Source organism: Aeromonas enterica, from assembly GCF_054052465.1.
In genome coordinates, this window is record NZ_JBSTYL010000007.1 from 1 (window position 1) to 57,671 (window position 57,671).

A 57,671-nucleotide genomic window follows, 5' to 3' on the forward strand; every position below is an offset into this window, starting at 1 on the left:
AGAAGTGAAACGCGGTAGCGCCGATGGTAGTGTGGCATTCGCCATGCGAGAGTAGGACACTGCCAGGCACCCAACATTGAAAGCCCGCTCAGATGAGCGGGCTTTTTTTATTGCTTGAAATTCAAGCGTCTGCTGGCAATGACCAAACGATGTTTTCCTTCTGCTCCCCATTTGTTCATTGTTTCCCCGCGCTGTTCCGGATAGTTGCGCCATCTTGCGCTATACATCCCCGCCCATTTCGTTTGCTGAAGCTAGCTAAAATCAGGATTTTGGTTTTGCTCAGTTCCACTTCTGCAACAGGTTTCGTTCGGTGCTAATTTTCACTTGGCTTTTCTGCTATTCCCTTCATTGATAATCACTATTGCTGCGATGGGGGATGACAAGAGGTGCGGGATCCATAGACTGTCTCTTTCACGGGCAAGGAGCTGTGTATGTTGGGGATCCACGATCTGGCGTTGTTTATCGTATCTGGTTTGCTGTTGAACATGATGCCAGGGCCGGATTCCCTGCTCATCATGCTGCGCAGCGGCTCTCAGGGTTGGCGGGCGGGTTCAGTCGCGGCGCTGGGGATTGGGACTGGTACTATGGTGCATGTGCTGGCGGCTGCACTGGGGTTGTCGGCTGTGTTAAGCGCCTCGGCCGAGCTGTTCGCCGTCATCAAGTTGATGGGGGCGCTCTATCTGGTCTACCTGGGGCTTTCCATGTTCTGGCAAGGCATCAGGGCACCTTCAACCCCCAACGCGGCTGTGGCGCTGCCTGTGCTCTCTTATGGCCGGATCTATCGGCAGGGGCTGCTGACCAATGTGCTCAATCCCAAGGTTGCACTCTTCTTCCTCGCCTTTGTGCCCCAGTTCATCGCCCCCGATGCGCCGCAGAAGGCGCTGGCTTTCATCCTGCTGGGCTGCATCTTCAATTTTAACGGCATGATCTGGTGTCATCTGCTGGCCTTCTCAACCGCTTATGCAAGCCGCAAGGTGCGTTTGCCGGTTCGTCTGGGAGCTTGGCTCAACCGCCTGATGGGGGGACTGTTCATGGGACTGGGTATCAAGCTGGCTACGGAGTGAGACTGCGCCATTAGAGACAACCGGGCATAGAAAAAGGCGTATCCCATCGCTGGAATACGCCTTCGTCTGCACTGCAGCAGGTCTGATCGAGATCAGTTCATGCCGTAGCGCTTGAGTTTCTTGCGCAGGGTGCCACGGTTGATGCCCATCATCACAGCGGCGCGGGTTTGGTTACCGCGGGTGTATTGCATGATCACGTCCAGCATGGGAGCTTCGACTTCGGAGAGGACCATATCGTACAGATCAATCACTTCCTGACCGTTCAACTGGGCCAGGTAGTTACGCAGGGCCTGTTGCACAGAGTCACGCAGGGGGCGCTGGGTCGGCTCGGCAGCGTGATTGTGAGTAGTTGTTACCAATGCATCAGAAGTCAGGGTTTGTTCGAACATATTCGGTCGGCTCTTTAGTTATGCGTTAACCTAATCCATCGAAATACGCTTCGAGTGCCTCTAGTTGTGCGTCTGCACAATCCAGGGCATTGAAGTGCTTACGGAATTCTCGGCCCGTCTCTTCTTCATCCAGATACCAGCCCACGTGTTTACGGGCAATGCGCGCTCCCAGATATGCACCATAAAACTGGTGCAGGTTGGTTACATGCTCGTTCATCAGGGTGCGAACCTCTTCCCTTTCGGGAGGCGGCAGCTTGGTACCCGTTTCAAGAAAATGACGGATTTCCCGGAAAATCCAGGGTCGTCCTTGCGCTGCACGGCCGATCATCACGGCATCAACGCCGGTATAGTCGAGGACATACCGGGCCTTCTCCGGGCTGTCTATGTCGCCATTGGCGACAACAGGAATCGATACGGCCTGCTTAATCGCCTTAATCGTGTCGTACTCAGCGTGACCCCGGTAGAGGCAGGCACGGGTACGACCATGCACGGCGAGGGCCGCGATACCGCAATCTTCGGCGATTCGGGCGATCTCCTCGCCATTGCGGTTATCCGGATCCCATCCTGTGCGGATCTTCAAGGTAACAGGCACCTTTACTGCATCCACCACGGCCCGGCAGATGGTTCTGACCAGATCGGGATGACGCAGCAGGGCGGAACCTGCCAACTTCTTGTTCACTTTTTTTGCTGGACAACCCATGTTGATGTCGACGATCTGAGCGCCCTGCTCCACGTTGTAGCGGGCGGCAAACGCCATCATCTCGGGGTCGGCTCCGGCAATCTGGACCGATCGCAAGCCACCTTCTGCAGAGTGATCCATTCTCATCCTGGTTTTCTGGGTATCCCAGACATCCGGGTTGGCCAGCAGCATCTCGGAAACGGCCATGCCAGCGCCCAATCGCAAACAAAGTTCACGAAATGGTCGGTCTGTTACACCGGCCATGGGAGCCACAATCAAGGGAGTTTCAAGCGTGTGGGGACCTATCTGCATTCCACGGTTACCATCGGCTTAGGGCGGCGTATATTACGCATTTTTTAGTCAGGAGAAAAGGTTAGTATTTGAGCGTCAGGCATTTTTTTCTGAAAAAAACGTCACCCCAAGGCTTGCAAATTCAGGAGTGCTTGAAAATCAGGCATATTGTCGGGGTGGGTTTACGGGGTCAAATGAGCGAGGGACGCGACAATTTGCCTGTCCCCATCCAGTTGTAGTTTGCGCTATGATAGCGGGCTTGAATCGAGCAAAGGCTCCAAACAATTTTATTACAAGCAAAAATTGGGGATGTATGACGTCAAGGTTCATCAAATCTCTCTACCCGTGTCTGCTGGGTGCCGTACTGGGCTCAGCCCAGGCACAGACTGTCAGTTTCAGCGAGGCCTGGAGCCGGGTCATCCAGCAGGATGACGGGCTGGCGGCGGAACAGGCCGGTGTGGACCGGGCGCAACAGTTGCGTGAGGCGGCCAAGGCCATGTATCTGCCCAAGGTGGACGTAGGGGCCAGTTATACCCACCTCGATCAGCCGATGGAACTCGATATGATGGATCTCAACCCCATCGCCAACCATCCGGAATTTGGCAAGGTGCTTGCGCCCGTCATGCAGGCGCTCAATCTATCCGCCAGTGATTTCGTGACTCCCCTGACCAAGCAGAATGTGGTGACCAGCTCGGTCAAGATGCTGTGGCCGCTGTTTACCGGTGGTCGCATCGATGCCGCGCAGGACATTCGTCAGGCGCAGGTGAGCGAGGCGCAGCAGCTGCTGGTGCTCAAGCAGCAATCCACCTTTGAGAGTCTCTCCCAGACTTATTTCGGTGTAGTGCTGGCGGCACAGGTAGTGCAGACCAAGCAGGAGATCGAGCAGGGACTGGCTCATCATCTGGATCATGCCAGGAAGCTGGAGGCTCAGGGCCAGATCGCCAAGGTTGAGCGGCTGTCAGCCCAGTCGGCTTATGACAGGGCGCGTATCGATACTCAGAAGTCCCGTCGCAGCCTGGAGATTGCCCAGCTGGCACTCGGTCACATGCTCAAGCTCAAGCAGGCTGAACCCAATACCCAGCTATTTATCAACGACAGCATGCCGCAACTTGATGCCTTCGTGCAGGAGACCCTGGCGGTGCATCCGGGTCTCAAGCTGTTGGCTGCCAAGAAGGAGCAGGCTCAGGGCATGATCAAGCTGGAGAAAGGCAAATATGCCCCCGAGCTGTTCCTGTTTGGCAACTACAACCTCTATGAGGATGATTCACTGGCTTCCAAGACCACGCCTGACTGGCTGGTCGGGGTGGGCGTCAGCATGCCGCTGGTGAGCCGCGACGGCCGCTCCGAGACGGTGCAAGCCGCCAAGAGCGCCGAGCTGCAGGTCAATCTGCTGCAGGCCAAGACCCGCCAGGATCTGGAGCTGCTGGTCGAGAAGACCTGGCGCGAGGCTGCGCAGGGGCTGGAGGAGTTCCAGTCTCTCTCCTCCACCCAGGCACTGGCCGAGGAGAATGTGCGGCTGCGGGACAAGGCATTCGGGCAGGGGCTCTCCACCTCGCTCGATGTGGTGGATGCCCGCAACCAGCTGGCCGGGGTCAAAACCCAGCGTGCCGCTGCCGCCTATCAATATGTGATCTCGCTGGCCCGCCTGCTGGCGCTCTCCGGCCAGATGAACAGTTTCAATCAATATCAGCGCGGGCAGGCGATCGAGGTAAATTCATGATCGCGGCCCGCCTTGTTTCCATTTTCATGTCTCTTTCGACCGCCAAAGGTCGCCCGTTTGCCGAGGTGAATTCATGAGTCATCCCCCCATCAAGAAAAAGATGAGCCAGGGCAAGCCGTTGTTGCTGCCACTGGTGCTGGTTCTGCTTGCTCTCTGGCTGGGCTGGCGTTTCTGGCTGGCTTATCAGCCCGAGCCGGTGCGGCTGCAGGGACAGATCGAGGCGCAGCAATATTCGGTCTCCTCCAAGGTACCGGGTCGCATCGACGAGGTGCTGGTGAAGAAGGGTGACCAACTGGCCAAGGATCAGCTGGTGTTTACCCTGGCCAGCCCGGAAATCGAGGCCAAGCTGAGTCAGGCCAAAGCCGGTGAAGCAGCCGCTGGAGCCATGGCGCAAGAGGCCGAGAAAGGGGCTCGGGCCCAGCAGATAGCCGCCGCCAAGGATCAATGGCAAAAAGCCAAGGCTGCCGCCCTGCTGCGCGGCAAGACCTATGAGCGCATCGCCAGCCTGCATCGCGATGGTGTCATGCCGCTGCAAAAGCGCGATGAGGCCTGGACTGCCTGGCAGGCGGCTAAATACAGCGAAGGCATGGCCTGGCAGCAATATCAGATGACGCTGGAAGGCGCGCGGGAAGAGACCAAGATAGCGGCTCGGGAACAGGCCAAGATGGCGGCCGGCGGCGTGGCGGAAGTGGAGGCCTATCTGGCCGATACCCGCATCGCCAGCCCGCACGCGGGCGAAGTCTCTCAGGTGCTGCTGCGCAGCGGTGAACTGGCGCCGCAGGGCTTTCCCGTGGTGACCCTGCTCGACATGCAGGATGCCTGGGCCCAGTTCCATGTGCGCGAAGATCTGCTGCCCCGCTTTGCGCTGGGAACCGAGTTTGACGCTCGCATTCCCGGTCTTGGCGAGCAGATGGTGCGCCTCAAGGTGACCCATGTGGCCGTGATGGGAGATTTCGCCACCTGGCGTGCAACCGACACCCGTCAGGGTTTTGACATGAAGAGCTTCCAGGTGGAGGCTCGCCCGCTGCAACCGGTTGAAGGACTGCGGGTTGGCATGAGCGTGCTGGTTGAACTCTGATGGGACGTGAGTGGCGGTTGCTGTGGCAGGATCCGTTCGGTCGTGCGCTGGCGAGCTGGGTCCCCCTACTGCTGATGGGGATCCTCTGCTGGGTCTTCTCGGCCGGAATGGCGCGGGATCTAAGGGTAGGTTTGGTGGATCTGGACCAGAGCGTCCTCTCCCGTCAGCTGGCGTTCTCGTTGGACGGTTCCGCCGGCCTGCGCCTTGCCGGCCAGTTCGACTCCATCGACGAGGGCGCGCGTGCCCTTCGGGGGGGAGACATCTATGCCCTGGTGGTGATCCCTCATTATCTGGAGCGGGATGCCCGGCAGGGTACCCAGCCGCAGGTGACCGTGTTCAACAATGGTCAGTTCATCCTGATTGCCAAACTGGTCAACTCGGCGCTGGCCCAAGTGGTCGGGACTCTCAACGGTCAGGTGGGCGTGCTCTCGGCCATGGCGGGGGGCAAGGCGCTACCCGGTGCAGTGGGGCAGTCGGTGCCCATCGCCAGCCAGGTGACGGCGCTTTACAACATCAACTCCAGCTACGCCCAGTTTCTGCTGAGTGCCCTGTTGCCCGCAGTGTGGCAGATCCTGGTGGTGCTCTACGGCATCAATGCGCTGGCTCGTACCGATCGACTGGGGCTGGACTGGACCACCAGAGGGGTCTGGTTCGGCCTCTGGCGCACTTTGCTGCCTCATGTGCTGATTGGGTGGGTCTGGGGTCTGGGGTGGAGCCTGCTGCTGTTCAAGGCGTTTGGCTATCCGATGCAAGGCAGTTGGCTGGTGTTGACACTGGGATTGGGACTGGCGTCTGCCGCTTGCGTCAGCATGGGGGCCTTCTTCTACGGTGTCATCCGGGATCCGGCCCGCGCCCTGTCGCTGGCGGGTGCCTATACCGCACCGGGCTTTGCCTTCATGGGCGTGACCTTCCCGGTCAGTGCCATGGGGGACTTTGCCCAGTTCTGGCGCAGTCTCCTGCCCATCTCCCACTATGTTGAGTTGCAGATAGGCCAGACCAACTACGGCCAGCCGCTGACGGCGGCCCTGCCACAGCTTGGCGCCCTGTTGTTGTTCCTGCTGCCCCTGCTGTTGGTGGTACGCCGCTATCAGACGCAGGTGATGGCGGTACAAGTTCATGAGGAGTCCAAGCCATGATGGGATTCTGGGATTTGCTGCGCCTCGAGCTGCGCACCTTGCTGGCGGATCGCGCCATCATGCTGACCCTGTTTGGTGGCGTTTTCTTCTACTCCTTTCTCTATCCGCAACCCTATTTGCACCAGTTGCCGCGGGAAGAGGCGGTGGTAGTAGTCAACGAGGATGGCAGCCAGCTTTCCCGCCAGCTGGAGTTCATGGCCGATGCTACGCCTCAGGTGAAACTGGTAGCGAGGGCTGGCAGCCTGGATGAGGCGCGCCAGCTGTTGGTGGCAGGGCAAGGCAGCGGTATTTTGCATATTCCCCGACACTTTTATCGGGATCTGATGCAGGGCAAGAGCGTCACTCTGGGCTATGCCGGTGATGCCTCCTACTTCCTGGTTTACGGCACCATAGCCGAGGGGCTGGCCCAGGCGGGTGGCACCCTGGCGGCCCAGATCAAGGTCACGCGTCTGCTCGGTCAGGGCGAGGCATTGCCGCAGGCGGCCATGGGCTGGAATGCGGTCGGGCTCAATGTGCTGCCGGTGTTCAACCCCACCATGGGCTATGTGAACTACGTGGTGCCCGCCGTGTTCGTGCTGATCCTGCATCAGGTGCTGCTGATGGGCACCGGGATCCTGGGGGCAACCCAGAATCAGCGCAGTGGTCGCGGGGAGCATGGTTATTGGCAGAGCGCCCCCGTGCTTGCCCTGCTGCTGGCCAGAACCCTGGTGGTGGGCGGGCTGTTCGTGCTGCCAGTGACCTACTTCTTCGGCTTCTGCTTCGATCACTACAACATAGTGCGTACCGCCGAGCCGGCCGAGCTGTGGCTGTTCACCCTGCCGTTCCTGCTGGCGACTACCTGGCTTGGCATTTTGCTGGGAGCCCTGTTTACCCGCCGGGATCTGCCGACCCAGGTGGTATTGCTCTCCTCCATGCCACTGGTCTTCCTGGCTGGCTTCATCTGGCCGCTCGAGCTGATCCCGCTCCCCCTCAACTGGCTGGCCCAGTGGGTACCGAGCACCCCGGCCATCGAGGGCTTCTTGCGCCTCAACCAGATGGGAGCCGAGTTTACCCAGGTTTCCCGCTACTGGTGGCAGTTGTGGGGGCTGGCACTGCTTTACGGCGGTCTGGCTTGCCTGCTGCTGCACTGGCGTCAGCGATCGCCTGTGGACGAGGCGGTTGCGTCGGGCGGGGTGGCTGCGGAGACGGCAACTGAGCCTGGCCCCTCTGCCAGCTAGACGACATCAGACAGTAAAACGGTCAGCCCAGGGGCTGACCGTTTTGTTATCCGGATTGTTCACCCCCGGCTGAGGGTGGGATCGCCGATGGCGTAGATCTGCCCCACTGCCTGCTCATCGTTCAGCAGTTGCAACCCATGGTCCGCCACATCGGCGCGGCGCACCAGACCGCGCACCTCGCTCCCCTGGCTCAACACGGCCTGCCCTGTGGCCTCGCCATCCTGCAAGCCGGCCGGGCGAACTATGGTCCAGGTCAGCGCGCTGGTCTGCAGCCAGCTCTCCGCCAGGCTCTTCAAACGTACCTCGTGACCGAAGGCGGCCCTGGCCCGCTCGGGCAGGTATTGCCAGCTGTCGCCGCAACCCAGCGAGGTGACCAGCAGCAGGCGTTTGAGCCCGGCCAGCTCCATCTGATCGATCACCAGGCGGTTGCCTTGATAATCGACGGGGGCCGGCTGGCGGAAGCTGCCGAGGGTCGAGATCACCCCGGCCTCGTCACCTGCGAGTGAGCAAGCCTGCGCGACGGCCTGATGGTCGAGGGCGTCTCCCTCAACCACCTCGACTCCCAATGCGTGCAGCTCGGCGGCCATCTCCGGGTTGCGGATCAGGGCCACGACCCTGTGACCCTGGCGCAGGGCGAGCTCGGTGAAGGCGCGGCCCAGCCCGCGGCTGGCTCCGAAGATGAGTGTGGTTGGCATTGTGCTGCTCCCTGTAGTGAAAGGGTTAGCCTAGAGGGTTGGCACAGCGCTGTAAATGAGAGTTGTTTTTATTTGAGGGGATGAACAGGGGAAATGCGGCGAGCAGCGGGCAGGAAACCCGGGCTCGCACAGGATCAGCCGTTGTAGTGGCCTATGTTGGGGCGACGGCTGGGGCCGCTCAGGTGGATATCCACCGGATTGAACGCCTTGATCGCCTCGAAGCTGAAGTCACCGATGGCCTGATGCAGGCTCTGGGGGCTGTGGTTGGTGATGATGATGACGCTCTTCGACAAGTTGCGCCGGCGGCGCAGCAGGTGGCCGAGGAAGCTGGACTGGCTCTCCGCCATCTTGGCGCGGTTGGCCGACACCTCGTCGATGATCAGCAGATCAACCTCTTCCAGTGCACGGCGGTACTGGTTGCGCTCCTCCTGATCCTGGATCACGTTGAAGAAGAGGCGATCGACGATGGAGGCCCACTGCTGGAAGATCACCGATTTCTGGTGGCGCTCGATCAGCTCATGGGCCACGGCGCCCGCCAGGGTCGACTTGCCGGTGCCGTAGTCGCCATAGATCAGCATGCAGCCGCCGCCGCTCTTCTCCCAGTGCTCGAAGCCGCTGATGAAGTAGCGAGCCGTCTCCATGGGGTATTGCAGCGCCAGATCGGTGGCATCCATCTTCTCGAATACCCAGTCCGGGTTGAGGTCGGCCTGGGCGATCAGCTTCTGGATCCGCTCTTGGCGAGCCGCCTTCTGCAGCTCGCGCACCTCGGCGTTGGCCTTGGCGTCGTACTCCTTGCGCAGGGTCTCGTAGTCGTACTGGCTGCCACCTGTCTGGGCCTGCAGGCGACGAATGCGTTCAAGCAGGCCGCCCACGTGCTGGCTCAGTTCGGTGTCGTGCACTCGGTGGTCCTGTTTGGCCTTGGCGATTCTTTTGCGCTTTGCTTCGATCTCTTCCAGCTCCTGGCGCAGGGGATCTTGCGGGTCAGTCATGGAATGCTCCTTCTGCTGGATCAGGGATGGGGGGACAAGGCACTGATTTTGCCTGCAGGCGGGGGCCGCTATCAATCATTATCCGGCTCCTGCAGCGGCGCCTGTTCCTGGGTTTGCACTTGGGCCAGCCGTTTGGCCTCTTCTATCATCTGCTGCGCCCGCTTGCTCGGGCCTGAATCTGCAGGGGCTGACGTGACCTGCTGGTAACCTTTCGCCTCCATCGGCTGGCGACGGACGTAGCGGCGGGTCTTGAGCGCACGAATGAACTTGAGCATCCACTGGTGCTGGGAGTCGAATACTTCGGGGCGGCCCAGCCAGTAGGCGATGAACTCCCCCAGATCCTCTTCGTTGTAGCTGGCATCGATCACCCCGCACAGGCGGGCGAGGGCGGGCAGCTCCTCATCCGGGCGCCACAGCAGGTGCATCTGGAACGGGCGTTCCGGCAGCGGGCTGCGCACCTTCTGGGTCAGCAGTGGCAGCCGGAACGGGCACTGATGGTAGTGCTCACTGTCGGCCTGTGCCTCGACCTGCATCAGCCCGGCCTCCATCAGCTCGTCGAACAGCTCGGTCAGCTGGCGGGCGTTGACCTGAAAGGAGAAGCCGCTGGGGTCGCCGGGATCGACCACCGCCAAGGCCCGCCCAAGCTCGGGATAGTTGAGCCGGGCCAGCTTATTTTCCAGCACCAGTCTGCGCAGTTGCAAGGTATAGAGGCTGCGAGCCGGATGGGACAATCTGGGGTGGGTGAGGGCGCTGTATTCGGCTGGTGTCATGGTGCTCTTCACGATCTGGAGTGAAGGGCATTATCCCCCATGGCGGGGTCTCATACAATTCGTGCCGCTCGGGTATGGCGACGAGGGATCGATCATCTTGCAATGATAGAAGGCCGAGTGGAAATCTATCGTCAACTCGATCTCGAGTGAGTCTTTATTCTTAGGCATCAGAAATGAACATTGATAAAAATTGTCTATGTTTTGCTGCCCGCTTACCCACTATTACCTGCTTTTTTTCAAACAGTTGGCCGCCAGAATAGCCATCTGGCATACATTTCATGACGGTTATTCAATCATCTGATTGGTCAGAGCTGCCTGTTATGGTCTAGGCTTAAAGCTAAAATAACTTATTGACTAATAAGAGCTTTATCAAGATGTCAAAAGCCGGGTTACGGATCTTGGTGGTGGAAGATGAAGTCGTTTTTCGCCACTCGCTGGTAAATTATCTCGAGCATGACGGGGCGTGCGTGTTTCAGGCTGAAGATGGGATTGAAGGCCTTTCTGCCGCCGCGCTCTACCACCCCGATATAGTGTTGTGTGATCTGAACATGCCCAATATGGATGGACATGAGGTCATCGCCTGTCTGTCTGCCCGCTATCCCCATATCCCCGTTATCGTCATCTCCGGGCAGAGCAAGATGGAGGCGGTCGAGCGAGCGTTGCGTGCCGGTGCTCGCGATTTTCTGATCAAGCCGGTCTCCGACTACGGCCAGGTGCGCCGCAGCATAGATCAGTGTCTGGCGGCCAGCTATGGTCACGGACAGCAACTGGAGTTGATGGATCACATCGACTTCTTTCGTGATCACGACAAGGCAGCCACCCGCCTGCTGGCCTGGTTGAGACCACCCGGATTGCAGGAGTGGGGCCCTTGGCAGGTGACCTTCAAGGGGATGGGCAATTTGTTCATTCCGGACACCTTCAAGGTGGATGACAAACTGCTGGTGCTGGTGATGGAGTTGCCAGTTCTCGGCGTGGATGCCGCCTTCTGTGGCGCCTTGATACGTTCCCTGATGAATGCCCCCTATCGCCAGTTTCAGCACAGGGAGAGCCTGCTGCTGACCCAGCCCCATCGGCTGCTCGACTACCTCAACCTGCAGCTCATTGAATCCGGTCTGCGGCACTCCTTTGCCATGGCCGCCCTGCTGTTCGATCAGGAAGATGGTCTGATGTTTGCGAATGCCGGGCTCACCACACCGCACTGGTTGATGCGCTCCGGCGGCCTGCCGCTCGGCCTGCTGCGCAGCAGCCATTACGCACTGCACAAGCGCAGCTGGCACGAGCCGTTTGACCTGCAGTTTCGCAGCGACAGCGGCAGTGCTCTCCATATGCAGGTACGCCACCACTGAGGCAGATCCGCCGCAGTCAGAAACAAACAGGGCGCCCGATGGGCGCCCTGTTTGTTCATCACAATCCTAACCGATTAGACGGTGGCAGACTGCAGTTTCTTGTCGTGCTCTTCCGGTTCTTTGGCCGGACCTTCGGCACCGTGCATCCAGTAGACCAGGCGGTTGGCCATGGTCAGCAGGATCAGAGCGCTGATCACGGCGGCGATGGCAATGCCGCCGAAAATGGCGATGGCACCGGATTCACCGACGAAGGACCCAACGAAACCGGCAATGTAGTTGGCCATGGCAACGAAGCCGAACCAGGCACCCATCATCAGGGAAGCCAGGCGCAGCGGAGCCAACTTGGTCACCATGGAGAGACCGATCGGGGAGAGGCAGAGCTCACCCAGAGTGTGGAACAGGTAGGCACCGACCAGCCAGAACATGGAGGTCTTGACGGCCTGATCACCACCCTGCTCCAGTACGGCACCGATCATGAACAGGAAGCCCACGGCCAGGAACAGCAGACCCATGGCGAACTTCACCGGGGAGTTCGGCTCTTTGCTGCCGAGCTTGATCCAGATGGCCGCGACTATGGGGGCGAGCGTGATGATGAAGAAGGGGTTCAGGGACTGGAACCAGGCGGTCGGCACTTCGAAGCTGCCGATCATGCGGTCGGTATATTCCTGCGCATACAGGTTCATCAGACCACCGGCCTGCTCGAAGCCTGCCCAGAAGATGATGGTAAACAGACCGAGTACCAGGATGACCTTGATGCGATCCACTTCCTGCTTGGTCAGTGGCGCCTTCTGCTCCTTGGAGCGTTGCTCGGCGGCGCGCTGGGCGGCCGGCACACGACCTATGTCACCCAGAAAGCGCTGCGCCATGGTGGCCTGCACCACCAGAGAGAGCAGCATACCGATACCGGCGCTGACGAAAGCAGCTTGCCAGCCGTAGGCAGTCGCGGCAGCGCCACAGATCACACCGGCCAGCAGGGAACCCAGGTTGATACCCATGTAGAAGATGGTAAAGGCACCGTCACGACGGTGGTCACCTTCTTTGTACAGGTCACCCACCATGGTGGATATGTTCGGTTTGAACAGACCGTTACCCAGGATCAGCAAGGCCAGACCCGCGTAGAAGACAGTGTTGACCATGTCCGGGAACATGGCGTGCGGCAGTGCCAGAGTAAATTGGCCGGCAGCCATCAGCACGGCACCAAACAGGATGGCGCGACGTTGGCCGAGGAAAGTATCTGCCAGCCAGCCACCTATGATGGGGGTAATGTAGACCAAACCGGTATAGATACCGTACAGCTTGAGTGCATCGGCCTGAGTCCAGCCCATGCCGCCGTTGGCAGTCATGTCGGTCAGATAGAGGACGAGCACGGCACGCATGCCGTAATAGGAGAATCTCTCCCACAGTTCGGTACTAAAGAGCAAAAAAAGCCCTTTAGGGTGACCTAAAAAGGTCCCTTTGGACGGATTATTCATTGGAACTTCCACCTGTGTCTTATATTTTTTTAGGAATTTTATGCAAGGGCTAGGAACAAGCCTTAATCCTTATAGAACAAGCGTGATTAAATTACAATATTATGATTTAGCGATATTTTATCTATCAATGGTTGAATATTTGTTTATAAAATGAAAAAGGGCATCGAATGATGCCCAGTATATAATTCTATTAACAGGTTAAATATTCAGCGATTACAACTGTTTGACGAACTGTTTCAACCACGCAATGAATTCACCGTTCAGTTCCGGGTGGCGCGCGGCATATTCCACATTGGCTTTCATATAACCCATCTTGCTGCCGCAGTCGTGACTGCGACCCTTCATGAAGTAGGCGTTGACCTGCTCCTGCTCCATCAGCATGGCAATGGCGTCGGTCAGCTGGATCTCGTCGCCGGCACCGGCCGGGGTGCGTTCCAGCAGCGGCCAGATGTTGGAGGAGAGCACGTAGCGGCCGACCACGGCCAGATTGGAGGGCGCCTCGTCGCGGGGCGGCTTCTCGACGATGGCCTGCATCGGCAGGGACATGCCTTCGCTCAGGGCCTCGCCCTTGATGTCGGCGATACCGTATTTGTCCACTTCGCTTTCGGGGACGGCTTCCACCATGATCTGGCTGATCTGATCCCCCTCGAACATGCGCACCATCTCGGCCAGGTTGTCCTGCTTGAGGTTGCTGGCCACTTCATCGATCAGCACGTCAGGCAACAGAACTGCAAACGGGTTGTCGCCGATCAACGGCCGGGCACACAGCACGGCATGGCCCAGTCCTTTGGCTTCACCCTGACGGACGTGCATGATGGTGACATCTTTGGGGCAGATGTGTTGTACCTCTTCCAGCAACTGCCGCTTGACCCGTTTTTCCAGGGTTGCTTCCAGCTCGAAGCTCTTGTCGAAGTGGTTCTCGATGGAGTTCTTGCTCGAGTGCGTCACCAGGATGATCTCCTTGATGCCGGCGGCGATGGCTTCGCGCACCACATACTGGATCAGCGGCTTGTCGACGACGGGCAGCATCTCTTTCGGGATGGCCTTGGTGGCGGGCAGCATGCGGGTGCCCAAACCGGCGACAGGAAGAACGGCCTTGCGTACAACGAGCGGTGTTTTTTTCATGGAGAGAGTCCAGAGATACAAAGTGGGCTCATGATACCCGAAGAAAAATAGGGCAGCCACAGGCTGCCCTCATGATGGGGAGTATCCAAACTGGTTACTTGACGATGATCATGTCCCGATTTGCTTCCAGTGTGGCCGGGCCGATGCCGCTCACATCGGCAAGCTGTTCCACGGTCGTGAACTTGCCCTGCTTCTCGCGGTAGTCGACGATGGCCTGCGCTTTCTTCTCGCCGATGCCCTTGAGTGCAGTCAACTCATTGATACTGGCTGTATTCAGGTTCACCTTGCCGCTCTCCTTGGCAGCAGTGACAGCAGTGGTCGGTTTGGCGGCCGGCTTGTCGGCGGCCAGCAGAGGCTGGCTTAACAGCGGCAGGCAGCTCAGCAGCAGAGTGGCGGTCAGGGTCTTGTAGTTCATGGTGTCACGTCCTTGTGTTGTGTGGAATGCCTATTGAGAATTAGCCGAGTCGCGCCATTTTTTGTCTGTCAGATATGACACTGTATAAGTCAGAGCAAACGGCTATAACCCTCCTTTATCCAAAATGGGTACACTGCTCCAACCATTTGACCAGGATGTCTTTTTCCATGTTTTTTCCCGCAATCTCCGAGCTGGAGCCCATCGCCCGTGCCGCTGGTGAGGTCATCATGGCTATCTACAGTCAGCCCTTTACGGTGGAGTACAAGGGGGACGAGAGTCCGCTGACCGCAGCCGACAAGGGGGCGCACGAGCTGATCGTCCAGGCGCTGACCCGACTCACCCCCGATATCCCCGTACTGTCGGAAGAGTCCTCCCCCGAGGTGATGGGGTTGCGCCATGGCTGGTCACGCTACTGGCTGGTGGACCCGCTCGATGGCACCAAGGAGTTTGTCTCCCGCAACGGCGAGTTCACCGTCAATATCGCGCTGATTGAAGAGGGAGCGCCGCGCTGGGGAGTGGTCTATGCGCCGGTTCTGGACAAGCTCTGGTATGGTGGCAAGGGGCACGGAGCCTGGCGTGTTGCCGATGGCAAGCGTGAAGCCATCCAGACCCGGCCACATCAGGAAGGGGCGCCCTGGCGGGTGGTGGGCAGTCGCAATCATCTGTCCCAGGCCACCCTGAATTACCTGGCGCGCTTTGGTGACATAGAGCGGGGCGAGATGGAGCTGGTCTCCATGGGCAGTTCGCTCAAGTTCTGCATCATTGCCGAAGGGGGCGCCGAGCTCTATCCGCGCCTCGCCCCCACTTGCGAGTGGGATACAGGCGCGGCGCAGGCGGTGCTGGAAGGGGCCGGAGGCAGCGTAATCCAGCTCGATGGGTCGCCCCTGGTCTACAACAAACCGGATATTCTCAACCCCTGGTTTGTCGCCAGGGCGTGAGCCCGCTGTGATACCACTGAATAGAAAGAGGCCGGACTTGGTTGAACACCAGCGTCCGGCCTCTTTGCATCTTGGGAATGGCGTTTTGTCAGAACACTTTCTTGAACGGCTTGATGGTCACCCTGGCGTAGACACCGGCTGCCACATAGGGGTCGGCATCGGCCCAGGCTTTGGCATCGGCCTGACTGGCAAACTCGGCGATGACGGTACTGCCGGTAAAGCCCGCATCGGCCGGATCGTCGGCATCGATGGCCGGGTTGGGGCCGGCGGTCAGCAGTCGCCCTTCATCCTGCAAGGTCTGCAATCTGGCCAGATGGGCTGGGCGCACCTGCTTGCGCAGCGGCAGGCTGTTGGGAACATCTTCGGAATAGATGAGATACCACATGAGAGGATCCTTTTCTGATTGCGGTTATTTTTTCAGCTCGCCTTTCTGCTCGGCGGGCAGGTGGCGGTAGAGATAGACACCGCTCAGCAGGGTAAACACCAGCGTCATGCCAAGCAAGCCGAACACCTTGAAGTTGACCCACATCTCCTGTGGCAGGTTGAAGGCCACATAGAGGTTGAGCAGGCCACAGGCGGTAAAGAAGCCGACCCAGGCCAGATTGACTCTATCCCAGATGGCGTCGGGGGCTTGCAGCTCCTTGCTCAGCATCTGCTTGATCAGATTCTTGCCAAAACCGTAACGGCTGATGAGCAGGCCCAGTGCGAACAGCACGTTGATCACGGTCACTTTCCACTTGATGAAGGTGTCATCGTGGAAGAAGACGGTGAGACCGCCGAAGAAACCGACCAAAAGGAAGGTAAACAACTGCATCTTCTCGACCTTGCGATAACGCACCCAACTGTAGATGAGTTGCAGACCGGTCACGACGACCAGGGCGCCGGTGGCCGTGTAGATGTCGTAAAACTTGTAGACCGCGAAGAAAACGATAAGTGGAATAAATTCAATAAATTGCTTCATGTCTGGCTCATAGCCCTCAAAAATAGACCTCAAAATTTTATCCAGTCTACCTGCAAGGTAGACAACGGCAAATGAATAAGACCGCCCATTTGGCGTCCAGTTCCCTGTCGCTTGCCTAGCCGAATAGCTGGCGGGAAATCTGGTTACTCAACCGCTTCTGGTCCGCCAGCAGCTCGCGAATATGCGGCTCTTCGATGAGCGGGTTGAGCAGCACGGCGCGCAACAGGGTGAGCGGCTGGGTACCGTAGCGTCCCACCGCCCGCTGGGTGCGGGAGACAAAGCTGTGTCCCTCGGCCCGCTGGGCTTTCTGCAATGCAACGTTGAATGCGTTGATCTGCTCGTTGTCCGCATCGTCCGGCGCCTTGCCCTGCAGATGAGGGGGAATGCAGCGGTAGGAGAGCAGGTTCATCACCGGGGCCGACATCAATTCGAAGGCGGGGTCGGCATTGATGAGCGTGGCCATCAGGCGGGCTCTGTCGTAGTTGGCCTCGATAAGTCGGGCGTAACCCTGCTGACCAAACAGCTGGAAAGCCGCGTCCAGATAGAGTGCATTGGCGGGGCGGGTACCCTCCAGGGTGAAGCGGCCCTGATCAAAGGAGCTGGCGCGGATAGCGTAGGGTGCCTCCCGCTTGACCGTCATCATGAGATCCGGCTGGCGGCAGAGCAGCATGCCGGTACCGAGCGGCACCAGCAGTTGCTTGTGACCATCCAGAGTCACGGTATCGGCCAGTTCAATCCCTGCAAGCAGCGCCTGATAGCGGGGCGAAAACAGGGTCGGGCCGCCCCAGGCGGCGTCCACGTGGAAGTGGATCTGCTCGCGGACCGCGATGGCCGCCAGCTCGGGCAGGGGATCGATTGATCCAAAATCGGTACTGCCGGCCACCCCGACCAGCGCCAGTACCTTGAGTTTCTGTTCCTTGCACTGGATGAGTGCCTGCTCCAGCGCCGCCATGTCGAGCCGATTCTGGCTGTCGGTCGCGAGGCGCCAGACGCTGTGTGCGCCCAACCCCAGCAGATCCATCCCCTTGTCGAAGGAGTAGTGCATCAGCCGCGAGCCCAGGATCACGGCGCCACGATAGCCCTGCTCATAGAGGGCGAACAGGTTGTCGCCACAGGCACGGTTGCGCGCCAGCCAGAGAGCGGTGACGTTGGCTATGGTGCCGCCGCTGGTCATGACGCCGAGGGCGGCATCCTTGGCATGCATCTGCTCGTCATAGAAGGCGTCGTCGGCGCGGTAGATGAGGCGGTGCAGCTTGGCCAGCACCTCTCGCTCCAGAAAGCTGAGCAGGCGGGAGGACTCCATCTTCATCGGATTCTGGTTGAGCATCACCAGCAGGCGCGACAGCTCGGCGGTGAAGGCCGGTAATGGCGCCGTCATGTGGCCCATGTAGCGTGGTGAGGTGAGATGGGAGGCGCCGGGCACCAGGCTGGCCAGCCGGGCCAGGTAGTCATCCATGGAGATGCCGATGGCCGGCATGCAGGATTGATCGAGCTGGTGGGTGAAGTGGTCGCGCTGGTAGGGGGCCTGACTGTCATCCGAGTGGTGGAAGGTCTCCAGCAGGGCCGTTACGGCCTGACCGAAGGCCGGATCTGGTAGTGCAAACAGTTCAGTCAACTTCATCAGGTTCTCCAGACCGGGTTGCCAGGGAGTCACTGTGTGGTGAGCAGCCGTGGCGGCAACAGCTAGGTGGGCATCGGCCGCAGAGCATACACCAAAGGCAAACGGGTGACAGCCATGAGCGCTGGCCAAATCAGATGCCATCCCCTTTAAGCTAACACTTGTACTCTGAAATGGTGGCGGCTAGAGTGAGCCCAGTTTGGGCAGGAGTATGCAATGAGCAGTGTGACGGATTATTCTCCCCGCGAGGAGTTGGCCAATCGCCTCAGCCATGGCTTGGGGCTGGTGTTCGGGATCCTGGGATTGATCCTGTTGTTGAACAAGGGTTGGGAGCAGGGCACCCAGGCACTCATCAGCTACAGCCTCTATGGCGGCAGCCTGGTGCTGCTCTATCTCGCCTCGACCCTCTATCACAGCATGGCGGAAGGGCCAGCCAGGCGCTGGTGCAAGGTGTTTGATCACTGCGCCATCTATCTGCTGATCGCCGGTACCTATACCCCTTTCCTGCTGGTGGCGCTCGATACCCCGCTGGCCCAGGGACTGATGGTAGTGATCTGGGGGCTGGCGTTGGCAGGGGTGGTGTTCAAGCTGCTCTTCATCAATCGTTTCAAGAAGTTGTCGTTGTTTACCTATCTGATGCTGGGCTGGTTGTCGCTGGTAGTCATCTATCAGCTTTACATCCATCTGGAGGGGGAAGGCTTGCTGCTGCTCGGGCTCGGTGGCCTCATCTACAGCTTGGGGGTCATCTTCTATGTGGCCAAGCGCATCCCCTATAACCACGCCATCTGGCATCTGTTTGTATTGGGTGGCAGTGTTTGCCACTTTATGGCCATTTATGGTTATGTCGCCTGACTAGCCCTTAATTGGTATTAGTCGTTGCTCAAAAGGATAAATTCGTGCGGTATCACACAGTTGGCGTCAGCGTTTGCTGACAAGCTAGGGACAGTTCAATTCGCAAAGGATGCACGAAATGAGTGATATCGCGCTTTCCATCAGCATGTTGTCGCTGGTGGCAGTGCTGGGGCTCTGGCTGGGAAACTGGCGGGTCTATGGCGTTGGCTTGGGGATCGGAGGTGTGCTGTTCGGTGGCATCATAGTGGGTCACTTCGCCGGCCTCTCGGGTCTCGCATTGGATGAACAAACCCTGCACTTCATTCAGGAGTTCGGTCTGATCCTGTTTGTCTACACCATAGGCATCCAGGTCGGTCCCGGCTTCTTCTCCTCCCTGCGCAGTTCCGGCCTCAAGCTGAACGGCTTCGCCGCCCTGCTGGTGCTGCTTGGCTGCGCGGTCGCGGCGGCGTTGCATCAACTATTTGACGTGCCGCTGCCGGTGATCCTGGGGGTCTTCTCCGGCGCCGTGACCAACACCCCTTCCCTCGGTGCGGGTCAGCAGATCCTGGGTGAGCTGGGGGCGGCTCCCGGCTCGACCGGCTTGATGGGCATGGGGTATGCCGTCGCCTATCCGTTCGGCATCTGCGGCATCCTGCTTACCATGTGGCTCATTCGCATGTTTTTTCGCATCAAAATCGACGAAGAAGCAGCCCAGTTCGAGCAACAGGCTGGCAAGACCAAAGAGAGCCTGCAGACCATCAACATAGCGGTGCGCAACCCCAACATGCATGGACTGATGCTGGGGGAAATCCCGAGCCTGGACGAAGCCGATGTCATCTGCTCCCGCCTCAAGCGTGGCGAGGAGCTGATGGTGCCGCGGCCGGACTCGCGCATCGAACTCGGTGACCTGCTGCACCTGGTGGGTGAGCGGCATGCGCTGCACAAGGTGTTGCTGGTGCTGGGGGAGGAGGTGGAAACCTCGCTCTCGACCCGGGGCACTGATCTGCGGGTAGAACGGGTGGTGGTCACCAACGAGCAGGTGCTCGGCAAGAAGATCCGCGATCTCGACATCAAGCAGAAGTACGATGTGGTGATCTCGCGCCTCAATCGGGCCGGTATCGAGCTGGTGCCGACCAGCCAGACCAGCCTGCAGTTTGGTGACATCCTCAACCTGGTGGGTCGACTCGACGCCATAGAGGCGGTGACCAATGTGGTGGGCAACGTGCAGCAGAAGTTGCAGCAGGTGCAGATGCTGCCGGTGTTCATTGGCATCGGTCTGGGTGTGCTGCTTGGCTCCATCCCCTTCTATCTGCCCGGGTTCCCGGCGGCACTCAAGCTGGGTCTGGCGGGCGGTCCGCTGGTGGTGGCGCTGATCCTGTCGCGCATCGGCAGCATCGGCAAGCTCTACTGGTTCATGCCACCGAGCGCCAACCTGGCGTTGCGGGAGATCGGCATAGTGCTATTTCTGGCTGTGGTGGGCTTCAAGTCAGGTGCCGGTTTCATTGACACTCTGATCAACGGCGATGGTCCGGCCTGGATGATGTACGGCATGGCGATCACCCTGATCCCGCTGCTGGTGGTCGGGGTGCTGGCCCGTCTGTATGGCAAGATGAACTATCTCACCCTGTGCGGATTGCTGGCCGGTTCCATGACGGATCCTCCCGCCCTGGCATTTGCCAACGGCATGCATCCCACCAGTGGTGCCAGCGCTCTTTCGTATGCGACAGTCTATCCGCTGGTGATGTTCCTGCGGATCATCTCACCCCAGTTGCTCGCCATCCTGTTGTGGGCGGGTGCCTGATCATGACCCGGATGGGGGCACAGCCATGTGCTCCCATCATCAAAATGCAACACATTGATCATCTTGATTTTATTAATTTCTACCTCCGTCATTGACCCTTCTGTTTAACCGGCCGTTCCAGCTTCAAATCAGTCTATCCATTCGAATTTTCTAACTGGTTTCGGACATCGTTCACGGGCACATTAGACGGTGGAATATTGCATGCCAATAGAGATTCAGGAGAGAACATGAACAGCCACAATATCGCATTGGATCAGGACGTCGTCGTTACCCAGTTGAAAGGCAAGGTTTACCTGGTCGCCGCCGATGGCAGCCAGAAGCAGCTCGCCGAAGGCGATATCCTGCCCAAGGATGCGGTGCTGATCACTCCTGAAGGCGCCAGCTTCAAGGGCGGCAACCAGACTTTCACCCTGAGCCCGACCAACGAGCAGCAGGCTGAGGATGAGACGTCTCAAGAGCCGCGGCTTGCCCAGAATGTGCCTGGCAACGCGAATGACATTGCAGCCCTGCAGCAGGCCATTCTGGGTGGCGCCGATCCGACCAAGGCATTTGAAGCATCCGCTGCGGGTGGTGCTCCTGCCGCAGGCGGTGGTGATATCGGTGGCGTGGCGGGCGCCAGCGGCAATGGTGGCTTCGTCACCATAGATCGTACCGGCGATACCACCATAGCGGCGGCAGGTTTTGATACCGCCACCCAGGCCGACACGGGTGTGATTGGCGATGCGTTTGCGGGTGAGGAAGATCAGCTGATCGACTTGGTGCCGCCGGTGATCACAGTATCTGCCCCTGACAATACCAATGACACGACGCCGACCATCACGGGAACCACGGATGCAACCGCAGGCAGTACCGTGACCCTGCTGGTGACCGATGCCAATGGCAACCAGCAAACTCTGATCACCACCGTCAATCCGGATGGCACCTTCAGCGTGGACGTGACCACTCCGCTGGTTGATGGCTCCTATACGGTCACCGCCAGCGTCACCGACCCGGCCGGCAACACAGGCACCGCGACCGATGATGGCAGCGTGGACGGCACGGCCCCGGATCTCGCCATTGAGCTTGATGCCAACATCACCGCCGACGACGTCATCAACGCCGCCGAAGCGGGTCAGCAGATCCCGGTCAGCGGCACCGTGAGCGGCGAGTTCAAGGCCGGCGACACCGTCACCCTGACCGTCAACAACACCGACTACACCGGCAAGGTGGCGGCCGATGGCCGCTTCACCATCCTGGTGGCGGGCAGCGACCTGGCGGCCGATGGCGACCAGACCATCGAGGCCCGCGTGACCAGCACCGACGCGGCGGGCAACAGCGCCACCGCGACCGACAGCGAAGGCTACGGGGTCGACACCCAGGCGCCGGTGGATCTGGCCATCGAGCTTGATGCCAACATCACCGCCGACGACGTCATCAACGCCGCCGAAGCGGGTCAGCAGATCCCGGTCAGCGGCACCGTGAGCGGCGAGTTCAAGGCCGGCGACACCGTCACCCTGACCGTCAACAACACCGACTACACCGGCAAGGTGGCGGCCGATGGCCGCTTCACCATCCTGGTGGCGGGCAGCGACCTGGCGGCCGATGGCGACCAGACCATCGAGGCCCGCGTGACCAGCACCGACGCGGCGGGCAACAGCGCCACCGCGACCGACAGCGAAGGCTACGGGGTCGACACCCAGGCGCCTGGTGCACCGACCGTAGTCATAGTGGATGATTCCAACAACGACCAGCTGCTGACCAAAGGAGAGATCGGCAATGATCAGATCCAGGTGCGGGCCGAGGTCAGCAATAGTGACCTGGTTGCAGGTGGCAAGGTCACCTTGACCATCAACAACGGCGGCAGTGAAAACACGGTTGAGCTGAAGCTGGTGAATGGTGTGCTGATGTTGGCAAGCGGGCAGCCGGCAAACGGCTTTGTTTACAACAATGGCGCTATCAGCTGGACGGAGACCACACCGCCCAACGGGAAGTCGTTGACTGTGACGGCGACCCAGACTGACAAGGCGGGTAATGCCTCCTTGCCGGGCAGCGACATGGCAACCATTTTGAATGAAGCTCCAGAGACGGCGGACAAGCAAGCCAGTGGTCTGGAGGATGCAGCCAGCATCGCCATACCTGCGCTCTCTGGCAGTGACATCGATGGTACTGTCGTGAGCTTTACCATCAAGAGCTTGCCGGCCAATGGTGTCTTGCTGCTTGATGGCGTGCCAGTGACGGAGAATCAGAGTGTTCAGGCTGTGGATGCTGGCAAACTGACCTTTGTACCGAGTGCCGACTGGAATGGTGACACCAGCTTCAGTTATGTGGCAGTGGACAATGAAGGGTCGGCCGACGCAACTCCTGCCACCGTGACCATCAAGGTGGAGGCGGTGAACGATCTCCCGACAGTGGGCATCTCCAATGGCGTAACTGTTTCCGAAGAGGGCTTGCCCAACGGCATCGCCGATAACAGTGGCAACCCGGATACCACGGATGCCAAGGGCATGTCCGGCACTATCTCCATCGGTGATGTGGACAGCAGCAGCCTGGCTGTTTCACTGGGTGGACCGGCGGGGCTGACCTCCGGTGGTGCCGAGGTGAAGTGGAGCTGGGATGCCGGCAGCAAGACACTGGTTGGTTATACCGGCACCCTGGGTAGCGACGGCTACAAGGCGGTGGTCGAGGTCAAGCTGACCGCCCCGAACGCCAGCGGCAAGGGCGATTGGGCTTATGATCTGACCCTCAAGGCGCCGCTTGACCACCCGGTCAAGGGCCAGGAGGATTCCCTGTCGTTCCAGCTGGACGTCAAGGTCTCCGATGGCAATGGCACTACCACAGGCAAGCTGAATGTCACTGTCGAGGATGATGCACCGATCGCTGGCGATGCCGCGGCCGTGTCCGTCATCAAGACCAATATTCCTGACACCCTGACCGGCCTGTTTGATCTGACCAAGTACAGTGGCAGCAATCAGACGACCCTGAACGTGTCAGGCTTCAGCATCACGGCGCTGGGCTTTGCCTCGTCAACCAACTCGGCGCTGGTCATGGCCAATGTCAATGGCTCCAGCTCCGGGCTGGGGGTCTCCAGCGTGGGTTCGCCCAATCACAACCTCGCCAACGAAGTTGATTTCCGCCACTTCGCAAATGGCACCTCGGCTTCCGAGCAGCTGACCATCAAGCTGGATGCGGGCAAGGTGGCCTATGGCGCCAACATCAAGTTCAGCCAGATGTTCGGTGGCGAGCTGGAGAGCGGCGTGGTCGAGTTTTATCGCGGTGGCGTGTTGATCGGTACCCAGACCTTCAGCTCCAATGCTGCGGGTGGCGACTATGCGGGCAATTTCCAGGTGCAGCAGGGTGGCTTCGATACCATGGTCATCAAGGCCACCAACAATGGTAACGGTCTGTACGCCGACAACAGCGACTTTACCGTGAAGAGCATAGAGTTCCTCGGTGCCGACACGGCGCAGGCCATCGCCTATGGCTCCGGCACCGTGACGCCGCAGTGGGGTGCGGATGGCAAGGGCTCCATGGGACTGGTGCTGGATCCGAACGTCTTCGAGAGTGGCCTGCGGACTGCCGCGGGTTCCCTGGTCACCATCAGCTCAAGCGGGGCCAATACCCTGCTCGGCAAGGATGCGGGCGACAACCTTGTCTTCCGGCTGGAGTTCACCCCGGCCACCGGCAAGTGGGAGTTCTTCCAGTATCAGAACATGTCCAAGCCCCAGGGAGATGGCGACATCGACTTCCGGATCCAGGTGACGGATGGCGATGGAGATGTGAGTATCGGGTCGTTTGCCACCAAACCGCTCTTTACGCCCATCGTTCAGGGGATCTCTGTCGACAGCGTGAGCGAAGGCGGTAGCCTGGAACATACGGTGACCCTGTCCGACGCGACCCAAGAAGCGACGCAATATGACTTTGCCATCAGGGGCAACGGCAGCAACCCCGCATCCAACCTGGATTGGGGGACTGCCCAGTTCAGCAACGGGGTGACCTACAACAGCACCACCGGCAAGATCACTGTGCCGGCCGGGGTTTCCGGTTTCACCGTGACCATACCGACGGTGAACGATCGTCTGGTCGAGGCAAACGAGACCCTCTCGGTGACCATAGGTGGCCAGAGCGGTACAGGTACTATCGTTGACAACGATCGGGCGCCGACGGCGGCTGGGGGCCATAGTACCGGGCAGGAAGACAAGCCCCAGGTGCTGACCTGGGCCCAGTTCGGTGCCAGCGACGATCAGGCAGCGACCGATCTCGGGGTGCAGATCAACACCCTGCCCCTGAACGGCACCCTCGAATACCTCAATGCGGCGGGGCAGTGGGTTGCGGTGCAAACTGGATCCCTCATCTCCTACGCCGAGGTGAATGCGGGCCATCTGCGCTTCGTGCCCGGTCTGAATGAATCGAGTACCAATGCCGCCAACGGAAATGGCGCTATGGCCGGCAATATGAAGGGCGACTATGCCAGCATCGACTATCAGATAAGCGACGGTGCCAACCTCAGCAACGGCAGCAAGCTGGTGATCGACGTGGCGGCGGTGGCCGACAAGCCGACCGTCAACGTCACCCTGACGGGGAATGGCATTCCGTTGTACAGCCCGAGCTTCCCGAGCGCGGGCGTCACCACGGAGCAGTTCCAATCCGGCAACTTCAACAAGAAGGCCCTTGGCATCACCAACTTGCTGACGGACAGCAGCAGCGGCCAGGAGCAGGTGCTTGGCAGCAGCGGCAACGACTATATCGTCAGCGTCCATGGTGGTGGCGAGCATTTCGTCGGTGGTTTGGGCAATGATGTCCTGGTCGGTGGCGATGTTGCCACGGGCGATACACTCGATGGTGGCACGGGCGACGATGTGCTGGTATCCGGTCTTGGCGGCGATGGCCTCTATGGCGGTGCCGGTACCGATATCGCCGTGCTGACCGGCAACCGAGCCGATTACGCCATCAAGAAGGGCAGTGGATACTCGGTCAATGATCGCTGGTTCGACTTCTCCGTCACTGAGAAGGGCGCCGGCATCACCAAGGCGCTGCATGACGTGGAGTATGTCCAGTTCGCCGACGGCATCTACCAGCTCAACCAGAGCACAGGTGAGCTGACTCTGGTGCAGCCGACGGTGGTCGACTACCCGCTGGAGCTGAGCGCCTCCCTGAGCGATCGGGATGGTAGCGAAGTACTCGACAGCCTGGTACTGAGCGGCATGCCGAAGGGGGCCGAGCTCTACAGCGGCAACCAGCTGCTGGGTACCGTCGGGGTTGATGGACAACTCACCCTCACCGCCGGCAGCGGCCTGTGGAGTGCGAGTGCGATGGATGTGAAGCTGACCGGCCTGACCCTACGAGTCCCCGGCAGCAGCGCTGGCCAGGTCGATCTCAAGGTTGAGGCCATCGCCAAGGAGGTGGGAACCGATCAGACCAGTTCCGCCACCGACGATGACAGCATCCGCCTGAGCTACTTCAACGCCACCGAAGGGGAACCGGGCGATCAGGACCGTACCTACGGCAGCGAGCACAATATCGTGGTCGGCGACCTGGACGGCAGCGTGGTGCTGCCCGGCCAGAACTACAATATCGCCTTCATGGTCGACAGCTCGGGCAGTATCGGCTCCAGCGCCATGAATACTATAAAGGCTCAGTTGGCACAGGTCTTCTCGAGCCTCAAGGCAAGTGCCGGTACCGATGGCGCCGGGAAGGTCAATATCTTCCTGGTGGACTTCGACACCCTGGCCAACAAGTCGGTCAGTGTGAACCTGAAAGACAGCAATGCCCTGAGTCAGCTGCAAGCTATTCTCGACAGCATGGATGGCAGTTCGAACAACGGCGGTGGCACCAACTATGAGGACGTGTTCAAGACCACGGCCAACTGGTTCAACGGCTCGACCGCTCAGGGCAACAGCAATGCCAAGAATCTGACCTACTTCATTACCGATGGTAAGCCGACTTACTACTTGGGTAGTGAAGGCACCAATCCGCTGATTGATGACTATCCGAATGATTCTCGCGATGTCTATCTCAATCAGTTGTTGCAGAACGCTTATGTTCCTGGTCAGGTTTACAAGAGCAGCGGATATACCATTATCGATGCTCAGGGCGCGGTTTATAAAGTTGATACAAAAGGGGATTCCACCAAGATTGGCTATATGCGTCCTGATGGTCTGGGTGGTTATACCTATTCCACTCTGGCCGGCAACGGACAGGATTCTACGTCTACAACCATCAGCAATGCGGTGGCTGGTTTTGCCTTGCTGACCGGCATGGGCGTGACGGTGGAGGCGATCGGCTTGGGAGCCAACATCTCCTACAACGATCTGAAGTCCTATGACTCCGATGGCGTGATCCAGACTGGGGTCAACGCCTCGGATCTGGCCGGTGCCATTCTGGGAACCTCCGTCAACAACCTGCCGGGGGCCGACCGCTTCGACGGCGGGGCCGGTGACGATATCCTGTTCGGGGATGCGGTTCACTTCGCCGGTATCAACGGAGAAGGCTACGCGGCCGTCAAGCAGTACGTGGCTGACAAACTCAGTGCCGGTTCGGTGACCGATGCCCAGGTTCATGACTACATCACGGACCATGCCGCCGACTTCGATCAGTCCTCCACCAATGACAAGGCGGATGTGCTGATCGGCGGGGATGGCAACGACATCTTGTTCGGTCAGGGTGGCAATGACATTCTGGACGGTGGTGCCGGCAACGACATCCTGTTCGGCGGTGCCGGTGATGACATGCTGCTCGGCGGTCTGGGCGATGACCAGCTCTATGGTGGTAGCGGCAACGATACCTTGTATGGCGGCGCAGGCAACGACACCCTGAGCGGCGGTCTGGGCAACGACATCCTGGTCGGCGGGCTCGGCAATGACATCCTCAAGGGAGATGCGGGGGCCGATACCTTCACCTGGCTGCAGGGCGATACCGCTACGGGCAGCGTCGCCAAGGATTACGTGGTCGACTTCTCCAAGGCGGAAGGTGACAAGCTGGATCTGAGCGACCTGCTGGATCACGACGGTTCTCGCAACCAGAACGATCTGAAGAGCCTGCTCTCGGTCTTCCAGGACAGTGAAGGGGTGCATCTGCAGGTCAAGGAGACCAATACGGCTCCTGTGACTCAGGAGATAGTGCTGATGAACCACACGTTCGACAGCCTCACCGGCAGTGCGGCGTCCACCTCTTCTCAGGTGATCGACTACATGCTGAGCAACAACCTGCTGGATATCGACAAGTAATCCCGTCAGGGCAGGGCAACAAGCGGCAGAGCAATCTGCCGCTTTTTTTATGTCTGGTTATCAGGAGAATGGATGCTGATGGCGGTGCTTTTACCACGTATATCAAGGATGTGCCCCCCACAGGCAGCCCCGGGCTCGGTCGAGCGGCCAGTTTGCTATTGATAAGTGTGAAGAGAGTCCGGCCTTGAGCCGAATCTCGCTTTTTTTCATCAAGTTCCGTCATCATCTTGCCGACATAGGATAAGAATACGGGTCGTGTTGGGATTCTGACCCTTCTATACTATGGCGAGACTCGGGAAACGGACGTAAGGGCTTTATATGGCGAGCATATTGGATTCAGTGGATCAACGTACCCAGCTGGTAGGGGAGAACCGTCTGGAGTTGTTGATGTTCCGTTTGGGATCCCGACAGCTGTTTGCTATCAACGTGTTCAAGGTGCGGGAAGTGGTCAAGCTGCCCCATCTCAACAAGATGCCGGGGGCGCACCACAACATCAGCGGGGTGGCCAACATCCGTGGCACTTCGATCCCGGTGATCAACCTGCGCAGCGCCATCGGCATGCGCGCCATGCCCATCGATAGCGAGTCCAACCTCATCATTACCGAGTACAACCGCACCATTCAGGGCTTCCTGGTGGGGCAGGTGGCCCATATCGTCAACATGACCTGGAAGGACATACTGCCGCCACCGCGCTCGGCCGGGCGGGCGAACTACCTGACCGCCATCACCCGCATTCCCGAGGACGGCGTCGATCAGATCGTCGAGATCATCGACGTGGAGAAGGTGCTGGCCGAGATCATCACCTACGACATCCGCATCTCGGAAGAGGTGCTGGATCGGGAGATATTGCCCGAGATGCATGGCCGCAAAGTGCTCATCGTCGATGACTCCAGTACGGCCCGCAATCTGGTGCGGGAAACGCTGGGTCAGCTGGGGCTGGAGGTGATCGAATGCCAGGATGGCCTGCAGGCGCTCAATCTGCTCAAGGGATGGTGCGATGCGGGCAAGAAGGTGACCGACGAAATCCTGCTGATGATCACGGATGCGGAGATGCCGGAGATGGACGGCTACCGGCTGACCCACGAAATCCGCAGCGATGCCCGCATGTCCGATCTCTTCATCACCCTCAATACCTCCCTGAGTGGCAACTTCAACGAGGCCATGGTCAAGAAGGTGGGGTGTGACCGCTTCATCTCAAAGTTCCAGCCAGACCTGCTGGTCGGGGTGGCTCAGGAGCGGCTGCGCCAGATACTGAAACGCTGATGCTCATGCAAAACAAAGATCCCGCCTTGGCGGGATCTTTGTTTTGGGCCGGCAGGGCCTTCTGGTGCGTATGCCAGCCTACTGGGGCGTTACTGGGTCAGCAGGGGCTCGATAAAGCTGGCTACCTTATCGCGGATCTGCGGTTGCGCCGCGGCCGTGGGGTGGATGCCATCGTTCATCATGAGTTCAGGGCGCAGCGCAATATCATCCATGAAGAAGGGCATCAGTGGCAGCTGGTTGGCGGCTGCCAGCTCGGGGAAAATCTGCTCGAACTGGCGCAGATAGCGCGACCCGTAATTGCGGGGCAGCTGGATCTGGGTCAGCACTGTGTTTACCTGCTGCGCCTTGGTCAAGGCCACCATCTTGGCCAGATTGTCACGGGTGATGGCGGGGGGAAACCCGCGCAGCCCGTCGTTGCCACCCAGTTCGATCAGCACCCAGTCCGGTTGATGCTCCTTGAGCAGGGCGGGCAGGCGGGCCAGGGCTCCCTGCGTGGTCTCACCGCTGATGCTGGCATTGATAAGCCGATGTTCACCTCCCTGCTGTTGCCATTTCTGATTAAGCAGGGCAGGCCAGCTCTGCTCCGCCGGCATCTGATAGCCAGCACTCAGGCTGTCGCCCAGTACCAGCAGGGTCTGGGCCTGTACCGATGAAACCAGGCAACACAAGGCGAACAGGAAACGTGTCATGCATTCAACTCCCATCATTCATTATCATCAACATTGTCATCAAGGGTCCGGGCAAGCGGGATACGTGTGATGATGTCAACACCCAGCATGCATTGTCATTCAAGGCCTGGGTGAGCAGGATATACATCATGGGTTCAACCCCGTTTTTTGGCTTGGGCAAACAGGATACGCATCATGAGTTCAACTCCCATCATTGTCGTCAAGGGCCTGGGCAAAACCGTTCGCCTGGGCCAGGAAAGCCTCACCATCCTTGAAGGGATCGACCTGCAAGTCAATACCGGCGAGACCCTGGCGCTGGTCGGCGCCTCCGGCTCCGGCAAATCCACCCTGCTGGGGCTGCTGGCCGGGCTGGATCTGCCGAGCCAGGGGGATATAGAGATCCTCGGCCAGTCGCTGGCGCAACTGGACGAGGAGGGCCGTGCCCGCCTGCGTGCCGAGCAGGTGGGCTTTATCTTCCAGTCTTTCCTGCTGTTGCCCACACTGAGCGCGCTGGAAAACGTCATGCTGCCCGCCGAGCTGCGTGGCGAGACTCGCTGCGAGCCGAGGGCGCGCGAGTTGCTGGCGGCGGTGGGGCTCAGCGAGCGCCTGCACCATCTGCCGCCGCGCCTCTCCGGTGGTGAGCAACAGCGGGTTGCCATTGCCCGTGCCTTCATGACAAGGCCCAGTCTGCTGCTGGCTGATGAGCCGACCGGCAACCTGGACAGCAAAACGGGGGAGAAGGTAATCGAACTCTTGTTCCAGCTCAATCGCGAGCACGGCACCACGCTCGTGGTGGTGACGCATGACCACGAACTGGCTCAGCGTTGCCAGCGGCAACTGGTGATGACGGCGGGGCGGCTGGAGGCGGATGCATCCGCATCCGAAGGCGTCTTGCCCTTCCGGATTAAGGAGCAGCCATGAGTCAGTGGAAACTGGGATTCAAGTTACTGCGCCGTGAGGGCTTTAACGGTGAGCTGCGCTGGTTTGTGCTGGCACTGGCGCTGAGCGTGGCCTGCGTGCTGAGCGTGGCTCTGGTGGCGGATCGGCTGGATGCGGGGCTCAAGGCCTCGGGGCGAGATTTTATCGGTGCCGATCGGGCGCTGCGAACCGCGACCCCGGCACCAGTCGCCTGGCTCAAGCAGGCGGAGAAAGCGGGCCTGTCGGTGCAGACCTCGGTCAGCTTCAACAGCATGCTGTTTCATGGCGATGCGTTGCAGCTGGCCTCCATTCGGGCCGTGCCGAGCGATTTCCCCTTCTACGGCAAGCTGGAACTTAACCCTCAGCGGGCGCCGGCTCCTGGCGAGATCTGGCTCTCGGCCCGGGTGATGCGATTGCTGGAGGCGAAAATTGGCGATGAACTGGAGGTGGGCAACACCCGACTCCGTGTGGCGGGCGAACTGGGTCAGGAGCCGGATCAGGGCTTCAGTCCCTTCCTGCTGGCGCCCAGGGCCCTGATCCACAGTGCCGACATAGAGGCGACCGGTGCCCTGCTGCCGGGCAGTCGTCAGCAGTGGCGCTACCTGTTCAAGGGGACGCGCGAGGATGTCGCCAGCTACGAACGCTGGCTCAGGCCCAAGCTCAAAGCGGGGCAGAAGCTGATCAAGCCGGACGATCAGGGCTCCCAGGTGGGTCGCTCGCTGGCCAATGCCGAGCGTTTCTTCCGGCTCGCCTCCCTGGCCGGGGTGCTGCTGGGGGCGCTGGCCATGGGCATAGCGGTGCGCCACTTCGCTGAGCGCCAGACCAACATGGTGGCCCTGCTCAAGACGCTGGGGGCCTCCCGTCGTTCGCTCTGGCAGCTGATGGGCACCTTGCTGCTGTCGCTGACGCTGGTCGGTGCCCTGTTAGGCCTGGTGGCGGGCAGCGCCATGCAGTGGCTGACTCTGCATCTGCTGGGGGATCTGCTGCCGGCTGATCTGCCGCCCCCGTCGTGGCGCCCCTTTGCTCTTGGTCTGGCGGTCGCCTTCTTCATTACCCTGTTGCTGGCCTTCGTGCCCTTCCTGCGCCTGCTCAAGGTGCCGCCGCTGCGGGTGCTGCGCCGCGAGCTGGAGGCGGGGATCCCGCCCTGGCTGGCGTTGCCGGTCGCTCTGCTTGGCCTGTTTGGTCTGGTGTGGGGCTTTACTTCAGATGCGACTCTGGCATTGGGGCTGATCGGCGGCATGGGCCTGCTGATGGGTCTGCTGGCGCTGCTCGCTTCCCTGCTGCTGCGGTTCGGTCGCCGGGTCAAGGGGCCCCATGCGCTGCGCCTTGCCATTAATCACCTCTCCCGCGAGCGGGGGAGCGGTCTGTTCCAGCTGGCGGGCTTCGCGTTGGCACTCATGCTGTTCGGTCTGCTATGGGCTGCGCGAGTCGACCTGCTCGACGAGTTTTCCGCCCGCCTGCCAGCGGACGCCCCCAACCGCTTCCTGGTCAACGTGGCGGACGGGGAGCGGGAGGGGATCCTGGCCGATCTGCGCCAGGCGGGGGCCGTGACCTCGGACTTCTACCCCATGGTGCGCGGTCGGCTGGTCAGCATCGCCAGCGAGGCGGTACGGGATACGGATGAGGATGGTCGGGAAGGGGTCAATCGGGAGCTCAACTTCACCACCACCGCTAGCCTGCCGCCTGACAATACCCTGACCGCAGGACGCTGGCTGGATGGCCCCGGCCAGGTATCGGTGGACAAGGATCTGGCCAAGCGGCTCGACATCGCCCTCGGCGACACCCTGGGTTTTACCATTGAAGGGCGCAGCTTCAAGGCGCAGGTGACCAGCCTGCGGGCCATCAAGTGGGACAACATGCGGCCCAACTTCTACATGATCTTTTCGCCGGACGTGTTGGCCCCCTTCTCCCAAACCTGGCTCGGCAGCTATCGGCTGCCGGAGCAGGGGCGGGTGGCCGAGGTGGAGTTGATTCGAAGGCACCCCACTGTGAGCCTCATCGATGTGGATGACCTGATCGTGCGGCTGACGGCTGTGTCGGAGCAGGTGAGCCGGGCGCTGGGGCTGATGCTGGGGCTGGTGACGGTGGCGGCTCTGCTGGTGCTGCTGACCCAGACCCAGGCCAGCATGGCCCACCGCCGTCGCGAGCTGTTGCTGATGCGCACCCTTGGGGCCAGCAGCGAGCTGCTCAAGACGATGCTGCGCTGGGAGCTGGTCGCCAGCGGTCTACTGGCGGGGCTGTGCGCTGCCATGGTGGTCGAGCTCTGCTCCTTTGGCTTGCAATGGTGGTGGTTCGAGGGGCAGTGGCAGTTCCACTGGGCCATCTGGGGTAGCCTGCCCTTGCTGGGGGCTCTGCTGGTGACGCTGGCGGGGCAGGGCATGCAGCGCCAGTTGCTGGCGGGCACCCTGAGCGATCGGCTGCGTGGTCTGGGTCAGGGGTTGCTCTGACCGGCCGCCCTTGCCGTAAATATGACAAACCCGGCCATCTGGCCGGGTTTGTCATTGCTGGAACAGGCGATTGCCGGTAAGCAAGGACTCAGCGTGGTGGCTGCAACAGATTGGTGAGGGCCTGGGCCAGTTCGGGATAGGTAAAGTGAAAACCGGCATGTTGCAGGCGAGCCGGCAGCACCTTCTGACCGGTGAGCAGCAGATCGGCCGCTTCCCCCATCAGCAGTTGCAATACCGGCGCGGGCACGAAGAAGAGGTGTGGCCGATGGAGGATCCTGGCCAGTGTTTGGCTGAACTCGCGATTGCTGACAGGCTGCGGTGCCGTGCCGTTGTAGATGCCGTCACACTCGCCATGCTCCAGCAGAAACAACATGGCGCGCACCAGATCCTGAATGTGGATCCAGCTCATGATCTGCTGGCCTGACCCCATGGGGCCGCCAAGGCCGAGTCGATAGGGGGGCAGCATTTTTGGCAGTGCGCCGCCATCAATACCGAGTACTAGCCCGATGCGCACGAGACAGACCCGGGTGTGGGTGCTGTGAGCTTCCCGCGCCAACGTTTCCCATTGCTGGCAGAGTTGGTGGGTGAATTCGTCGTGAGGGGTCTGACACTGTTCGTCCAACGGCGCATCACCTTGCCTGCCATACCAGCCGATGGCTGAGGCATTGATCAGCACCTTGGGTGGTGTGCTGGAGAGCTTGATAAGATCGACCAACTGCTCGGTCAGCAACCAGCGGCTGTCACATAGCTGCTGTTTGCGCCGCTCGCTCCAGCGTCCGGCAGCGATGGGCTCTCCCGCCAGGTTGATGACCGCATCCACGTCATTGAGGTCGTCGAGCCGATCCAGATTGTCGAGCAGTTTGACGTCGTGGCCGAGCAGCTCATAGGCGCGACTCCCCTGGCGGGTCAGTACCACCACCTCGTGATTGACCTTGAGGTGGGCCACCAGACGGCGGCCGATAAAGCCGGTCCCTCCCGTGATCAATATTTTCATATCCAGACTCCCTGACTCTGTTGGCTCTACTCTAGTGGGCCAGCACAAGATGAACAAGCAACTGTTTTTGCAAAGATTATAATCGTCACAACCGGTGTGGATCCGACGAGAGCCAAGGACGGCAAGGGCTGAGCGGGGGCGGGGGCGGAGGCGTGCCGAGCATGGATTGTGTTGCGGGTGCCAATGATGTGGCTGTTAGCCATGTTTTGGCGGGATATTATGCCGAGCATGCCTGACTTGGTTGTTGCGAGTCGAATCAACAGGGCTTGTCAGGGGAGTGGAGAGTAGTAGACTTGTCCGCTTTTTCGCCGTTGCCGTGGGGTGATTATGCCATTTCGTCGTTTAAGGTTGCGCCAGTTTTATACCAGGCTGGGGGCGGCGCTGCTGGCTGGCCTGCTTCCTGTATTGCTCGGGGCCCTGATCATCTCATGGCAGACCTTCTCGGGGATGAAGCAGGATGCCGAGGAGCGACTGCAACATGCCCGGCACATGTTTGAACGAACGCTGGACAATGCCCGCCAAGCCGCATCCATGGTGCAGGGCAGCGTGGGGAGGCCGTGTGTCGAAGTGGTGCAGGGGTTGCGGGATCAGGTGGCGACCGTACCGGATGTGCGTACTGTCAACCTGGCCAGGGGAGAGACCATTTACTGCACCTCACTCTATGGTCCCTATAACGGTCCCTTCTCTTTGGCCGAGTATGTCGATGGTCAGCTTGATTTGATGAGAGGCAACCCGGTAACTCCAGGTCGGCCGTTGGTTGCCTATCGGCAGACAGTGGGTGATTACAGCATATTGGTCGGCATAGATGGTTATTATCTGCACAACATTCTCGACATGCTGAGCCGCAATTCGCCACTGGCACTGGTCATCGGCCCCAAGAGCATGCTGGCCAATGGTCAGGTCAGTGACGGACTCCCGCTTCGGGAGAGCGGCTATCTGGAGCAGGTGTCAGAGAAGTACCCCTTCAGTGTCGTCACCGAGCTGTCCCACGACGAATATGGCGCTCACATCTGGAACTACTCCAGGGCCAGCATCATCATCTATCCTCTGCTGGGCATTCTGGTGGGGGTTGGCGTGTTCTGGCTGACCGGCCGCTCGACCTCCCCCTCGCAAGAGCTGCGGCGGGCGCTGGATCAGCGGGAGTTCATCCCCTATCTGCAACCCGTGGTGACCGGTGACGACGCGCACTGGTGCGGCTGCGAGGTGCTGATGCGCTGGCAGCATCCCCGTCAGGGGCTGATCTCGCCTGATCGCTTCATCCCGCTGGCGGAAGACAGCGGTCTGATCGTGCCCATGACCCGGTTGCTGATGGAGCAGGTGCGTGATCAGTTTGCCGGCATGGTGCATACCCTGCCCAGGGGATTCCACTTCGGCTTCAACATCAGTGCCAGCCACTGCAAGGATCTGAGCCTGGTGGAGGATTGCCGCGACTTCATCAATGCCTTCAGGGAAAACCCCATCAAGCTGGTGCTTGAGCTGACCGAGCGGGAGCTGATCGTGGCGGACGAGGTGACGGACCGACTCTTCGCCGAGCTGCACCAGCTGGGGGTCTTCATCGCCATCGATGACTTCGGGACCGGCCACTCCAGCTTCACCTATCTGCAGCAGTTCCAGGTCGACTTTCTCAAGATCGATCAAAGCTTCGTCGGCATGATAGGGTCGGATGCGCTCTCCAGCCACATCGTCGAGAACGTTATCGACCTGGCGACCCGGCTTGGCCTGTTGCTGGTCGCCGAGGGGGTGGAAAACGAAGCGCAGGCTGCCTACCTGAGGGCACGTCAGGTGACCTTCCTGCAGGGTTATCTCTACGGCCGCCCCATGCCGATGACGGAATTCGCCAGCGCGCTGGGCGCCTGAGAAGTCCGGCTCCCCAGAGTGCGGGACATGAAAAAACCAGCGACCGAGGTCGCTGGTTTTTTCATGCCGTGACTCGTCAGAGCATGCGGGCGAGGGCGCGGGTCAGTCGCTTGACTCCTTCCTCTATGGTGGCCTCGTCCACGCAGGAGAAGCTGAGGCGCAGGGTATTCTGGATCTCGGGGCGCACATAGAAGGGCGCGCCGGGCACGAAGGCCACCTTCTCCTTGATCGCCTCGTCGAACAGCGCCATGGCGCTGACACTGGCGGGCAGGGTCAGCCAAAGGAACATGCCGCCTTCCGGTCGGGTGTAGCTCACGCCGGGCGGGCAGTGACGGGCCAGGGCGGCCTCCATGGCGGCACGCTGGCGGCCATAGACCTCCTTGATCTTCTCCAGGTGGGCATCCAGCGAGTTGTCGATCAGGAAGCGGTGCAGCACTTGCTGGCTGAAGGCGTTGCTGTGCAAGTCGGTGGCCTGCTTGGCGATGGTGACCTTCTTGCGCAGCCAGTCCGGCACCAGCATCCAGCCCAGCCGGAAGGCGGGCACCACCGTCTTGGAGAAGGAACCGAGCAGTACCGTATTGTTCGGCGCCAGCTTGGCGATGGGGGGCAGGTGTTCGCCCTCGAAACGCAGCTCGCCATAGGGGTCATCTTCCACCATCAGCAGCTCGTGGCTGATCAGTCGCTCGGCCAGCGCCTCGCGGTTGGTGCGGCTGTAGGAGACGCCGCTCGGATTCTGGAAGTTGGGTACGCCGTAGAGCAGCTTGGCGTTGGAGCCGCTGGCCAGCAGCGCATCCAGTGCCGCCAGATCCAGCCCCTCTTCACCCAGGGTGATGGGCTTGAAGGCAGGTTGATAGACGGAGAAGGCCTGGATGGCACCGAGGTAGCCCGGCTCTTCGATGATGAGATCCTGTCCCTCGTCGATCAGCACCTTGCCCAGCAGATCCAGCGCCTGCTGGGAGCCGCTGGTGATGAGGATGTTGTCCGGGTTGACGCGCATGCCGTGGCGGGCCAGATAGCGGTCGGCTATGTACTGGCGCAGGGGGGCGAAGCCCTCGGTGGCGGCATACTGCAGGGCGGCGGCCCCTTGCTCGCGCAGCACGTCCTGGCACGCCTGGTCGATGGCCTTGACCGGGAACAGGTGTGGATTGGGCAGACCACCGGCAAAGGAGATGATCTCCGGATTGGCGGCGACCTTGAGGATCTCGCGGATAAAGGAAGGCTCTACCTTCTCGAAGCGCTGGGCAAAAAACGGCTGCATAGGATTCTCTCTGGCGTGGTGAGCGGTCGCTCCATTCGACCGCCAAGTTATCCGTTTGTATCAGATTTAAAAAATGAGGCAATGGCTGTAACAAAAATCGATAAAAAAGGGCAGGTTTGGCACCTGCCCGAATTTTATCGGCCGGGGGCGGCCGTGGAGCGTAAAAAGCCCTGAATTGGCCCGGAGCCTTCGGACGCCATTGACGGGCTGCCGGCGTTACAGGCCCGGTTCCTTGAGGAAGCGGATCATCAGGTCCGTGTTGGCGCTGAGCTGTTGTTCCACCCGGCCCGGGAACAACTCGGCCATCTTGTCGAGGCGGTCGTACTGGGTATGCCAGATCTTGCCCCACTGGGTCTCGCTGTCCCGGTCGCAGGCGCTCTTGGTGGCATCGTCGTAGCAGTCCCACAGCGCCGGATTGGTGGTCTGGGAGTAGCCGTCATAGCCATCCGCCCCGTTGATGGTGAAGTTGGTGGCCTCCACGTAGGCGATCGGTACCCCCAGACAGGCGAAGGGGGCATGATCCGACCAGCTGCCTGTCTCCCCTTCCGGGTAGCCGGCGTAGCTGGGGTGGATGGCAAACGGGGTGGCGGTCTGCTTGGAGACGGCCAGCAGGCGATCCCGCACCTTGGGATCGAAGCTGTAGCGGCTCGGATCGGCGCAGTTGTACTCGGTCACGTCGGAGTGGGCCGAGTGGACGTAGACGATATCGCCACCGGCGATGGTGTCGTAGTTCACCATGGCCAGCAGGCGGGCAATGGCGGTACTGTCCAGGCTGGCCGCATAGGCCTTGGAGCCGTTGAGGCCGTTCTCCTCCGCGCCGAAGAAGGCGAAGCGCACCGTGTAGGGCAGGGTCTGCCCCTTGAGCGCCTCGGCGACCGCCAGCAGGGCAGCGACGCCGGCTCCGTTGTCGGTGGCCCCTTCAGAACCCTTCTTGTCGCCCGTGCTGTCGTAGTGGGCGCCGATCAGGATCACCTTGTCGCTCTGGCCCTTGAGCTCGGCGATGAGGTTCTGGGAGCTTTTGCTGGCCCCGCTCTTGGTGTAGGTGAACGGCTGGTTCTGCACCTCGTAGCCCCAGCCAGCCAGATGATCCTGGATCCAGGCGGCGGCGCGGGTCTCGGTCTCGCTGCCGGTAGGTCTGGCACCGATCCCCTCGGCGGTCGAGCTCAACTGCACCAGATACTCATAGGCCTGCTCGGCGGCGGTGGGGGCCTGCGAATCATTGGTAGAGGTGTTGCACCCGGCCAGCAGGACTGTGATGGCAAATGCCAATGCTGTGTGTTTCATACTGCAATCCTTTGTTGTGTATGGTTTTATTTGCGCAGGCCAGCATGCGCCCGGCGTCTGGCAGATTCTGTGAACGGGGTGGCATTTGTCAATCCTTGTGGCGGAATTGGTCAGGGGCAGGGGATTTGTTTCGCGAAACACTTGCGCCTTGGGCCTATCTTGGGATAATTCGCTGCCCTGTTTTGCGGATTGATGAAATAACGCGCCATTCATCCATGCGAACCGTGAGCCAGGGTGATGAAACAACGAGCAATCCATTCATGTCGTCTGTGACCCAGACTGATGCAATAACGAGCAATTTGATTATGCCTGTGACCCAAGATGTATTTAACGAAGACGGCAAGTTCATGCGCAAGATCCGCAGCTTTGTCCGTCGCGAAGGCCGCCTGACCAAAGGGCAGGAGAAGGCTCTGGAAGAGCTCTGGCCGGTCATGGGTATCGATTTCGCGCCAGCGCCCCTCGATCTGGTCGCCCTGTTTGGCCGTGAGGCCCCGGTGGTGCTGGAAATAGGCTTCGGCATGGGCGCCTCCCTGGTGGAGATGGCCAAGAATGCCCCCGAGAAAAACTTCATCGGTATCGAGGTACACTCGCCGGGTGTGGGGGCTTGCCTGGGTACAGCTCAGGAAGCGGGCGTGACCAATCTCAAGGTCATCTGCCACGATGCGGTAGAAGTGCTGGAGCACATGATCCCGAACGGCTCGCTGGCCTGCCTGCAGCTGTTCTTCCCGGATCCCTGGCACAAGAGCCGTCACCACAAGCGCCGTATCGTGCAGCCGGCCTTTGCCCAGGATATACGCCAGAAGCTGGCCATAGGTGGCGTGTTCCACATGGCCACCGACTGGGAAAACTATGCCGAGCACATGCTGGAAGTGATGAGCGTCGCCGAGGGCTACGAGAACACCTCCGCCACCGGCAACTGGGTGGCTCGTCCCGACTGGCGTCCGCTGACCAAATTCGAACAACGGGGCCATCGTCTGGGCCACGGGGTTTGGGATCTGATTTTCAAACGCGTTAACTAATTTAACGAGTCAACTAACCTAAGGAGCTATCATGGCCAATCGTAGCCGCCGTCTGCGTAAGAAACTGCGAGTCGATGAATTCCAGGAAATGGGATTCGACATCAGTTTCAACTTCCCGGTCGGCACTGCCGAAGCGACCATCGATACCGTAGTCGATGCGATGATCGATGAGGTTGTTGAACCCCGCAGACTGGCCTTCGCCGGTTCAGGCCACCTGGCCTGGGAAGGGATGATCTGCACTCAGCAACTGGGCAAATGTACTGAAGAAGACCGCGCCGTCGTCAAATCCTGGCTGGAAAGCAAGGGGATGGAAGCCGTGGTGGTCACCGAGCTGTTCGACCTCTGGTACGGTGAACCGGCCTGAGACCCGGGCGCCTGTTGCAGGCGCCTTGTTGTGGGTAGATAGGCAAGTTAGACAAGTCCCGCCGTTGGCGGGATTTTTGTCAGTGGGGATGGGATCTCCACACCCGATTTAGTCATGGAATCCTTTATGGTGTTGTCATCCGAATTACTGGCCAGCATTCTGGCAGAGGTGCGCCCGCTGCTCGGACAGGGCAAGGTGGCCGACTATATTCCCGCCCTGGCCCAGGTGCCGGCCGACCGGCTCGGCATCGCCGTCTGTACCGTGGAGGGGGAGCTGTTCACCGCAGGTGACGCCTTCGAGCCCTTTTCCATCCAGAGTATCTCCAAGGCCCTGAGTCTGACGCTGGCCCTTACCCTCTATCAGGAGGAGGAGATCTGGGCCCGGGTTGGCAAGGAGCCCTCCGGTCAGCCGTTCAACTCGCTGGTGCAACTGGAATTCGAGCAGGGTATTCCCCGCAATCCTTTCATCAATGCCGGTGCGCTGGTGGTGAGCGATCTGCTGGAGACCCGGCTCACTGCCCCGCGCCAACGCACTCTGGAGCTGGTGCGCCGCCTCTCTGGCAATCCGGCCATCATGGCGGATCAGGTGGTGGCCCGTTCCGAATACCAGCACTCGGCCCGCAATGCGGCCATCGCCTATCTGATGAAAGCCTATGGCAACTTCGAGAATGAAGTGGACAAGGTGCTGCAGAGCTACTTCAATGCCTGTGCCATTCGCATGAGTTGTGTCGATCTGGCGCGCACTTTCCTCTATCTGGCCAATCGGGGGCTGCCGCTTGGCGAGAGCACGCCGCTGTTGCCGGCTCGCACCACCAAGCAGGTCAACGCCCTGCTCGCCACCTGCGGCCTCTATGACGAGGCCGGTGATTTTGCCTATCGGGTGGGGATGCCGGGCAAATCGGGGGTCGGAGGGGGTATCATGGCGCTCATCCCCGGTGAGCTCTGCATCTGCGTCTGGTCGCCCGAGCTCAACAAGGCGGGCAACTCGCTGGCGGGCACGGCGGCGCTGGAGCTGCTGGCCGAGCGTCTGGGCCGTTCCATTTTTTAACCTTGTTCACTATGAATCGAGAAATCACCATGAAACGACATCTTCGCTTCCTGCAGGCCGCGCTGACGACCTTATTGCTCTGGTGTGCGCTGCCCGCCTTTGCTGCCGAATTGCCACCCCTCTCGCTGGCCGACGCCAAGAGCAAGCAGGCGGTTATGCTGGACACCCGTGCCAGCCACTTCTACCAGGGCTGGCCGATGGAAGGCGAGCAGCAGGGCGGCCATGTGGCCGGTGCCGAGAACCTCTCCGCCGAGTGGAAGTACAGTGATGACGAATGGCCCAAGGCGCTCGAGATCAAGGGCCTGAAAGCCGATCGCCCGGTTGCCCTCTATGGTGCACCGCGGGAAGTGGCTGAAGTCGCCCGTCTGCTGCGCAAGCAGGGCATCAAGCAGCTGTTCGAGCTGCAAGGCTGGCAAGCCGCGCCGCGCGAGCATCTGGTGCGCTGGCAGCAACTGGTCTACCCGCGCTGGTTGGCGGATCTGCAGGAAGGCAAGCCGGTTGCCGCAGCGCCCAAGGGCGACTGGAAGCTGTTTGAAGTGGACTGGGGTTCACCCAAAGCCTACCTGCTGAGCCACATTCCGGGGGCTGGTTACATAGATACCAACCGTCTGGAAGAGGAGCCGCTGTGGAACAAGGTCTCTGACGAGGCACTCAAGAAGTTGCTGCTGGAGAACGGTATTCGCCACGACACCACTGTCATCCTCTATGGCCGCAACACTATGGCAGCCGCCCGCGCCGCGCACCTGATGATGTATGCCGGTGTGGCCGATGTGCGCTTGCTGGACGGTGGTCTGGATGCCTGGTTCGTGCAGCACCTGCGTACCGAGACCGGCCTGGCCAACAAGTTTCCTCCGGTCAAGGATTTCGGCGTCATCATCCCGGCTCACCCCGAGTACTACACCACGCTGAGCCAGGCAAAAGCACTGCTCAAGCAGTCCGACGGCGCGCTGGTCAGCGTGCGAACCTGGGACGAGTTTGTCGGCAACACCTCCGGCTACAGCTACATCAAGCCGAAGGGCGACATTCCGGGGGCCAAATGGGGGCGCGGCGGGGTGGACGCCAACAGCATGAGCGACTTCCACAACCCGGATGGCACCATGAAACCGGCCCGCGAGATCCTCGCCATGTGGGATGAGTGGAACATAGAGCCGGCTCAGCAGGCTGCCTTCTACTGCGGTACCGGCTGGCGCGCCTCCGAGGCGTTCTTCTATGCCTGGCTGATGGATTGGAAGCGGATCAGCGTCTACGACGGCGGCTGGTATGAGTGGAGTTCGGATCCTAAAAACCCGATCGTGACCGGCGAGCGTCAGCCCGCCAAGTCATGAACAGGCAGTAACAAGAGGCCGGACACCTGTCCGGCCTTTTTGCATCCGCGCGAGCTTGCGCCAGCCGGAGGCGTAAGTAGCTGATTGTTGACCTGGCTCCCGTTCCGGCAATCCGTGTTTTCAGGTGTAACAGGGTTGAGCTAGGCTTCAGTCATCACCCTCGTGGTGAGGGTGAAAGAGGGAGAGGAGACCGGCGATGAAGCAACTGATGATGATCCTGGTGTGTGTACTGGGACTCGTGGCGTGCAGCTCTCAATACATCATGAGTACCAAGGACGGGAAGATGATCACCACCGACAGCAAACCCAAGCTGGACGAGAGCACTGGCATGTACCGCTATTATGATGCCGAAGGGCGGGAGGTGATGATCAAGAAGGAGGACGTCACCCAAATCATGGAGCGTTGAGGCTTTCCTCAAATAACAAGGGCTGCCCATCGGCAGCCCTTGTTATTTTCGACCTCAGGCTATCTGGGCCACCTGACGATTGACCTGACCCACAAACAGCTGATGGAAGCGGGAGTGAGAGTTGGCAAGCAGGCTGACCGGTGATCCCTGCTCCACCACGGTTCCCGCCTCCATTACCACGACTTTATCTACTGACAGCAACGGCTCCAGATGGTGGGCGATCACCAGATAGCTGGCCTCGGGCCGATAGCGATAGAGCAGTTCCGCCATCTTGCGCATGCCTCCGTGATCGAGATCCGACGTCGCTTCATCCAGTACGATGAGCGGGCGGCGTGACAGCAGGATGCGGGCGATCACCAGCAATTGGGTCTCGCCAGCCGACAGCTGCAGCTTGTCGAGATCCTCATCCAGCCGGCCGGCGCAGCGCTCTGCCAGACCGACCCTGGCCAGCGCCTGTTCCAGCGCCTCGTCAGGCTGTTCGGTCAGGGGCGCCAGGTTGGCGCGCAGGGTGCCGAAGAAGGTGAGAGGCATCTGGGAGACGGTGTCATAGAGATCGCGCACCGCCTCCGGCGCCAGCGCCGACAACGGCTGGGCATCGTAGTAAATTTCCCCCTGGGAGGCGGGATACATGGCCTGCAGCACCCCGAGCAGCGAGCTCTTGCCCGCGCCTGTGCGCCCGCACACGCCGACTTTCTCGCCGGGGGCCAGTTCGAAGTTCACCTTGTGCAGGGCCCACTGGCTGGCCTGCGGATAGCGCAGCCCCAGATTGTCGAAGCGCACTCTGGGATGGGGGGTCGCCAGCGCTTCCCCATGCTGGCGTTCGCTCTCGATTTCGCTGTACTCGCGCACCCGCTCCACTGCGTTCATCACCTGCTCCACTTCGGCGAAGGTGCGAATGAGGGAGTTGAGCATGGCCGAGGCGGTAAAGGCGTAGGTGATGGCCACGGCCCCCAGCAGCGAGCTGTTGCCAAAGGCCACCATCAGCGCCACCGCGCCTACCAGGGCGGCGGAGAGCAGGGTCTGGTGCATGCCGAGCCAGCGGTTGATGGAGGTGGTGGTGTACCAGCTGCGCAGGTTGTTGTCATAGTGCAGCAGCACCTGATCCAGCGCGAAGCGCTCGGCCCCTGCCAGACGCAGGGCGGGGGCGCCGCGGATGGTCTCGCTGATGCTGATGTAGAGCGGCGAGCGCAGCACGGATGCCTGGCGCCGCAGCTTGAGCTGCACCGCCCGGTAGCGCCGCTGCAGCACATAGAGTGCCCAGCCCACCAGGGGGGCGATGAGCAGCAGCAGCGGCATGTTGACGCCGATCACCACCACCTGCAGCAGCACGGAGATGAGCATGCCGAACAGCCCCATCAGCATTGACAGCAGTATCTCCTGCGCTTCCCCGAGATCCCGATCGAAGCGGTTGAGGATGCGCCCCTGCGGCACCTTGTCAAAGAAGGCCATGGGGGCGCGGCTGATACGCCCCAGCATGCCGTCGAACAGGGTCCAGGCCAGCTTGAGCCCCAGCTTGTAGTTGATGACCCGCACCACCATGATGCAGATGAGTGATCCCGCCCCCAGCAGCACATAGATGCCGAGCAGCTCGCTCACCCCGGTCACCCCGGCCTTGCCGCCGAGCCAGAGATCCGAGGCGATGCGCAGCCCCTCCTGGCCCAGGGTGAGCAGCAGGGCAAGCAGGATGGCGCCGGGGGCGGCGAGACGCTGCCACATGAAGCCAAACAGTCCCCAGTCCACCTTGCCTTCCACTACCTTCTCTTCGTTGAACTGTTCCGCCTCCTGTGGCGCCACCATGGGGGCCGGCTGCGGGTGCTGGATGAGATCCGCCAGCTGGTGGGCATCGAGTTCCACCAACTGGCCCTGCTCGATGCGGATCACCCGATCGCAGTGGGCCAGCACATCCGGATCATGGCTCACCAGCAGCCGGGTCGGCCCCGGCTTGAAGGCGAGCCCCTGCTCCAGTACCTGGGCCGAGACGATGGGATCCAGCGCCGAAAGCGGGTTGTCCAGCAGCAGGATATCGGCCTGGGCATAGAGGGCGCGGGCCAGGGCAACCCGCTGCTGCTGGCCGCCGGAGAGGCGGGTACCCAGCTCCCCCACCAGGGTTTGATCGCCGTGGCTGAGCAGGTTGAGGTCGGCGCCGAGGGCGCAAGCTCCCAGTACCCAGCGATAGCGTTCACCGTGCCAGGGCTGGCCGAACAAGATGTTGTTGCGGATGGTGTCGTTCATCAGCCAGGGCTTGTGGCCCAGATGGGCGACCCGACCGTGGTGGCGGATCTCTCCTTCGAAGTCGTTGTCAAAACCGGCAACGAGGTGCAGCAGGCAGCTCTTGCCCGCCCCGGTGGGGCCGGTGATCCCCACCAGCTCTCCCGGCTGGATGCTGAGGCTGACGTCCTGCAGCACCGGTTTTTGCTGGTGCAGGGCGGTGACCTGTTCCAGCCGCAGACTGCCGACGGGCAGGCTGGCATCGGTGAGGTCCCTGTGCTGCTCCGGGCTGTTGAGGAACTCGCACAATCGGTTGAAGCCGGTGTTGAAGTTGATCAGCGTGCGGATGAGGTAGGGTAACCGCATCATGGGGATGCGAAGCACGGTGAACAGCGCGATGGTGGTGAACACCTGCGGCAGGGTCAGGCTCTGGCCTGACACCAGATAGGTGGTGAAGGTGGCCAGGGTCACCAGCAGCGGCGTACTCAACATCAGGAAGCTGTTGATGGCATCAAGCTTGAGCACTCGCCCGAGCACGCCGAGCTCCTGCTGGCGCTTGGCGTTTGCCGCACGGGTGAAGAAGGCGCCGAGCCCGTTCTGGCGCACCAGTCGCAGCTTCTTGATGTATTCCGCCAGGATGCCGTTGCGCTCGTCCTGCTGGCGCTTGAGCTGCTGCTCCTGCTGGTTCATCCGCCGCACGACCCGAGTGGAGATGAGCAGCAGCAGGGTGAGCACCGCAAAGCCCACCAGACCGGCACTGCCCACCTGCCACACCAGCAGAGCTATGGTGCCGAGCAGCTGCAGTGCCATGGTAAGTGGCATGGCGGGGTCCGCAAGAATCCAAGTAATGTCCCACACATCCCGATTGATGAGGTTCTGCACCCGGCCACCGGCCCGGTCGTCGAAGCTCTTGCCCCCCAGCTTCATCACCTTGGCGAGCAGGGCTTCGGCCAGCAGGCGGCGAATGGGGACGTGCATCTTGAGCGCCAGCTGCAGCGAGTGCTCCGCCAGCATGCCGGCGGCGAGCACAGAAGCAAACAGGGCGAACGCCAGCAGCAATTTTTGCCCCGTGGGGGCACCCGCACCGAGCTGGGTCATGCTGTGGTTGAGCAGCCAGGGACTGGCCAGGGTCGCCAGCATGCCGAGCAGTTGCAACAGGGTGAGCAGGCCAATTCGCCCCTTGTAATGGCGCCAGATGAAGGAGGTGACGGGCCAGGGGCGCACCGGCGCACTGGCGGTGAGCCGCAGGAAGGCATCGGCCCTGCCGTCACGTCTGTCTTCCTGCAGCAGGAGATAGAGATCGTCGAGGCTGACCTGAGGTTCTGTCAGCCCCTTGCGTTGCAGCGGGCCCGTCCAGTGATAGAAGAGGCGACTCAGCCAGCTGGCCGAGATTTCCGGGTGATCCAATGGGTGTCCTTATTATTGTGCTGCTTCCAGGGGGTGGGGCGACTCAGGGGGCGCCCCCGATCTTATGGTGTTATGCCCGCGGGATGGCTGACCCGGGCCGGTATCAGCGATCCCGATTCAAGCGGATGAGTCGGTCCAGGATCTGCTCGCCATCGACCCGCAGGCCGTTGTGCTCATATTCGTTGGTGATCCAGGCACGGCTGTTGCCAAGTCCCTTGAGGGTCTCGCGGCTGTAGTCGAACTCCACGTACATGTCTTCGGCATAGACGGCGCAGGCCACCGGCACCAGGTTGCGGGCCAGCTGCACCGGGTCGTAGAGCGGCCCCCAATCGACCTTCTTGGCCAGCAGGTGGGCGGCTTCTTTCAAGGGGATCAGCTCGCGGAACTGCTCGAACATCCAGGGGAAGATCATCTCGCCGGTGAAGGCGACATCCTTGCCGGGCGTCCAGGCCAGGCCGGGGAATTCGCCCCTGACCCGCTCGGCCGCCCAGTCGCTTGCGCTCCCTTCGCAATAGATGGATTCGTGCAGGATGGCGAACACCGGATTGGTGTTGAACGGCTGCATCGCCTGCACCTGATAGAGGAAGGCGGGGTTGATCCGCTCGCCGATGAAGGCGTCTTCCAACAGGTAGTAGAGCTCCTCGAAGGCGCCACTGGCACCCAGATCCAGCCCTTGCTGCTGCAACTGCTCCACCGTCAGGCGCTGGCCGTTGGGCAGGCGCACCTCATGGCTGTGCAGGTGGTTGGCCAGCCGGTTGGCGATGGCCTGGGCGTGGGGGAAACGGGCGAAGAAGGCGCGGTTCTTGTCCGCCACCCGCTGGTAGGTGGCGCGGTAGACCTCGTCCGCGCTGCGGCCGATGGGGGCCACGCCACCGGTGAGATAGACCTCGTGCAGGCTGTCCGGGAACAGGGAGAGGTAGGTAAGGCTGCAAAAGCCGCCGAAGCTCTGGCCAAGCAGGCTCCAGGGGCGGTCCGGGCTCAAGGTCTCGCGAATGTATTCCGCGTCGCGCACTATGCTGTCGGCGCGAAAGTGACTGAGGTAGTCAGCCTGTTGCCGGGCCGTGAGCTGGGCCAGTGCCTCGGCACTGATGGGGCTTGAGTGACCTGTGCCGCGCTGATCGAGCAGCAATACCCGAAACTCCTGCAGGGCCCGCTTGAGCCAGCCACTGTTGGCGGTCGGGCGAGGGGCGCCAAAGCCGGGCCCTCCCTGCAAGAACAGCAGCCAGGGCAGCTCGTCGTGCAGCCTGTCCTGGTGGCAGAGGGTACGGCCAAACAGGCTGAGCGTCTCCTCGTCGTCCGGTCGCTGGTGATCGAGGGGCACGGTGAAGAAGTGTGGCTCGCAATGGATGCCGTCCAGCACGTAACGCAAGGGGCTGCTCATATCTGACGTTCTCCCTGAACGAGGTGACGGTTGTTTGAGGTGGAATCACATCATAACCATGGCGTCCTGTCTGGTCACGCCGGTTTTTTGGGGGGATATCGCAAGCCTGAGGGCTGGCATTGTCCGGTGGGAAGCGGTGCGATCCCGTTCCGGGCGGGTGCAATTCCTTGTTCAAAAGGTGGCGCAAGATGGTTCTTCATCAAGGGACGGATGAGTATCACATCGCCGTTTATGCTGCTTGTTAGCAACAATATGTAGATGATTATACTTAGATATCAAACCTGTTGGTTGTCGTGACGGCTAAATGTATGCATTTGTTTTATAAGTGGTTGTGTTGGTAGTTATCCGTATTGTTTATTAAATTGTCATTTATGTGGTGGTTGATCGTTTCTGCTCTAACCTTTATGGTGATCTCTGGTTAAACAATAAATTAACAAGAGTGTCCATAGGCAGAGTCTCTAACAGGAACAGGTGTTTCCAGCTCGCGATCCGCCGAGCTCAGGTGAACGAATCCACCAAGCAACGCCTCGCCCTCAACAGCATCATGGTCTTGGCCAGTATGTTCTCCGACATCATCAATCACTGTGCTGCTGGCAAACCGGTGCGGCTGGTTGGGACTAAACAGCACGCAACTGTGCCGCCACACGCCCCCGCTCTTGGCTTGGAATTTGACGTCTGTTGCCTCCGCGGCGCTGCAAACGTCTTGTCCAGCAACAACCCATCCATCTGTATGGAGTGAATCAATGTCTCTGAAGCGTTATCAGAATTTTGTCGATGGTCGATCTCTGGCCAATGCCTCTGGCGAGTATTTCGAGGTAATCAACCCGGCCACCGGCACCGCCATCTACGAGGTGGAAATCGCCGATGAGAGCATCCAGGTCGCAGCCCTCGCGAGCGCCCAGCGCGGTTTTGCAATCTGGTCGGGGATGAGCGGGGTTGAACGTGGCCGGATCCTGCTGCGTGCCGTGACCTTGCTGCGTGAACGCAACGATGCCCTGGCCGCCATCGAGGTCGCTGACACAGGCAAGCCCTGGCAGGAAGCCTCGGTGGTGGACGTGACGACCGGCGCTGACAGCATAGAGTTCTTCGCTGGTCTGGCCGCCGCCATCGAGGGCAATCAGCAGCAGCTGGGAGCTGATTTTTACTACAGCCGCCGCGAGCCTCTCGGCATTTGTGCCGGGATCGGAGCCTGGAACTATCCGCTGCAAATTGCCTGCTGGAAGGCGGCCCCCGCGCTTGCCTGCGGCAACAGCATGATCTTCAAACCCTCGGAAGAGACGCCCCTCGGAGCGCTCAAACTGGCAGAGATCTTCATCGAGGCGGGTATGCCGGCCGGTGTGTTCAACGTGGTGCAGGGGGACGGGCGGGTCGGTGCCTGGCTGAGTCAGGCGCCCGAGGTGGCCAAGGTCTCTTTCACCGGCGAGGTGGGAACCGGCAAAAAAGTGATGCGTGCCGCTGCTGAGACCCTCAAGGGGGTGACCATGGAGCTGGGCGGCAAGTCGCCCCTCATCATCTTCGATGATGCGGAGCTGGAAGAGGCAGTCAGCGCTGCCATGGTGGCGAACTTCTATACCCAGGGCGAGGTGTGTACCCATGGCACTCGCGTCTATGTGCAGCAAGGCATCTACCCCGCCTTCATGGCGCGGCTGCTGGCCCGCACCCGGGACAATATCCGGGTCGGCGACCCCATGGATCCGGCCACCAACTTCGGTGCCCTCATCTCCCGCGAGCATCAGCGCAAGGTGCTTGATTATATCCGCATCGGCCAAGAGGAGGGGGCCACCCTGCGCTGTGGCGGGGTGGCGCTGCGTCCAGCAACTGCACCCGATGGTTATTTCGTCGCCCCCACCATCTTCAGTGATTGTCGCGATGAGATGCGGATCTGCCGTGAAGAGATCTTCGGTCCCGTCATGTCGGTGCTCAGCTTCGAGCAGGAAGAGGAGGTGGTACGGCGAGCCAATGATACGGCGCTGGGGTTGGCGGCCGGGGTCTTTACCCGCGATATTCGCCGTGCCCACCGGGTGGTGCATCAGTTGCAGGCGGGGATCTGCTGGATCAACAGCTACGGCGTTTCTCCGGCCGAGATGCCGGTTGGCGGTTTCAAGCAGTCGGGCATAGGGCGGGAGAATGGCTTGGCAACCCTGCAACACTACACCCAGCTCAAGTCTGTCTATGTCGGCATGCAAGCCATCCAGAGCCCGTTTTAAGGAGGCACCATGAAGCCGTTCGATTACATCATTGTGGGGGCTGGCAGCGCGGGCTGCGTGCTTGCCAACCGCCTGAGCGAGGATGGCCAGCACCAGGTACTGCTGCTGGAGACGGGGGGCAGCGACAAGAGCATCTTCATCCAGATGCCGACAGCGCTCTCCATCCCCATGAATACCAGAAAGTACGCCTGGCAGTTCGACACTGAGCCCGAGCCTCATCTGGACGGACGGCGCATGCATTGCCCACGGGGCAAGGTATTGGGCGGTTCCTCCTCCATCAATGGCATGGTCTATGTGCGCGGCCATGCCGGTGACTTTGACGAGTGGCAGCAGGCGGGGGCCAAGGGCTGGGACTATGCCCACTGCCTGCCCTACTTCAAGCGGGCCGAGCAGTGGGCCTTCGGTGGGGATGATTATCGCGGTGACGAGGGGCCGCTTGGGGTCAACAATGGCAACCAGATGCAAAACCCCCTCTATCAGGCCTTCATCGATGCCGGAATCGAGGCAGGCTACGACGGGACGGCCGATTACAACGGTCGCCAGCAGGAGGGGTTCGGCCCCATGCACATGACGGTCAGGCAGGGAGTGCGCAGCTCCAGTGCCAATGCTTATCTGAGACCGGCCATGGGACGTGACAATCTTACCGTGCTGACCGGTGCCCTGGTCCACAAGGTGTTGCTCGAAGGCAAGCGTGCGGTCGGGGTGCGCTTCGAGCGACAGGGCCGGTTACAGGAGGTGAAGGCCGACAAGGAGGTGATCCTGAGTGCGGGCCCTATCGGTTCTCCCCATCTGCTGCAGCTATCCGGTATTGGCGATCCAGATACCCTGGGTGAGGCCGGTATCGGTGTGCTGCATCCTTTGCCCGGGGTTGGACGCAACCTGCAGGATCATCTGGAGTTCTACTTTCAGTTTCGCTGCCTGCAACCCATCACCCTCAACGGCAAGCTGGGTCTGTGGAACAAGTTTCTCATCGGCAGTCGCTGGTTGTTGCGCAAGGATGGCCTAGGGGCAACCAATCACTTCGAGTCCTGCGGTTTCATTCGCTCCAGAGCCGGGGTGCCCTGGCCGGATCTGCAGTATCACTTCCTGCCCGCCGCCATGCGTTATGACGGCAAAGAGGCATTCGCGGGTCACGGCTTTCAGGTCCACATCGGCCATAACAAGCCCCGCAGTCGCGGGCAGGTGCGGGTGCGCTCTGCCGATCCGCATCAGGCACCGGCCATCCGTTTCAATTACCTCTCTCATCCGGACGACGTTGAGGGCTTTCGCGCCTGTGTGCGCTTGACCAGGGAAATCATTGGCCAGCCTGCGCTGGATGCCTATCGGGGGGAGGAGATCCAGCCAGGTGAGTCGGTACAAAGCGATGAGCAGATAGATGCCTTCGTACGCCGCGCCGTAGAGAGCGCCTATCACCCCTCCTGCTCCTGCAAGATGGGCACGGATCTGCAAGCCGTGGTGGATCCTGAGACCAGAGTGCATGGCCTGCAGGGGTTGCGGGTGGTGGATTCCTCCATCTTCCCGACCATTCCCAACGGCAACCTCAACGCGCCCACCCTGATGGTGGCCGAGCGTGCCGCAGACCTTATCCTGGGCAAGGCACCGCTGGCGGCACAAGCGGTCGAGGTGGGGCTGGCCGACGACTGGCAGGAGAAGCAGCGTCCGCGCAAGCCTGTGCGTTCACTGGCTTGTGCTGCCAGGGGCTGAGTCAAGCGACGCCCACCCAGATGGCTGTAGTTCGTCAGATTTTAGCTATCGCCTAGCCTGTCTCGATACTGGCGATAGCTAAGTCCTGATCCCGTGTCTGTATTTCCCCCCGCATTTCATGGGGTTGGGGATGTCATGGCCGCAGGAAGCCGAACTGCCTCTTGAACACCACATGCAATGACAAGGAGCACTTATGTTTGGTCACGAAAGGGATATCGCAGGAGGTCAGTCATGATGATCTGGCTCAGTACAGGAATACTGTTTACCTTTGCCGCCATCGCGTTTGTTCTCTATCGCTGGGGCAATATTCGCTGCATCGGCATCACACCGGTGCGAACCTTCACCTTTGTCGCCATCCTGTTCACGTCCGGGCTGGATGTGGGGCTCATCATGTTCCCCCTCACCGAGTTTGCCGGTTATGGCGATCTACAGGCGAATCCGGAATATGGCTTTACCAATCCACTGGCCATCGAGTTTGGCTATTGGGGCTTTCTCATCTGGGGCTTTTACTTCCTCACTTGTTTCTATTTTTGCGTGATAGAGCCCAGAGTGGGTTTTTTCGAACTGGCCCTGGTGAAATTTCTCAACAATCTGGTGATCATCGGCACCTGTGCCTTCACCGCCTATCTGTTGTTGAGCAACCTGCCCTGGTATGTGCCCCAGATCGGAGATGGCGAGAGCCTGGTGGCCAGCTTCTATCTGATCGTGCTGCTGGTGATCGCGCTCTCCATCTATTCAAGCACCAGCCTGAAGTTTGTCAGGGTCCTGAGTTTGGGCACGACGACGTGTTTCATCGCCCTGATCATCCTGATGTGGAGTGCCGCCTTTCTCACGCCTGCAGGATCTCTGGCCGACTTTGCCGCTACCCTGGCGCTGGTGGGGGGATATTTTGGTCACATAGAACGCTTCGTGCTGCCCCTCAACGATTACCACGCCTTTTATCTCTACTGGTGGTTCTCCTGGAGCATCATGATCGGCCAGTTCACCGCCCGCTTCGTCGGTGGTCTGCGTACCTGGCAACTGTTGGGGGTCATGCTGGTGTTCCCTTCCCTGGCCATTGCCGTCTGGTTTGCCGTGCTCTACTACTACCATGAGCAGGGGCTCTCGACCGCCGGTTTCTTCAACTGGGCCATGGTCGCCGTAGGGATCACCATGGTGATCAACTCTCTCGATTCGCTGATCCGCCTCTATACCGACAACCTGGGACTGACGACCCGGCGGCTCGGCCAGTGGCGCTATTTCGGGCTCAACTTGCTGCTGCTGGCCGGTCTGACACTACTATTCCAGCTCGATTTTCTGCAGATCCAGTGGGTCGGTGCCCTGGTGATCGGGCTTTTCTTCGCCTGCTTTGGTTACATACTTGGCTACAGGTTCAACGAAGTGCGCGGCATAGTCGGGGCACCGAAAGAGAATCGCCTCGACTACGGCAAGATAGAGCTGGCGGGATGATTGAGGCGAGGTTGGTGATATGCAACGCTGGAGAGTCATGAGAGTGTGCTGCGGGCGTGATGCAGGATCTGACTTTATTATTGCGGGGGAGTTGACGCCGACTGGCGGCTGCACAAAGATGGCTCGCCTGCCGAGCTGGGCAGGGATACGCGCCGCAACAGGTTGAGGTGGGCTCGATGAAGCCTAAGTGGATACGATTCAGGAAAAGAGAGAAAGAGGTGGATCCGGAGGGGGTGCTGCAAACGGGCCTGTGGCTGTTTAGCGCCACCTGTGGGGCAACGCTGCTATTGGCGGCCTGCAACGGCAGCTGACCGGAATGAAAAAAGCCCGCTCGATGAGCGGGCTTTTCAAATTTGGCTCCTCCTGCTGGACTTGAACCAGCGACATACGGATTAACAGTCCGCCGTTCTACCGACTGAACTAAGGAGGAATTATTGGTGCCCAGAGACGGAATCGAACCGCCGACACGGGGATTTTCAATCCCCTGCTCTACCGACTGAGCTATCTGGGCAACGGCGCGCATTAAACCCTTTCTGCGTTCGGGTGTCAACCGCAGGGCGCAGATTGCTGTACCGTTCGCTCGATAACCGAACAATTTGACCGCGTGTCATCCGTTTTTGCCCTCATTCGTGCCCTGTTGTACTGTCTTGTCCGCTTGCCACCATGAAAAAGGGGGCCTGAGGCCCCCTGAACGCCAAGGTCATGACTCAATGACGGCTGACGATGATCCTTCCTGTGCTCATGTCACGGGCCTGGCCGGTGACGCTGATCTTGAGCCCGTATTCGGGCAGCAGGCGACCGGCATCCGGGATCTCCTTGCTCTGGTAGCTGCGGGAATCCTTGAACACCCGGTTCGGAGTGATCCAGAAGTCGCGCAGCAGGGAGCCGCTCGGGTGTTTGAGGTTGAGCGGCTGCTGGAAGCCCAGACTGAAGGTGGCGTCGTGGATCTGGTAGCGTGTACCGGCCACGGCGCCGTCGCTCCACGTGAGGGTGCGCTGATCCGCATCCACCACCCCGAGGAAGCCCTCACCCGGGTGGACGCCCACCCAGTTGTTGGCCTGACTGTTGTCCACGTACCAGAGCAGCATACCCGGCTCGTAGCGCAGCAGCTGGTCGGCCACCTTGATGTGGGCCAGCCCCTTGTCGACCCCGGCGTGGTTGCGCCACTCGGCCAGGTAGTAATGATCCTTGGCCTCGTTGCCGTTGCTCTTCACGAAGCCGGCCAGGGTAAAGGCAGAGCTGCCCTCGGCCCCGTCGCTCAGCAGCACTTCACCGTCGGCTGCCACCTGGAGCTCGTCCACGAACAGGCCGTTCTCGGCCACGCCGCCGTCGCTCTGGTATTGCAGGGTGAGGGTGACCTGCTGACCGGCCCAGGGCGTGAGGTCGAACTCGGCATCGGTCCAGCCGTTGGAGTTGCCCGTGATGCCGACCCCGAAGCCGACGCCGTTCGGATCGTCGCTGGTGGTCAGGTTGCCCGCGATGGGCTGGCCGTTGACCAGCACCCTGGCGTAGTCATACCCCTCCTCAATCTGATACCAGGCCTTGAAGCTGAGGCTGGCGCTCTGCCTGCCGCCCAGATCCAGCTTGAGGCTCATGCGGTTGTCCAGGTTGTTGGCCTTGCCACCGTGATACTCATACTGGCCGGCGTAGGGCGGGTTGAGCGGGATCTGCTTGGCCGGCAGGTTGATGCGCACCACGTCGTCGTTGCGCCCCTTGTCGTTGGCCTGATCCAGCATGTAGACGTTGCCGCGGGGGCTGAGATCGGCGAGCTGCACATTGCTGCCGTGCAGCCAGTTGCCGCCGAGGGAGGCCTGCAGGAACTCCTTGGCCCAGGCGGAGAAACCGGTCGGCTCGGTGCCGCCGATGAACCCGGCCCAGGAGCCGGACGACATGATGGACCAGGTTGCCACCGGTTCCCCCTTGCCGGTGTACTTTGTGTCGTATTCGTCCGGCAGTCCCAGATCGTGGCCATATTCGTGGGCGCAGACTCCGGCCGCCGCATCGATGGGCTGAATGGTGTAGTCGTAGGCCGCAAACTGGCCGCCGAAGTTCTGGCTTGGGCTGCTGGTGCCGGGAATAGGGTAGGGGGCGCCCAGATTCCAGCGGTGTGCCCAGATGGCGTCTTCGCCGAGATCGCCGCCACCGGCCTCTTCGCCGACGCTGGAGTGAAAGATCATCAGGTGGTCGATGAGACCGTCCGGCTCGTCCCGATTGCCGTTGCCGTTCAGATCGTAGCGATCCTCCTGATCAAACTGGGCCAGATCGATGGCGGGGTCGTTCGCTACCTGGATCAGCGCTTCCTTCACCAGCTCCCGTATGGTGTTCGGGGTAGCGTTGGCGCCGTAGTAGGCAGCGTTCTTGTCGGCGGCATACCAGCCCGCCACCTGACCGCGCACACTGTAGCTCTGGCCGGACTGCTGCTCGTAGAACTGGCGCATGGAGATGAACTGCTCGCCGTTCGGGCCGGCATAGCCCTTGTCGGAGAACAGCAGGTCGTTGTAGTGCGCCGGGGTGTAATCCGGGTAGTACATCTTGGTGAGCTCGGGACTGACGCTGTTTTTCGGGTAGTCGGGGAAGTCCACCAGGATGGCGAGGATCTTGTCCTTGCGCATCTTGCCCTGATAGTGCTCCTTCTCGATGGCCTTGAGCAGCAGGGTGGGCACCCGATCGCCGGGACGGGCGGTGCCGTTGAGGCGGATCTTCTTGAGGATGGTCTCCCGCATCTTGCCCTCTTTCACCGCCAATGTGCCACTGCTGCCGTTATAGGCCCGTGACTTTTCGCGGTAGAAGCTGGCGAGGGCGGCCTGCTCCATCTCGGGAGAGGCCTGGGTCGGGATGCGGCCGCTCTTTTTGAGCATCTCCAGCACCTTCACCTCATCCGCCAGAGGGGCATCGAACGGGCCATGTACCGGGGCGGCCATGGCGTGGTTTCCAATCATAAGGGTTGAGCCTATGACCAGGCTCATTATTGTTTTTTTAGGCATTATCTATGTGCTCCTTCACATGATAAAAAGGGAGCCCTGCTGGCTCCTTTTACGTGCGGACAGTGCTCCGCCCGCGTCCCTTGATACACCCCGGTCATGGCCTTGTCACCGTGTAGTGGATGGTCGATAGCACTGATTTTTAAATGGTTTTCGATGGTGTTATGTCGTTGTTGTACGCTCCAGTGAAGTTCCGTATGGGGCATGTTGTGGGTGGTGGAGGATTACACTTTATTAACCTTTTGTGATGGCACCCCATTTGGGGTGGCCGCGGGCGACGGCTTATCTTGGTCTGCCGCATTGAGCCGGATGCGCTCTGCGGGTATGCTTTGCCGCAACTATGCCGCCCGGGGGGCCCTGGCCTGAACAGGCACCCCGTGGCCGACGGCATTTGGCACCAACCAAGTACCATTTGGGGTTAATATGAGTCTTGATATGCAAGAGTGGCGTGCAGAGACCACCGCCATCGTCAACGAGTTGCTGGCTGATGGCAGCAACCCGGATCTGGAATACGAGATTGAGCACCACTTCGCCTGCCAGGATTTCGATCAGCTGGAGAAGGCCGCCGTCGACTTGTTCAAGGCTGGGTTTGAAGTGACAGATGCCGAAGAGATGGAGCTGGATGACGGCGCCCCCATCTTCTGTTTCGACGCCACCGTCGAGTGCAAGCTGGAGATCGAGGCCATCGTCGCCGACATCGAAAAAATCCTGCCGATCCTTCAGAAATACGGTGTGGACTACGATGGTTGGGGCACTTACTTCCAGGAGTAAGCGGGCTTGAGTCACGACTGTCTGCCTGACAAGCAAAAGGCCACCCTTGGGGTGGCCTTTTTGTTGGCTGGCGATCAGGCGCCAGGCAGCTGGTAACTGCGGGCAAACTCGTCGGGGGGCAGGGGGCGGCTGAACAGGTAGCCCTGCAGCCGATCGCAACCGGCTTGCACCAGCCACGCTTGCTGCTCCTGCGTCTCCACCCCTTCGGCAGTGATCTTGATGCCGAGCTCGTGGCCCAGCCCGATGACGGAGCGCACGATGGCGGTGGTAGCCTGATTGGTGGCCAGCCCCTGGGTAAAGCTGCGGTCCAGCTTGAGGGTCGCCACCTGCAGCCGCGGCAGGTAGGCGAGCGAGCAGTAACCCGTGCCGAAGTCATCGATGGCGAGCTGGAATCCCGCCTCGATCAGACAGGCGAGGTTGCTCTCGATCTCGTCGGCGTTCTCCATCAGCACCCCTTCGGTGATCTCCAGCTCCAGTTGCCAGGGCGTCAGGCCGTGGCGCTCGATGCAGGCGAAGATCTGCGGGCAGAGCTCGGGGTCGCGAAATTGCAGCGGTGACAGGTTGATGGAGAGCACCAGATCCGGCGCCGCCGCCTGCCAGCGGGCCAGCTGGGCACAGCCTCGTTCCAGCATGCGCTGGCCGAGCTGGCCGATGAGCCCCAGCTCCTCCGCCAGCGGGATGAACTCATCCGGCGAGATCATGCCGAGCTCGGGGTGAGGCCAGCGGCAGAGCAGCTCGGCCCCGTGCAACTGATTGTTGCGGGCGCTGATGATGGGTTGATAGACGGCGGTGAGCTGGCCTGACTTGATGGCCAGCGGCAACTGGGCCGCGATCAGCTGACGGCGCTTGAGTTTGGCGTTGAGCTCGGGATCGAACAGGGTGCAGTGCTGCTGCTGACGTTTGCCCTGGGCCAGTGCGGCTTCGGCATGGCTCAGCAGCCGCTCCGCATCGTTGGCCTTGCCGTGGGCTATGCCGA

Annotated in this window: 42 protein-coding genes and 2 tRNA genes (1 of these 44 running past the window's edge); 23 read left to right on the forward strand and 21 right to left on the reverse strand. The window is 60.5% G+C overall.

What is annotated here, in order from left to right:
• Positions 1–431: 431 nt before the first annotated feature.
• Positions 432–1,064, forward strand: coding sequence for a LysE family translocator (locus ACW5XD_RS09565; RefSeq protein ID WP_456494700.1), 633 nt, complete (start codon positions 432–434; stop codon positions 1,062–1,064).
• Positions 1,065–1,156: 92 nt separating this feature from the next.
• On the opposite strand, the gene fis is transcribed toward ACW5XD_RS09565, so the two are convergent.
• Entirely contained in the window at positions 1,157–1,453 is a 297-nt protein-coding gene (gene fis, locus ACW5XD_RS09570; protein WP_005309538.1) for a DNA-binding transcriptional regulator Fis, read from the reverse strand.
• A gap of 25 nt (positions 1,454–1,478) precedes the next feature.
• Positions 1,479–2,444 carry a tRNA dihydrouridine synthase DusB gene (gene dusB, locus ACW5XD_RS09575; protein WP_043135312.1) on the reverse strand — a complete coding sequence of 322 codons (966 nt, stop codon included), beginning with the start codon at positions 2,442–2,444 and terminating at the stop codon, positions 1,479–1,481.
• Between the two features lie 292 nt (positions 2,445–2,736).
• On the opposite strand from dusB, the gene ACW5XD_RS09580 reads away from it, so the two are divergent.
• The 4 genes from ACW5XD_RS09580 (at position 2,737) to ACW5XD_RS09595 (ending at position 7,574) form a co-directional block, all read left to right on the forward strand.
• Positions 2,737–4,143, forward strand: coding sequence for a TolC family protein (locus ACW5XD_RS09580; protein ID WP_456494701.1), 1,407 nt, complete (start codon positions 2,737–2,739; stop codon positions 4,141–4,143).
• A gap of 73 nt (positions 4,144–4,216) precedes the next feature.
• A complete protein-coding gene (locus tag ACW5XD_RS09585) occupies positions 4,217–5,221 on the forward strand; it encodes an HlyD family secretion protein (protein WP_456494702.1) in 1,005 nt (334 codons plus the stop codon).
• On the forward strand, positions 5,221–6,357 hold the full coding sequence (locus tag ACW5XD_RS09590) for an ABC transporter permease (protein WP_456494703.1): 1,137 nt from the start codon (positions 5,221–5,223) through the stop codon (positions 6,355–6,357). The genes ACW5XD_RS09585 and ACW5XD_RS09590 overlap by 1 nt, the downstream gene beginning before the upstream one ends.
• Complete coding sequence (locus ACW5XD_RS09595) at positions 6,354–7,574, forward strand: ABC transporter permease (RefSeq protein ID WP_456494704.1); 1,221 nt, start codon at positions 6,354–6,356, stop codon at positions 7,572–7,574. The genes ACW5XD_RS09590 and ACW5XD_RS09595 overlap by 4 nt, the downstream gene beginning before the upstream one ends.
• A gap of 59 nt (positions 7,575–7,633) precedes the next feature.
• On the opposite strand, the gene ACW5XD_RS09600 is transcribed toward ACW5XD_RS09595, so the two are convergent.
• The 3 genes from ACW5XD_RS09600 to ACW5XD_RS09610 all read right to left on the reverse strand — a co-directional run bounded on the left by ACW5XD_RS09600 (position 7,634) and on the right by ACW5XD_RS09610 (position 10,028).
• Positions 7,634–8,269, reverse strand: a complete 636-nt coding sequence (locus tag ACW5XD_RS09600; RefSeq protein ID WP_456494705.1) for an SDR family oxidoreductase — start codon at positions 8,267–8,269, stop codon at positions 7,634–7,636.
• Between the two features lie 134 nt (positions 8,270–8,403).
• Positions 8,404–9,258 carry a DnaA ATPase domain-containing protein gene (locus ACW5XD_RS09605; protein ID WP_456494706.1) on the reverse strand — a complete coding sequence of 285 codons (855 nt, stop codon included), beginning with the start codon at positions 9,256–9,258 and terminating at the stop codon, positions 8,404–8,406.
• A gap of 71 nt (positions 9,259–9,329) precedes the next feature.
• A complete protein-coding gene (locus tag ACW5XD_RS09610) occupies positions 9,330–10,028 on the reverse strand; it encodes a DnaT-like ssDNA-binding domain-containing protein (protein WP_456494707.1) in 699 nt (232 codons plus the stop codon).
• Positions 10,029–10,402: 374 nt separating this feature from the next.
• On the opposite strand from ACW5XD_RS09610, the gene ACW5XD_RS09615 reads away from it, so the two are divergent.
• Positions 10,403–11,374, forward strand: coding sequence for a response regulator (locus ACW5XD_RS09615; RefSeq protein WP_456494708.1), 972 nt, complete (start codon positions 10,403–10,405; stop codon positions 11,372–11,374).
• A 74-nt stretch (positions 11,375–11,448) separates the two neighbouring features.
• Here ACW5XD_RS09615 and ACW5XD_RS09620 read toward each other — a convergent pair whose 3' ends face one another.
• The 3 genes from ACW5XD_RS09620 to ACW5XD_RS09630 all read right to left on the reverse strand — a co-directional run bounded on the left by ACW5XD_RS09620 (position 11,449) and on the right by ACW5XD_RS09630 (position 14,386).
• Positions 11,449–12,846, reverse strand: coding sequence for a peptide MFS transporter (locus ACW5XD_RS09620; protein WP_456494709.1), 1,398 nt, complete (start codon positions 12,844–12,846; stop codon positions 11,449–11,451).
• A 213-nt stretch (positions 12,847–13,059) separates the two neighbouring features.
• Complete coding sequence (gene galU, locus ACW5XD_RS09625; protein ID WP_456494710.1) at positions 13,060–13,971, reverse strand: UTP--glucose-1-phosphate uridylyltransferase GalU; 912 nt, start codon at positions 13,969–13,971, stop codon at positions 13,060–13,062.
• A 94-nt stretch (positions 13,972–14,065) separates the two neighbouring features.
• Positions 14,066–14,386 (reverse strand): ComEA family DNA-binding protein, encoded by a 321-nt coding sequence (locus ACW5XD_RS09630; RefSeq protein WP_456494711.1) that lies wholly within the window; start codon positions 14,384–14,386, stop codon positions 14,066–14,068.
• A 167-nt stretch (positions 14,387–14,553) separates the two neighbouring features.
• Between ACW5XD_RS09630 and cysQ the strand changes: the two genes are divergently transcribed.
• The gene (cysQ, locus tag ACW5XD_RS09635) at positions 14,554–15,324 is read left to right on the forward strand and encodes a 3'(2'),5'-bisphosphate nucleotidase CysQ (protein ID WP_456494712.1); all 771 of its coding nucleotides are present in this window, start codon (positions 14,554–14,556) and stop codon (positions 15,322–15,324) included.
• 88 nt (positions 15,325–15,412) lie between these two features.
• Here cysQ and ACW5XD_RS09640 read toward each other — a convergent pair whose 3' ends face one another.
• From ACW5XD_RS09640 to ACW5XD_RS09650, 3 genes are all read right to left on the reverse strand, one after another.
• Complete coding sequence (locus ACW5XD_RS09640) at positions 15,413–15,709, reverse strand: YciI family protein (RefSeq protein ID WP_456494713.1); 297 nt, start codon at positions 15,707–15,709, stop codon at positions 15,413–15,415.
• A 24-nt stretch (positions 15,710–15,733) separates the two neighbouring features.
• Positions 15,734–16,285, reverse strand: a complete 552-nt coding sequence (locus tag ACW5XD_RS09645) for a septation protein A (protein ID WP_456494714.1) — start codon at positions 16,283–16,285, stop codon at positions 15,734–15,736.
• Positions 16,286–16,400: 115 nt separating this feature from the next.
• Positions 16,401–17,906 (reverse strand): pyridoxal-dependent decarboxylase, encoded by a 1,506-nt coding sequence (locus ACW5XD_RS09650; protein WP_456494715.1) that lies wholly within the window; start codon positions 17,904–17,906, stop codon positions 16,401–16,403.
• 213 nt (positions 17,907–18,119) lie between these two features.
• Here ACW5XD_RS09650 and trhA point away from each other — a divergent pair, with 213 nt between their 5' ends.
• The 4 genes from trhA to ACW5XD_RS09670 all read left to right on the forward strand — a co-directional run bounded on the left by trhA (position 18,120) and on the right by ACW5XD_RS09670 (position 29,000).
• A complete protein-coding gene (trhA, locus tag ACW5XD_RS09655; RefSeq protein ID WP_456494716.1) occupies positions 18,120–18,755 on the forward strand; it encodes a PAQR family membrane homeostasis protein TrhA in 636 nt (211 codons plus the stop codon).
• Positions 18,756–18,873: 118 nt separating this feature from the next.
• Positions 18,874–20,535 carry a putative transporter gene (locus tag ACW5XD_RS09660; RefSeq protein ID WP_456494717.1) on the forward strand — a complete coding sequence of 554 codons (1,662 nt, stop codon included), beginning with the start codon at positions 18,874–18,876 and terminating at the stop codon, positions 20,533–20,535.
• 227 nt (positions 20,536–20,762) lie between these two features.
• Positions 20,763–27,737 carry a retention module-containing protein gene (locus ACW5XD_RS09665; protein ID WP_456494718.1) on the forward strand — a complete coding sequence of 2,325 codons (6,975 nt, stop codon included), beginning with the start codon at positions 20,763–20,765 and terminating at the stop codon, positions 27,735–27,737.
• 318 nt (positions 27,738–28,055) lie between these two features.
• Positions 28,056–29,000: a chemotaxis protein CheV gene (locus tag ACW5XD_RS09670; RefSeq protein WP_456494719.1), complete on the forward strand. Its 945-nt coding sequence runs from the start codon at positions 28,056–28,058 to the stop codon at positions 28,998–29,000.
• Positions 29,001–29,089: 89 nt separating this feature from the next.
• On the opposite strand, the gene ACW5XD_RS09675 is transcribed toward ACW5XD_RS09670, so the two are convergent.
• Entirely contained in the window at positions 29,090–29,689 is a 600-nt protein-coding gene (locus tag ACW5XD_RS09675; RefSeq protein WP_456494720.1) for an arylesterase, read from the reverse strand.
• A gap of 174 nt (positions 29,690–29,863) precedes the next feature.
• Between ACW5XD_RS09675 and ACW5XD_RS09680 the strand changes: the two genes are divergently transcribed.
• Both ACW5XD_RS09680 and ACW5XD_RS09685 read left to right on the forward strand, forming a co-directional pair.
• Entirely contained in the window at positions 29,864–30,589 is a 726-nt protein-coding gene (locus ACW5XD_RS09680; protein ID WP_456494721.1) for an ABC transporter ATP-binding protein, read from the forward strand.
• On the forward strand, positions 30,586–33,033 hold the full coding sequence (locus tag ACW5XD_RS09685) for an ABC transporter permease (protein ID WP_456494722.1): 2,448 nt from the start codon (positions 30,586–30,588) through the stop codon (positions 33,031–33,033). The genes ACW5XD_RS09680 and ACW5XD_RS09685 overlap by 4 nt, the downstream gene beginning before the upstream one ends.
• 88 nt (positions 33,034–33,121) lie before the next feature.
• On the opposite strand, the gene ACW5XD_RS09690 is transcribed toward ACW5XD_RS09685, so the two are convergent.
• Positions 33,122–34,027, reverse strand: a complete 906-nt coding sequence (locus tag ACW5XD_RS09690) for a TIGR01777 family oxidoreductase (protein WP_456494723.1) — start codon at positions 34,025–34,027, stop codon at positions 33,122–33,124.
• Between the two features lie 327 nt (positions 34,028–34,354).
• On the opposite strand from ACW5XD_RS09690, the gene ACW5XD_RS09695 reads away from it, so the two are divergent.
• Positions 34,355–35,884 carry an EAL domain-containing protein gene (locus ACW5XD_RS09695; protein WP_456494724.1) on the forward strand — a complete coding sequence of 510 codons (1,530 nt, stop codon included), beginning with the start codon at positions 34,355–34,357 and terminating at the stop codon, positions 35,882–35,884.
• Between the two features lie 76 nt (positions 35,885–35,960).
• On the opposite strand, the gene ACW5XD_RS09700 is transcribed toward ACW5XD_RS09695, so the two are convergent.
• Entirely contained in the window at positions 35,961–37,142 is a 1,182-nt protein-coding gene (locus ACW5XD_RS09700; protein WP_456494725.1) for an aminotransferase-like domain-containing protein, read from the reverse strand.
• A gap of 216 nt (positions 37,143–37,358) precedes the next feature.
• Positions 37,359–38,426 carry a M28 family metallopeptidase gene (locus ACW5XD_RS09705; protein WP_456494726.1) on the reverse strand — a complete coding sequence of 356 codons (1,068 nt, stop codon included), beginning with the start codon at positions 38,424–38,426 and terminating at the stop codon, positions 37,359–37,361.
• Positions 38,427–38,731: 305 nt separating this feature from the next.
• On the opposite strand from ACW5XD_RS09705, the gene trmB reads away from it, so the two are divergent.
• The 5 genes from trmB (at position 38,732) to ACW5XD_RS09730 (ending at position 42,587) form a co-directional block, all read left to right on the forward strand.
• Positions 38,732–39,445: a tRNA (guanosine(46)-N7)-methyltransferase TrmB gene (gene trmB, locus ACW5XD_RS09710; protein WP_241326759.1), complete on the forward strand. Its 714-nt coding sequence runs from the start codon at positions 38,732–38,734 to the stop codon at positions 39,443–39,445.
• A gap of 31 nt (positions 39,446–39,476) precedes the next feature.
• Positions 39,477–39,809 carry a YggL family protein gene (locus tag ACW5XD_RS09715; RefSeq protein WP_042037566.1) on the forward strand — a complete coding sequence of 111 codons (333 nt, stop codon included), beginning with the start codon at positions 39,477–39,479 and terminating at the stop codon, positions 39,807–39,809.
• 126 nt (positions 39,810–39,935) lie between these two features.
• Positions 39,936–40,856: a glutaminase B gene (gene glsB / locus ACW5XD_RS09720; protein ID WP_456494727.1), complete on the forward strand. Its 921-nt coding sequence runs from the start codon at positions 39,936–39,938 to the stop codon at positions 40,854–40,856.
• A gap of 29 nt (positions 40,857–40,885) precedes the next feature.
• Complete coding sequence (locus tag ACW5XD_RS09725) at positions 40,886–42,181, forward strand: rhodanese-like domain-containing protein (protein WP_456494728.1); 1,296 nt, start codon at positions 40,886–40,888, stop codon at positions 42,179–42,181.
• 196 nt (positions 42,182–42,377) lie between these two features.
• On the forward strand, positions 42,378–42,587 hold the full coding sequence (locus ACW5XD_RS09730) for a YgdI/YgdR family lipoprotein (protein WP_456494729.1): 210 nt from the start codon (positions 42,378–42,380) through the stop codon (positions 42,585–42,587).
• A 54-nt stretch (positions 42,588–42,641) separates the two neighbouring features.
• Here ACW5XD_RS09730 and ACW5XD_RS09735 read toward each other — a convergent pair whose 3' ends face one another.
• Positions 42,642–46,202, reverse strand: a complete 3,561-nt coding sequence (locus ACW5XD_RS09735) for an ATP-binding cassette domain-containing protein (protein WP_456494730.1) — start codon at positions 46,200–46,202, stop codon at positions 42,642–42,644.
• A gap of 103 nt (positions 46,203–46,305) precedes the next feature.
• The gene (locus tag ACW5XD_RS09740; RefSeq protein ID WP_456494731.1) at positions 46,306–47,583 is read right to left on the reverse strand and encodes an alpha/beta hydrolase; all 1,278 of its coding nucleotides are present in this window, start codon (positions 47,581–47,583) and stop codon (positions 46,306–46,308) included.
• 743 nt (positions 47,584–48,326) lie between these two features.
• On the opposite strand from ACW5XD_RS09740, the gene betB reads away from it, so the two are divergent.
• The 3 genes from betB (at position 48,327) to ACW5XD_RS09755 (ending at position 52,943) form a co-directional block, all read left to right on the forward strand.
• Positions 48,327–49,790, forward strand: coding sequence for a betaine-aldehyde dehydrogenase (betB, locus tag ACW5XD_RS09745; protein ID WP_456494732.1), 1,464 nt, complete (start codon positions 48,327–48,329; stop codon positions 49,788–49,790).
• Between the two features lie 9 nt (positions 49,791–49,799).
• Complete coding sequence (gene betA, locus ACW5XD_RS09750) at positions 49,800–51,494, forward strand: choline dehydrogenase (RefSeq protein WP_456494733.1); 1,695 nt, start codon at positions 49,800–49,802, stop codon at positions 51,492–51,494.
• Positions 51,495–51,725: 231 nt separating this feature from the next.
• Positions 51,726–52,943 carry a BCCT family transporter gene (locus ACW5XD_RS09755; RefSeq protein ID WP_456494734.1) on the forward strand — a complete coding sequence of 406 codons (1,218 nt, stop codon included), beginning with the start codon at positions 51,726–51,728 and terminating at the stop codon, positions 52,941–52,943.
• A gap of 354 nt (positions 52,944–53,297) precedes the next feature.
• On the opposite strand, the gene ACW5XD_RS09760 is transcribed toward ACW5XD_RS09755, so the two are convergent.
• From ACW5XD_RS09760 to ACW5XD_RS09770, 3 genes are all read right to left on the reverse strand, one after another.
• Positions 53,298–53,373, reverse strand: a tRNA-Asn gene (locus tag ACW5XD_RS09760).
• Positions 53,374–53,378: 5 nt separating this feature from the next.
• Positions 53,379–53,454: transfer RNA gene (locus ACW5XD_RS09765), tRNA-Phe, on the reverse strand.
• Positions 53,455–53,650: 196 nt separating this feature from the next.
• Entirely contained in the window at positions 53,651–55,882 is a 2,232-nt protein-coding gene (locus ACW5XD_RS09770; protein WP_456494735.1) for an immune inhibitor A domain-containing protein, read from the reverse strand.
• Positions 55,883–56,347: 465 nt separating this feature from the next.
• Between ACW5XD_RS09770 and rraB the strand changes: the two genes are divergently transcribed.
• Positions 56,348–56,695: a ribonuclease E inhibitor RraB gene (gene rraB / locus ACW5XD_RS09775; protein WP_456494736.1), complete on the forward strand. Its 348-nt coding sequence runs from the start codon at positions 56,348–56,350 to the stop codon at positions 56,693–56,695.
• A 74-nt stretch (positions 56,696–56,769) separates the two neighbouring features.
• Here rraB and ACW5XD_RS09780 read toward each other — a convergent pair whose 3' ends face one another.
• On the reverse strand, positions 56,770–57,671 hold the final stretch of the coding sequence (locus tag ACW5XD_RS09780) for a putative bifunctional diguanylate cyclase/phosphodiesterase (RefSeq protein WP_456494737.1). It continues 1,072 nt past the right edge of the window; only the last 902 of its 1,974 coding nucleotides appear in the window; its start codon lies beyond the right edge, outside the window; the stop codon is at positions 56,770–56,772.

What these genes read in the sequence shown, in the direction of transcription:
- ACW5XD_RS09640 (WP_456494713.1), bottom strand. Translation starts at nt 15,709, where the DNA reads ATGTGGTATCTCATCTATTCCGAAGATGTTCCCAACAGCCTGCCGCTG.
- ACW5XD_RS09675 (WP_456494720.1), bottom strand. Translation starts at nt 29,689, where the DNA reads ATGACACGTTTCCTGTTCGCCTTGTGTTGCCTGGTTTCATCGGTACAG.
- ACW5XD_RS09630 (WP_456494711.1), bottom strand. Translation starts at nt 14,386, where the DNA reads ATGAACTACAAGACCCTGACCGCCACTCTGCTGCTGAGCTGCCTGCCG.
- ACW5XD_RS09660 (WP_456494717.1), top strand. Translation starts at nt 18,874, where the DNA reads ATGAGTGATATCGCGCTTTCCATCAGCATGTTGTCGCTGGTGGCAGTG.
- ACW5XD_RS09755 (WP_456494734.1), top strand. Translation starts at nt 51,726, where the DNA reads ATGATGATCTGGCTCAGTACAGGAATACTGTTTACCTTTGCCGCCATC.
- ACW5XD_RS09615 (WP_456494708.1), top strand. Translation starts at nt 10,403, where the DNA reads ATGTCAAAAGCCGGGTTACGGATCTTGGTGGTGGAAGATGAAGTCGTT.
- trmB (WP_241326759.1), top strand. Translation starts at nt 38,732, where the DNA reads ATGCCTGTGACCCAAGATGTATTTAACGAAGACGGCAAGTTCATGCGC.
- betA (WP_456494733.1), top strand. Translation starts at nt 49,800, where the DNA reads ATGAAGCCGTTCGATTACATCATTGTGGGGGCTGGCAGCGCGGGCTGC.
- ACW5XD_RS09705 (WP_456494726.1), bottom strand. Translation starts at nt 38,426, where the DNA reads ATGAAACACACAGCATTGGCATTTGCCATCACAGTCCTGCTGGCCGGG.
- ACW5XD_RS09650 (WP_456494715.1), bottom strand. Translation starts at nt 17,906, where the DNA reads ATGAAGTTGACTGAACTGTTTGCACTACCAGATCCGGCCTTCGGTCAG.
- ACW5XD_RS09645 (WP_456494714.1), bottom strand. Translation starts at nt 16,285, where the DNA reads ATGAAGCAATTTATTGAATTTATTCCACTTATCGTTTTCTTCGCGGTC.
- betB (WP_456494732.1), top strand. Translation starts at nt 48,327, where the DNA reads ATGTCTCTGAAGCGTTATCAGAATTTTGTCGATGGTCGATCTCTGGCC.
- ACW5XD_RS09580 (WP_456494701.1), top strand. Translation starts at nt 2,737, where the DNA reads ATGACGTCAAGGTTCATCAAATCTCTCTACCCGTGTCTGCTGGGTGCC.
- ACW5XD_RS09715 (WP_042037566.1), top strand. Translation starts at nt 39,477, where the DNA reads ATGGCCAATCGTAGCCGCCGTCTGCGTAAGAAACTGCGAGTCGATGAA.
- ACW5XD_RS09610 (WP_456494707.1), bottom strand. Translation starts at nt 10,028, where the DNA reads ATGACACCAGCCGAATACAGCGCCCTCACCCACCCCAGATTGTCCCAT.
- ACW5XD_RS09565 (WP_456494700.1), top strand. Translation starts at nt 432, where the DNA reads ATGTTGGGGATCCACGATCTGGCGTTGTTTATCGTATCTGGTTTGCTG.
- dusB (WP_043135312.1), bottom strand. Translation starts at nt 2,444, where the DNA reads ATGCAGATAGGTCCCCACACGCTTGAAACTCCCTTGATTGTGGCTCCC.
- ACW5XD_RS09730 (WP_456494729.1), top strand. Translation starts at nt 42,378, where the DNA reads ATGAAGCAACTGATGATGATCCTGGTGTGTGTACTGGGACTCGTGGCG.
- ACW5XD_RS09740 (WP_456494731.1), bottom strand. Translation starts at nt 47,583, where the DNA reads ATGAGCAGCCCCTTGCGTTACGTGCTGGACGGCATCCATTGCGAGCCA.
- ACW5XD_RS09680 (WP_456494721.1), top strand. Translation starts at nt 29,864, where the DNA reads ATGAGTTCAACTCCCATCATTGTCGTCAAGGGCCTGGGCAAAACCGTT.
- ACW5XD_RS09725 (WP_456494728.1), top strand. Translation starts at nt 40,886, where the DNA reads ATGAAACGACATCTTCGCTTCCTGCAGGCCGCGCTGACGACCTTATTG.
- galU (WP_456494710.1), bottom strand. Translation starts at nt 13,971, where the DNA reads ATGAAAAAAACACCGCTCGTTGTACGCAAGGCCGTTCTTCCTGTCGCC.
- ACW5XD_RS09685 (WP_456494722.1), top strand. Translation starts at nt 30,586, where the DNA reads ATGAGTCAGTGGAAACTGGGATTCAAGTTACTGCGCCGTGAGGGCTTT.
- ACW5XD_RS09595 (WP_456494704.1), top strand. Translation starts at nt 6,354, where the DNA reads ATGATGGGATTCTGGGATTTGCTGCGCCTCGAGCTGCGCACCTTGCTG.
- ACW5XD_RS09590 (WP_456494703.1), top strand. Translation starts at nt 5,221, where the DNA reads ATGGGACGTGAGTGGCGGTTGCTGTGGCAGGATCCGTTCGGTCGTGCG.
- ACW5XD_RS09695 (WP_456494724.1), top strand. Translation starts at nt 34,355, where the DNA reads ATGCCATTTCGTCGTTTAAGGTTGCGCCAGTTTTATACCAGGCTGGGG.
- ACW5XD_RS09700 (WP_456494725.1), bottom strand. Translation starts at nt 37,142, where the DNA reads ATGCAGCCGTTTTTTGCCCAGCGCTTCGAGAAGGTAGAGCCTTCCTTT.
- ACW5XD_RS09620 (WP_456494709.1), bottom strand. Translation starts at nt 12,846, where the DNA reads ATGAATAATCCGTCCAAAGGGACCTTTTTAGGTCACCCTAAAGGGCTT.
- ACW5XD_RS09605 (WP_456494706.1), bottom strand. Translation starts at nt 9,258, where the DNA reads ATGACTGACCCGCAAGATCCCCTGCGCCAGGAGCTGGAAGAGATCGAA.
- ACW5XD_RS09770 (WP_456494735.1), bottom strand. Translation starts at nt 55,882, where the DNA reads ATGATTGGAAACCACGCCATGGCCGCCCCGGTACATGGCCCGTTCGAT.
- ACW5XD_RS09665 (WP_456494718.1), top strand. Translation starts at nt 20,763, where the DNA reads ATGAACAGCCACAATATCGCATTGGATCAGGACGTCGTCGTTACCCAG.
- ACW5XD_RS09690 (WP_456494723.1), bottom strand. Translation starts at nt 34,027, where the DNA reads ATGAAAATATTGATCACGGGAGGGACCGGCTTTATCGGCCGCCGTCTG.
- fis (WP_005309538.1), bottom strand. Translation starts at nt 1,453, where the DNA reads ATGTTCGAACAAACCCTGACTTCTGATGCATTGGTAACAACTACTCAC.
- ACW5XD_RS09585 (WP_456494702.1), top strand. Translation starts at nt 4,217, where the DNA reads ATGAGTCATCCCCCCATCAAGAAAAAGATGAGCCAGGGCAAGCCGTTG.
- cysQ (WP_456494712.1), top strand. Translation starts at nt 14,554, where the DNA reads ATGTTTTTTCCCGCAATCTCCGAGCTGGAGCCCATCGCCCGTGCCGCT.
- glsB (WP_456494727.1), top strand. Translation starts at nt 39,936, where the DNA reads ATGGTGTTGTCATCCGAATTACTGGCCAGCATTCTGGCAGAGGTGCGC.
- trhA (WP_456494716.1), top strand. Translation starts at nt 18,120, where the DNA reads ATGAGCAGTGTGACGGATTATTCTCCCCGCGAGGAGTTGGCCAATCGC.
- rraB (WP_456494736.1), top strand. Translation starts at nt 56,348, where the DNA reads ATGAGTCTTGATATGCAAGAGTGGCGTGCAGAGACCACCGCCATCGTC.
- ACW5XD_RS09670 (WP_456494719.1), top strand. Translation starts at nt 28,056, where the DNA reads ATGGCGAGCATATTGGATTCAGTGGATCAACGTACCCAGCTGGTAGGG.
- ACW5XD_RS09600 (WP_456494705.1), bottom strand. Translation starts at nt 8,269, where the DNA reads ATGCCAACCACACTCATCTTCGGAGCCAGCCGCGGGCTGGGCCGCGCC.